47 protein-coding genes, 1 tRNA gene and 2 pseudogenes (2 of these 50 cut by a window edge) are annotated in these 57,671 nt (G+C 71.8%); 28 read left to right on the forward strand and 22 right to left on the reverse strand.

Annotated elements, in window-relative coordinates; genetic code table 11:
- The 10 genes from QTQ03_RS09060 to QTQ03_RS09105 form a co-directional block, all read left to right on the forward strand.
- A protein-coding gene (locus QTQ03_RS09060) for a carbamoyltransferase N-terminal domain-containing protein (RefSeq protein WP_289277590.1) crosses the window boundary here: on the forward strand, window positions 1-1,068 show its 3' portion. The gene continues 864 nt to the left of window position 1, outside the view; the window shows 1,068 of its 1,932 coding nt (coding positions 865-1,932); its start codon lies beyond the left edge, outside the window; it ends in the stop codon at window positions 1,066-1,068.
- Window positions 1,069-1,139: 71 nt separating this feature from the next.
- On the forward strand, window positions 1,140-2,798 hold the full coding sequence (locus QTQ03_RS09065) for an ABC transporter transmembrane domain-containing protein (protein WP_289277591.1): 1,659 nt from the start codon (window positions 1,140-1,142) through the stop codon (window positions 2,796-2,798).
- Window positions 2,795-4,546, forward strand: coding sequence for an ABC transporter ATP-binding protein (locus QTQ03_RS09070; RefSeq protein ID WP_289277592.1), 1,752 nt, complete (start codon window positions 2,795-2,797; stop codon window positions 4,544-4,546). Before QTQ03_RS09065 ends, QTQ03_RS09070 begins: the two co-directional genes overlap by 4 nt.
- 135 nt (window positions 4,547-4,681) lie before the next feature.
- Entirely contained in the window at window positions 4,682-5,305 is a 624-nt protein-coding gene (locus tag QTQ03_RS09075) for a hypothetical protein (RefSeq protein WP_289277593.1), read from the forward strand.
- A 20-nt stretch (window positions 5,306-5,325) separates the two neighbouring features.
- Entirely contained in the window at window positions 5,326-5,652 is a 327-nt protein-coding gene (locus QTQ03_RS09080) for a cupin domain-containing protein (RefSeq protein WP_289277594.1), read from the forward strand.
- Window positions 5,653-5,721: 69 nt separating this feature from the next.
- Complete coding sequence (locus tag QTQ03_RS09085) at window positions 5,722-6,456, forward strand: SDR family NAD(P)-dependent oxidoreductase (RefSeq protein WP_289277595.1); 735 nt, start codon at window positions 5,722-5,724, stop codon at window positions 6,454-6,456.
- The gene (locus QTQ03_RS09090) at window positions 6,453-7,823 is read left to right on the forward strand and encodes a condensation domain-containing protein (RefSeq protein ID WP_289277596.1); all 1,371 of its coding nucleotides are present in this window, start codon (window positions 6,453-6,455) and stop codon (window positions 7,821-7,823) included. The genes QTQ03_RS09085 and QTQ03_RS09090 overlap by 4 nt, the downstream gene beginning before the upstream one ends.
- A 78-nt stretch (window positions 7,824-7,901) precedes the next feature.
- Entirely contained in the window at window positions 7,902-8,222 is a 321-nt protein-coding gene (locus QTQ03_RS09095; protein ID WP_289277597.1) for a phosphopantetheine-binding protein, read from the forward strand.
- A gap of 77 nt (window positions 8,223-8,299) precedes the next feature.
- Window positions 8,300-12,355 carry a non-ribosomal peptide synthetase gene (locus tag QTQ03_RS09100; protein ID WP_289277598.1) on the forward strand — a complete coding sequence of 1,352 codons (4,056 nt, stop codon included), beginning with the start codon at window positions 8,300-8,302 and terminating at the stop codon, window positions 12,353-12,355.
- A gap of 103 nt (window positions 12,356-12,458) precedes the next feature.
- Window positions 12,459-12,749 (forward strand): chorismate mutase, encoded by a 291-nt coding sequence (locus tag QTQ03_RS09105; protein WP_289277599.1) that lies wholly within the window; start codon window positions 12,459-12,461, stop codon window positions 12,747-12,749.
- Window positions 12,750-12,784: 35 nt separating this feature from the next.
- Here QTQ03_RS09105 and ltrA read toward each other — a convergent pair.
- Window positions 12,785-13,723: pseudogene (ltrA, locus tag QTQ03_RS09110) on the reverse strand (group II intron reverse transcriptase/maturase); the annotation flags it as partial.
- Window positions 13,724-14,387: 664 nt separating this feature from the next.
- On the opposite strand from ltrA, the gene QTQ03_RS09115 reads away from it, so the two are divergent.
- Window positions 14,388-15,143 (forward strand): thioesterase II family protein, encoded by a 756-nt coding sequence (locus QTQ03_RS09115; RefSeq protein WP_289277600.1) that lies wholly within the window; start codon window positions 14,388-14,390, stop codon window positions 15,141-15,143.
- 4 nt (window positions 15,144-15,147) lie between these two features.
- Here QTQ03_RS09115 and QTQ03_RS30605 read toward each other — a convergent pair whose 3' ends face one another.
- The 8 genes from QTQ03_RS30605 to QTQ03_RS09155 all read right to left on the reverse strand — a co-directional run bounded on the left by QTQ03_RS30605 (window position 15,148) and on the right by QTQ03_RS09155 (window position 21,325).
- Window positions 15,148-15,897, reverse strand: coding sequence for a KR domain-containing protein (locus QTQ03_RS30605; protein WP_502889720.1), 750 nt, complete (start codon window positions 15,895-15,897; stop codon window positions 15,148-15,150).
- Window positions 15,894-16,295 carry a hypothetical protein gene (locus QTQ03_RS09125; protein ID WP_289277601.1) on the reverse strand — a complete coding sequence of 134 codons (402 nt, stop codon included), beginning with the start codon at window positions 16,293-16,295 and terminating at the stop codon, window positions 15,894-15,896. The genes QTQ03_RS30605 and QTQ03_RS09125 overlap by 4 nt, the downstream gene beginning before the upstream one ends.
- A 44-nt stretch (window positions 16,296-16,339) precedes the next feature.
- On the reverse strand, window positions 16,340-16,984 hold the full coding sequence (locus tag QTQ03_RS09130; RefSeq protein WP_289277602.1) for a hypothetical protein: 645 nt from the start codon (window positions 16,982-16,984) through the stop codon (window positions 16,340-16,342).
- A complete protein-coding gene (locus tag QTQ03_RS09135; RefSeq protein WP_289277603.1) occupies window positions 16,867-17,205 on the reverse strand; it encodes a hypothetical protein in 339 nt (112 codons plus the stop codon). The genes QTQ03_RS09130 and QTQ03_RS09135 overlap by 118 nt, the downstream gene beginning before the upstream one ends.
- A 41-nt stretch (window positions 17,206-17,246) precedes the next feature.
- Window positions 17,247-18,020, reverse strand: coding sequence for an SDR family NAD(P)-dependent oxidoreductase (locus QTQ03_RS09140; protein ID WP_289277604.1), 774 nt, complete (start codon window positions 18,018-18,020; stop codon window positions 17,247-17,249).
- A 43-nt stretch (window positions 18,021-18,063) separates the two neighbouring features.
- The gene (locus QTQ03_RS09145) at window positions 18,064-18,819 is read right to left on the reverse strand and encodes an SDR family oxidoreductase (RefSeq protein WP_289277605.1); all 756 of its coding nucleotides are present in this window, start codon (window positions 18,817-18,819) and stop codon (window positions 18,064-18,066) included.
- Window position 18,820: 1 nt separating this feature from the next.
- Window positions 18,821-20,458 carry an SDR family oxidoreductase gene (locus QTQ03_RS09150; protein WP_289277606.1) on the reverse strand — a complete coding sequence of 546 codons (1,638 nt, stop codon included), beginning with the start codon at window positions 20,456-20,458 and terminating at the stop codon, window positions 18,821-18,823.
- A gap of 495 nt (window positions 20,459-20,953) precedes the next feature.
- Window positions 20,954-21,325, reverse strand: coding sequence for an AbrB/MazE/SpoVT family DNA-binding domain-containing protein (locus QTQ03_RS09155; protein ID WP_289277607.1), 372 nt, complete (start codon window positions 21,323-21,325; stop codon window positions 20,954-20,956).
- Window positions 21,326-21,489: 164 nt separating this feature from the next.
- On the opposite strand from QTQ03_RS09155, the gene QTQ03_RS09160 reads away from it, so the two are divergent.
- Together QTQ03_RS09160 and QTQ03_RS09165 are read left to right on the forward strand one after the other, a co-directional pair.
- Window positions 21,490-21,765 (forward strand): transposase domain-containing protein, encoded by a 276-nt coding sequence (locus tag QTQ03_RS09160; protein ID WP_289277608.1) that lies wholly within the window; start codon window positions 21,490-21,492, stop codon window positions 21,763-21,765.
- Between the two features lie 4 nt (window positions 21,766-21,769).
- Complete coding sequence (locus QTQ03_RS09165; protein WP_289277609.1) at window positions 21,770-22,843, forward strand: IS4 family transposase; 1,074 nt, start codon at window positions 21,770-21,772, stop codon at window positions 22,841-22,843.
- 232 nt (window positions 22,844-23,075) lie between these two features.
- On the opposite strand, the gene QTQ03_RS09170 is transcribed toward QTQ03_RS09165, so the two are convergent.
- Window positions 23,076-23,159: transfer RNA gene (locus QTQ03_RS09170), tRNA-Leu, on the reverse strand.
- A 189-nt stretch (window positions 23,160-23,348) separates the two neighbouring features.
- Between QTQ03_RS09170 and QTQ03_RS09175 the strand changes: the two genes are divergently transcribed.
- From QTQ03_RS09175 to QTQ03_RS09195, 5 genes are all read left to right on the forward strand, one after another.
- On the forward strand, window positions 23,349-25,247 hold the full coding sequence (locus QTQ03_RS09175; protein ID WP_289277610.1) for a tetratricopeptide repeat protein: 1,899 nt from the start codon (window positions 23,349-23,351) through the stop codon (window positions 25,245-25,247).
- 146 nt (window positions 25,248-25,393) lie between these two features.
- Entirely contained in the window at window positions 25,394-28,003 is a 2,610-nt protein-coding gene (locus tag QTQ03_RS09180) for a fibronectin type III domain-containing protein (RefSeq protein WP_289277611.1), read from the forward strand.
- Window positions 28,004-28,030: 27 nt separating this feature from the next.
- Window positions 28,031-29,023: an AAA family ATPase gene (locus QTQ03_RS09185; protein ID WP_289277612.1), complete on the forward strand. Its 993-nt coding sequence runs from the start codon at window positions 28,031-28,033 to the stop codon at window positions 29,021-29,023.
- A gap of 17 nt (window positions 29,024-29,040) precedes the next feature.
- A complete protein-coding gene (locus QTQ03_RS09190; RefSeq protein ID WP_289277613.1) occupies window positions 29,041-30,228 on the forward strand; it encodes a DUF58 domain-containing protein in 1,188 nt (395 codons plus the stop codon).
- Complete coding sequence (locus QTQ03_RS09195) at window positions 30,204-32,645, forward strand: transglutaminaseTgpA domain-containing protein (RefSeq protein WP_502889721.1); 2,442 nt, start codon at window positions 30,204-30,206, stop codon at window positions 32,643-32,645. The genes QTQ03_RS09190 and QTQ03_RS09195 overlap by 25 nt, the downstream gene beginning before the upstream one ends.
- 117 nt (window positions 32,646-32,762) lie before the next feature.
- Here QTQ03_RS09195 and QTQ03_RS09200 read toward each other — a convergent pair whose 3' ends face one another.
- Window positions 32,763-33,554, reverse strand: a complete 792-nt coding sequence (locus QTQ03_RS09200) for an SDR family oxidoreductase (RefSeq protein ID WP_289277615.1) — start codon at window positions 33,552-33,554, stop codon at window positions 32,763-32,765.
- On the reverse strand, window positions 33,551-34,525 hold the full coding sequence (locus tag QTQ03_RS09205) for an LLM class F420-dependent oxidoreductase (protein WP_289280743.1): 975 nt from the start codon (window positions 34,523-34,525) through the stop codon (window positions 33,551-33,553). The genes QTQ03_RS09200 and QTQ03_RS09205 overlap by 4 nt, the downstream gene beginning before the upstream one ends.
- 195 nt (window positions 34,526-34,720) lie before the next feature.
- Between QTQ03_RS09205 and QTQ03_RS09210 the strand changes: the two genes are divergently transcribed.
- A complete protein-coding gene (locus QTQ03_RS09210; RefSeq protein WP_289277616.1) occupies window positions 34,721-35,602 on the forward strand; it encodes a DUF1028 domain-containing protein in 882 nt (293 codons plus the stop codon).
- Window positions 35,603-35,739: 137 nt separating this feature from the next.
- Here QTQ03_RS09210 and QTQ03_RS09215 read toward each other — a convergent pair whose 3' ends face one another.
- Complete coding sequence (locus tag QTQ03_RS09215; protein WP_289280744.1) at window positions 35,740-36,414, reverse strand: maleylpyruvate isomerase N-terminal domain-containing protein; 675 nt, start codon at window positions 36,412-36,414, stop codon at window positions 35,740-35,742.
- Window positions 36,411-37,298, reverse strand: a complete 888-nt coding sequence (locus QTQ03_RS09220) for a phosphatase PAP2 family protein (protein WP_289277617.1) — start codon at window positions 37,296-37,298, stop codon at window positions 36,411-36,413. The genes QTQ03_RS09215 and QTQ03_RS09220 overlap by 4 nt, the downstream gene beginning before the upstream one ends.
- A 176-nt stretch (window positions 37,299-37,474) precedes the next feature.
- On the opposite strand from QTQ03_RS09220, the gene QTQ03_RS09225 reads away from it, so the two are divergent.
- A complete protein-coding gene (locus tag QTQ03_RS09225) occupies window positions 37,475-38,209 on the forward strand; it encodes a DUF3159 domain-containing protein (RefSeq protein WP_289277618.1) in 735 nt (244 codons plus the stop codon).
- A gap of 189 nt (window positions 38,210-38,398) precedes the next feature.
- Here QTQ03_RS09225 and QTQ03_RS09230 read toward each other — a convergent pair whose 3' ends face one another.
- Entirely contained in the window at window positions 38,399-39,778 is a 1,380-nt protein-coding gene (locus QTQ03_RS09230) for an FGGY family carbohydrate kinase (protein ID WP_289277619.1), read from the reverse strand.
- 241 nt (window positions 39,779-40,019) lie between these two features.
- Here QTQ03_RS09230 and QTQ03_RS09235 point away from each other — a divergent pair, with 241 nt between their 5' ends.
- Window positions 40,020-41,933: an anthranilate synthase family protein gene (locus QTQ03_RS09235; RefSeq protein ID WP_289277620.1), complete on the forward strand. Its 1,914-nt coding sequence runs from the start codon at window positions 40,020-40,022 to the stop codon at window positions 41,931-41,933.
- Window positions 41,934-42,091: 158 nt separating this feature from the next.
- On the opposite strand, the gene wrbA is transcribed toward QTQ03_RS09235, so the two are convergent.
- The 3 genes and pseudogenes from wrbA to QTQ03_RS09250 form a co-directional block, all read right to left on the reverse strand.
- Window positions 42,092-42,709, reverse strand: coding sequence for an NAD(P)H:quinone oxidoreductase (gene wrbA, locus QTQ03_RS09240; RefSeq protein WP_289277621.1), 618 nt, complete (start codon window positions 42,707-42,709; stop codon window positions 42,092-42,094).
- Between the two features lie 501 nt (window positions 42,710-43,210).
- Window positions 43,211-43,690 carry a hypothetical protein gene (locus tag QTQ03_RS09245; protein ID WP_289277622.1) on the reverse strand — a complete coding sequence of 160 codons (480 nt, stop codon included), beginning with the start codon at window positions 43,688-43,690 and terminating at the stop codon, window positions 43,211-43,213.
- Between the two features lie 92 nt (window positions 43,691-43,782).
- Window positions 43,783-44,524: pseudogene (locus tag QTQ03_RS09250) on the reverse strand (hypothetical protein); the annotation flags it as partial.
- A 75-nt stretch (window positions 44,525-44,599) separates the two neighbouring features.
- Between QTQ03_RS09250 and QTQ03_RS09255 the strand changes: the two are divergent.
- From QTQ03_RS09255 to QTQ03_RS09265, 3 genes are all read left to right on the forward strand, one after another.
- Window positions 44,600-45,034 carry a VOC family protein gene (locus QTQ03_RS09255; protein ID WP_289277623.1) on the forward strand — a complete coding sequence of 145 codons (435 nt, stop codon included), beginning with the start codon at window positions 44,600-44,602 and terminating at the stop codon, window positions 45,032-45,034.
- 484 nt (window positions 45,035-45,518) lie between these two features.
- Window positions 45,519-45,950, forward strand: a complete 432-nt coding sequence (locus QTQ03_RS09260) for a RusA family crossover junction endodeoxyribonuclease (RefSeq protein ID WP_289277624.1) — start codon at window positions 45,519-45,521, stop codon at window positions 45,948-45,950.
- A gap of 65 nt (window positions 45,951-46,015) precedes the next feature.
- Window positions 46,016-46,285, forward strand: a complete 270-nt coding sequence (locus QTQ03_RS09265) for a hypothetical protein (protein WP_289277625.1) — start codon at window positions 46,016-46,018, stop codon at window positions 46,283-46,285.
- Between the two features lie 49 nt (window positions 46,286-46,334).
- Here the strand turns inward: QTQ03_RS09265 and QTQ03_RS09270 are convergent, their stop codons facing one another.
- On the reverse strand, window positions 46,335-47,039 hold the full coding sequence (locus tag QTQ03_RS09270; protein ID WP_289277626.1) for an HAD family hydrolase: 705 nt from the start codon (window positions 47,037-47,039) through the stop codon (window positions 46,335-46,337).
- Between the two features lie 109 nt (window positions 47,040-47,148).
- Window positions 47,149-49,854, reverse strand: coding sequence for an MGH1-like glycoside hydrolase domain-containing protein (locus QTQ03_RS09275; protein ID WP_289277627.1), 2,706 nt, complete (start codon window positions 49,852-49,854; stop codon window positions 47,149-47,151).
- A 42-nt stretch (window positions 49,855-49,896) separates the two neighbouring features.
- Between QTQ03_RS09275 and QTQ03_RS09280 the strand changes: the two genes are divergently transcribed.
- From QTQ03_RS09280 to QTQ03_RS09295, 4 genes are all read left to right on the forward strand, one after another.
- A complete protein-coding gene (locus tag QTQ03_RS09280) occupies window positions 49,897-51,843 on the forward strand; it encodes an amylo-alpha-1,6-glucosidase (protein WP_289277628.1) in 1,947 nt (648 codons plus the stop codon).
- 435 nt (window positions 51,844-52,278) lie between these two features.
- Window positions 52,279-54,057, forward strand: coding sequence for a serine/threonine-protein kinase (locus QTQ03_RS09285; protein WP_289277629.1), 1,779 nt, complete (start codon window positions 52,279-52,281; stop codon window positions 54,055-54,057).
- Between the two features lie 148 nt (window positions 54,058-54,205).
- Complete coding sequence (locus QTQ03_RS09290; RefSeq protein ID WP_289277630.1) at window positions 54,206-55,015, forward strand: metal-dependent hydrolase; 810 nt, start codon at window positions 54,206-54,208, stop codon at window positions 55,013-55,015.
- A 5-nt stretch (window positions 55,016-55,020) separates the two neighbouring features.
- Window positions 55,021-55,911 carry an amidohydrolase family protein gene (locus QTQ03_RS09295; RefSeq protein ID WP_289277631.1) on the forward strand — a complete coding sequence of 297 codons (891 nt, stop codon included), beginning with the start codon at window positions 55,021-55,023 and terminating at the stop codon, window positions 55,909-55,911.
- Here QTQ03_RS09295 and QTQ03_RS09300 read toward each other — a convergent pair whose 3' ends face one another.
- Together QTQ03_RS09300 and QTQ03_RS09305 are read right to left on the reverse strand one after the other, a co-directional pair.
- Window positions 55,912-56,505: a nucleotidyltransferase family protein gene (locus QTQ03_RS09300; RefSeq protein ID WP_289277632.1), complete on the reverse strand. Its 594-nt coding sequence runs from the start codon at window positions 56,503-56,505 to the stop codon at window positions 55,912-55,914.
- Between the two features lie 136 nt (window positions 56,506-56,641).
- A protein-coding gene (locus QTQ03_RS09305) for a bifunctional 3'-5' exonuclease/DNA polymerase (RefSeq protein ID WP_289277633.1) crosses the window boundary here: on the reverse strand, window positions 56,642-57,671 show its 3' portion. Its footprint extends 656 nt past the window's final position; the window shows 1,030 of its 1,686 coding nt (coding positions 657-1,686); its start codon lies off the right edge, out of view — the gene reads right to left on this strand; its stop codon occupies window positions 56,642-56,644.

Below are 57,671 nucleotides of genomic sequence, written 5' to 3' on the forward strand. Positions count from 1 at the left end.
GACACGGAAAACGCGCGCATTCTCGGCTCGAAGGTCGCGTCGAACCGGGACGAGCTCATGCCGGGGATGTCCGACGCCGACATCATCGCCACCTTCCAGGACTACCTCGGCCGGAGGCTACTCGATCGCCTCGCGGCGGTGGTGGAGCGGCGGTTCCCGGGACAGCGCACCAATCTGGTACTCGGCGGGGGCTGCGCGCTCAACATCAAGTGGAACAGTGCGATCCGCGCCAGCGGGCTCTTCCAGGATGTGTTCGTCCCGCCGTTCCCGAACGACGCCGGAGCGGCAATCGGCACGGCCGTGTGCGAGTCGTTCCACCGCGGAAACCTCACGTTGGAGTGGGATGTCCGCAGCGGACCGACGCTGGTTGCCGGGCCGGTACCCGGCGGATGGCAGGCTCAGCCCTGCGACGAGCGGCAGCTGGCGCACCTGCTGCACACCGAGGGCGAGCCGGTGGTCGTCCTGTCGGGCCGTGCCGAACTGGGCCCGCGGGCCCTGGGCAACCGGAGCATCCTGGCACCCGCCACCGAACCCGGGATGAAGGCGCGGCTCAACGCGATCAAAAACCGGGCCGACTACCGGCCGGTGGCTCCGATCTGCCTCGAGGCTCGCGCGCCCGAGGTGTTCGACCCCGGCACGCCGGACCCGTACATGCTGTTCGAGCACCGCATGCGGCCCGGGTGGGCCGAGCGCGTCCCGGCCGTCGTTCACCTGGACGGCACCGCCAGGCTACAGACCATCGACGAGCGTCAGCAGGCCGCCACGGCCCGCGTCCTGGCTGCGTACGCGGAGATTAGTGGTGTACCCGTACTGTGCAACACCAGCGCGAACTTCGAGGGACGCGGCTTCTTCCCCGACGTCGCCTCGGCCGCGCGCTGGGGCGGAACGCGTTACATCTGGTCGGAAGGCGTGCTGTACACCAACCCGGTCGCCGTGACGGGCGCGCCGAGCACCGAGGTCGGGCGGCTGCGATGCCGGGCGCAGGGTCGGATGACGGTCGAGAGCGCCGCGGCTTTGCACGCGGATGCCCCGACCGACTCCCATCGGCACCAGCCGGAGGCCGGCTAATGCCTCCGTCCCCCGTCGGTGATCTGGCGGTTCAGGCGCCCGCGTCGGCGCGAGGTCTACTGTCACGGGTGATGCGCCGCAACGCTTCCGGAGTGGCGGCGTCCTTCACCCTGCTCTCGGTGTGGCAGCTGTCCGAGGCGATGGTTCCCGTCGTGGTCGGCGCGCTCATCGACCACGCGGTCGTATCGGGCAGCGTCGGCGCCCTGGTCACGTGGGGGTCGCTGTTGGCCCTGGTATTCGCCTCGCTGATGTTCGCCTATCGGTGCGGCGCGCTCGTCGCGTACCGGATCGATCAGTTCGAGGCAAATCGGCTCCGATCCGAAATCGCCCGGCACGTGCTTCGTCCGCGCGGTGCGCGTACCGGCATGCTGCCCGGCGCGACCCTCTCCCTGGCCACCGGCGATGCCGACGGCGTCGGCACGCTGGCCCAGTCGGCCGCGTACACGTTCGCCTCCGCCAGCGCCGTGGCGGTAAGCGCCGTCGTGCTCCTACGCATCGATGTCGTCATCGGGCTAACCGTGTTGCTCGGCGCGCCTCTCGTACTGTTCATCACCCAGCTGGTCACGCCGGTGATCTCCCGTCGCAGCGTTGATCAGCGCAGCCGGATCGCCGCCACCAGCGCGGCGGCCGCTGATCTGGTGCGCGGTCTGCGGGTCATCAAGGGCATCGGCGCCGAAAACGAAGCCGTCGCGCGCTACCGGGAGCGAAGCCAGGTCGCCAAGGTCGCAGGCATCCGGGTGGCCGGATCCCAGGCGCTCATGAAAGCGATGTCCACCGGTCTCAGTGGGCTGTTCCTGGCCGCGGTCACCCTGCTCGCCGGCGAACGGGCGTTGGAGCACTCCATCACCATCGGCCAGCTGATCGCGATCGTCGGCCTCACCCAGTTCTACGCGGTCCCCATCCAGACCCTCGGTCAGGTCGGCGCCCTGGTGGCGGAGAGCCACGCCTCGGCCGCCCGGATCGTCGACTTCCTGCGCACGCCACCGTTGCTGACGGCCGGAACCGCGCATCCGCCGCTCGCCGTACCGGAGATCTCCCTGGACCGGGTGACCGCCGGCGCGCTGCACGATTTCTCCCTCGCATCGCGGCCGGGCGAACTGCTCTGCCTCGCGGTCGACGACCCAGCCGCTACCAGAACCCTGATGCAACTGCTGGTCGGCGAGGTTCCCGCCGAGGACGTCACCGGCGGGGTCCGCCTCGACGGGGTGGCGATCAGCGAGCTGAGCTTCGCGGCGCGCCACGAACGCCTACTGGTGAATCCCCATCAGACCGACCTGCTTCACGGAACGCTGCGCAGCAACCTCGACTCGGACGGCCGGCATGACGACGCCGAACTCGCACGGATCCTCGACGCCGCGGCAGCGCACGACATCGTGCGCCTGTACGACAGTGGCCTTGACCAACGGGTGGCAGCGAAAGGCAGCACCTACTCCGGCGGGCAGCGGCAACGGATCGCGCTCGCCCGGGCGCTGGCGGCCGATCCCTCGATCCTCGTGCTGGACAATCCGACCACCGCGGTGGACGCGGTGACGGAGCAGCGGATCGCGGTTGGCATCAAGGCACTGCGTCACCAGTCGGGCTCGCGCACGACCTGGGTGTTCACCACCAGCCCGGCGCTGCTGGCCCAAGCCGACCGGGTGGTGCATGTGGAAGACGGCCGGGTGGCGGGTGTCGGGACCCACCGGAAGTTGCTCAGCCATCCGTCGTACGAGGAGCTGGTGTTGCGATGAGGCAGGACGCGCAGCTCCTGCCGATCGCCACCGCCCGGCAGACGTACTCGTTCGTGCGGCGCATGCTGGCGGCCGACCCCGGGGCGAGCGCGATCATGGCTCTCATGTTCGTCCTGGCGGGCGCCGCCGGCCTCGTCGCCCCCTGGATCCTCGGCGCGATCACCGACGACGTCGGGGTCGACCGAAACGCCCTCGTGTCCTCCGTGCTGTTCATCGCCGGTGCCGCCGTGGCGGGCGCGCTGTTCGGCGGTGTGGCCGTGGTCATGCTAGCGCGGGTGGGTGAGCCTGCTTTGGCCGAATTGCGGGAGCAGGTGCTCAGCCGGGCCCTGCACCTGCCCGCCGACCGGATCGAGCGCTCCACCACTGGTGATCTGCTCTCTCGGCTCTCCGACGACGTACGGACAGTGTCCGACGGGATGAAGGGCGCCGTGCCGGTGATCGCGAACGCAGCCGTCGCCGTCGTGTTCACGATTGCCGGTGTGCTGGCCCTCGACTGGCGCCTCGGACTGGCCATACTCGCCGCAGCGCCGGTGTATGTCCTGAGCGTGCGTTGGTACCTGCCGCGCTCGCGCCCGCTCTACCGCGAGCAGCGGATCGCCCACGGAGAACGCGCCGAAGCACTCCTCACCGGTGTCAACGGTGCCCCCACGGCCCGGGCGTTCGGGATCGATGCCGCGCTGCTACGGCAGATCGACGACACCTCCAAGCGCTCCGCGGACGTGTCGGTCTCGGTCTACCGGCTCAGCCTCGGGTTCCTCAACCGCAACAACCTGGCTGAGTTCACCGGGCTGGCCATGGTGCTGTGCGTGGGGTTCCTGGTCATGCGCGGCCACGCCACGACGGTCGGCGCCGTCACTGCCGCCGCGCTGTACTTCCTTCGACTGTTCGCTCCGATCGGCGGGCTGCTCTTCACCCTCGACCGCTTCCAGTCGATGGGCGCGGCGCTGTCCCGGCTCGTTGGCATCGCCTCTCTGCCGCGATCAGCTGCGCCGGACGGGGACACCATGGTCAAACAGGGCGAGATCACTCTCGTCGGGGTCGGTCACGAATACCTGCCCGGCAAGCCGGTCCTACACGACATCAACCTGCGGATCGCCGCCGGAGAGCGGATCGCCCTGGTCGGGGCGACCGGCGCGGGCAAGACGACTCTCGGCGCTATCGCCGCCGGGATGCTGCGACCCACTTCGGGTACGGTGCTGGTCGACACCAAGCCACGCGACCCCGCCTTATCAACAGCGCACTCCCGGGTGTTCCTGGTCACCCAGGACGCCCATGCCTTCGCCGGAACCGTACGGGACTTCCTGACGCTCGCGAAGCCCGAGGCCGGTGACGAGGCCGTCCAGCAGGCACTCACCGCCACCTTCGCGGACCGGTGGGTCGCCGCGCTGCCCGACGGAGTCGACACGGTCATCGGGGACGCCGGGCACCAGCTGACACCCGATCAGGTACAACACCTCGCGCTAGCGCGGATCGTACTCGGCGATCCGTGGTTCGTCGTGATGGACGAGGCCACGGCGGAAGCCGGTTCGACAGGTGCCCGCGTCCTCGAGCGAGCCACCGAGGCGGCGATGCGGGGGCGTACCGCCCTCGTGGTGGCCCACCGCCTGACCCAGGCTCGGTTGGCCGACCGGATCCTCGTCATGCGCGACGGAAAGATCGTCGAGGAGGGAACCCATGACCGACTGCTGGCGCTCGATGGTCGCTACGCCGAACTCTGGCGGGCGTGGAGTGGGAGCCGTATGGGATGACTCGCCTGACAACCCGCCGCTACGAACGGTTCAAGGCCGGATGCGCGTTCCTCGGGCCGCGCACACACGGTCTCGCGATAACGCTGTCTGGAACCCCACGTCCCACACCACGGGGACGCAACGCGCAGGAGAAACATGGTGTCGTCGGTAATGTCCGGTAACGCGACAACGCTCAATGGCGTCATTTCAACGCTGGGCCCTAGTGGGACCGACTCGGCGTACGAAGCCGGGAAGCACTGCTCCCAGGTCCTGCTGTTCCCCTCGTTCGCCGCAGCTGTCGAACATGCCCTGGAAACCAACGGGTACGCGCTCGTTCCCGCTGGATACCTCGAATTCCAGGACGGCAAGCTGGCCGACAGTTGGGTGGACATGCACTTCCGGCTCCTCGGTCGGATGCGCATCGTGGACGTCTGGGAAAGTCCCACCAAGACGATGTGCCTGGCCATCAACCGCAACCGGGTCGCGGATCGCCGGTCCGTACGGTCGATCGCGTTGCATCCGGCCACCGCCGCGTTCGCGCGGCGAGCCTGTGCCGGCGTGGACATCACCTTCGTCAATTCCAAGCCGTTGGCCGTCGAAGTGGCGACGAGCGGGCGAGTCGACGCCTGCATCGGCTCGGTGGACGTGGTCGCCGAGTCCCCGCTCGAGCCGGTCGAGTACTTCCATCCGACGATGGTGTGGACCCTCTACCAAGCCGTCCAGGATTCTCCGGCTGACGCGCTGCCCGCCGACACGGCATCCGCCCCATCTCAACGTTGAGAAGACAAGGAGCATTGCGAATGTACCCAGAGTGGGTTAAGAAGCTTCCCCAGATCAACACCCCGTTTCCGGGCGCCGTCGGCTGGTTGCTGTCCAGCCCCCATGGCCAGGTCGTGCTCTGGGAGTTCCCCAACGGAGCCGAGGTGCAACCGCACCGGCACGGGCCACAAATGGGATTCGTCCTCGGCGGTCGCACCGTCATGACGATCGAGGGCGAGACCAAGGCGTGGCTGGCTGGAGAAACGTTCACCATCGGAGACCAGGAAGAACACTCGGCGGTCGTGGATCCCGGCACCTATGTCGTCGAGATCTTCGAGGAGTCCGATCGCCACAAGGCGCAGGACTGAGCCGGGCGTCCGGACCGCGATGGTCCGGGACACCGCGAGGAACTCGAAGTTTCCAGATGGGAATCGATCATGGACCTGGGGCTTACAGACCGCGTCTACGTCGTCAGCGGCGGCACCCGCGGCCTGGGATTCGCCGTCGCGCGGTCGCTGACGGCTGAGGGAGCACGGGTGGTGGTGTCGGGGCGGGACGCAGGGCGCCTTGCCGCCGCGGTCGAGGCGCTCGGCGCGCCGCAGGCCGCGGGAGTCCTGGCCGACAATGCCGACCCGACGAGTCCGGCGCGTCTGGTGGCCGCGGCCCTCGACCGTTGGGAGCGCCTCGACGGGGCGCTCATCAACGGCGGAGGGCCGCCGCTCGGAAGCGTGCTGGAGATTTCCGACGACACCTGGCGGCACTCGTTCGAATCAGTGTTCCTCGGAGCTGTTCGGGTGGCACGGGCGATCGCCGAGAACCTCGCGGAGGACGGCTCGATCGCCTTCGTCCTATCCACCTCGGTGCACGTTCCGATCCCCGGGCTCGACATCTCGAACGGCCTACGGCCCGGCCTTGCCATGGTGACAAGGACCATGGCGACCCGGCTTGGCAGCCGTGGCATCAGAGTCAACGCGTTGCTGCCCGGACGCATCACCACGGAACGCACCAGCTACGTCGACGGGGGCCCCGCCGGTTCCACGACTGCGGCGATCCCGCTGGGACGCTCGGGCGATCCCAGTGAATTCGGCCGGGTCGCGGCTTTCGTACTCTCGCCGGCCGCATCCTATCTGAGTGGTGCGCTGATCCCCGTGGACGGAGGGGCGTCCGCGTGACCACCGCACCCTACTTTCTGAACATTCCGTTCAAGGGAACACGCTCAGGAGTTTTCCCGCTCACCTGGGGACAGCACTGGGTATGGGAGTCGGTGGTGGCGCGGGCTCCCCACTATGCCGATCTGAGTGGCAGCTACATCGTCGCGGTGCCCGGCGGGTGCGGCATCTCCGCCGTCACCAACGGTCTTGCTGCGGTTCTCAACCGATACGAGACATTCAGATCCAAGTACTCCATCACTGCCGACGGGGTGCCCCAACAGATGGTTTTCGCCGAGGGTCACCTCCGGGTCGAGGTGCGGGACGTCGACGCGGTCGACGCGAAAGAAGCCGCCGCTACCGCCGAAGCGGAGTTCAACAACCTGCCCTTCACCCTGCCCGAGCTGTCCCTCCGGACAACCGTGATCGCCTCGGACGGCATTCCGAGGTTCGTCGTCCTGTGCGCCTTCCATATGGCCATGGACTGCCACGGCATGGTTTCCGTCCTGGACGACTTCCGGTCCTTCCTGAGCGGACGGTCGTCCGACGCGGTCGACTCGGCACCCGGAAAGTTGACCCACCCGGCGGACCGTGCACTCGAAGAGCAGGACGCCAAGGGCGTGCAGCGCTCGGCGCGCGGCGTCCGGTACTGGGAGAAGGAACTCGCGAAGTTTCCCGACGATCCGCTTCCCTATGCGGGTCGCCGCCCAGAGAGTCCGCGGTACAAGACGTTCGCGATGCACTCCTCCGCGGTGCGCGTCGCGTCCCTGACACTCGCTCAGGAACTGGGAGTAAGCACCTCGTCGGTCATCCTCGCCTTTGCCGCGTCGCTACTCGCCAAGAGGAGCGGGAGCCAGACGTGCGGCATCGTCCTGGCGGCGAGCCACCGATACGACCCCGAGTCCATGCGGTACGCCGGCACCCTGGTCCAGGGCGTGCCGGCCGCCCTTGACGTTTCGGAGATGTCGCCGCACAGGCTCATCTCCCGGTGTCACCGAACGGGAATGCTTGCGGCCCTGGCCGGGCACTGCCACCCCGACGACCTAACCCAGATGCTTCGCGATTCATACGGTGCGGAGGCGGCCGAGACCATGTTGGCCTGCGTGTTTAACCTCAACCTCTCTGCGGTCGAGGGCTCAGTGGACCAGGGCGATACGCGAGCTACCAGGGTCGAGGCCGAACGTCTTCTGACGGGATCGCGGTACGAGTACGTCGGTGGGACTCCCGTGGAGAACGAGCGGTTCTACCTCGACGCGCACGGCGACGCGACGGACTTCTTCATTACCTTGCGGGCGGATACCGCGGCACTCACGTCTGCCGAGATCGTGGAGTTCCTGCGGAATCTCGAGCGTTCCCTTCTCGACTGTCTGCCCCATTCCGTCGTGGCCTGACGCAGGCGGACGGCCTCGGACCGCGTCCCGACGATCCGATCTCCGACCCACGAGTCCATCTCGGCCCGAAGGAGCACCATGACACAGCCGGACAACGTCGACCTCTCCGATGCCGTTCAGCCATATATCGCGCCGCGCACCGAGGTTGAACATCTCATCGCCGATGTCTGGGCCGAAGCCCTCGGCCGAGACCGGATCGGTGTTCACGATGACTTCTTCGATCTCGGCGGGCAGTCCCTCCAGGTGACCCGGGTCATCAACCGGATCCAGTTGCTCACCGGATTGGAGGTGGATCTGCGGGCGTTCTTCGAGGCCCCCACAGTGGCCGGCCTCGCGGACCACGTACTGGAGCAGTTCGCCGCGCTTCCAGAATCTGAGAAAAATCGCGCCGAAGCCTGAAACGGGTCGCGGGCGCGGAGCGCGCGAAAACACCTCCGGGTAGGTGCCGCGCGGTGGCTAGACGAAGAGGAGGCGTTATGAACAGGACGGCCGTCGAAACGCGGTTGCTCGCCCGGGTACGTGAACGGCGAGGAAGCGCGTCGATCCCGCGGCGTGACCGGTCAGCGGCGACGCGTCTGTCGTTCGCACAGCTGCGGTTGTGGTTGCTCGACCGACTGGTGCCGCTGAGCTCCGAGTACGTGATTCCCTGTGCGTTTCGGGTACGCGGCGAGCTGGATGTCGCAGCTTTGGAGTCGGCGTTCCGCAGCCTGGTGCAGCGCCACGAGGTGCTGCGGACCCGGTTCGACGTGGTCGACGAGGAACCGGTCCAGGTGATCGACGCGGATCCCCGGGTGAGGGTGAGCGTCGTCCACGTGAGCGGTGAGTCGGATGCTGACGAGCGGGAGCGGATCGCGCTGGCAGCGGTCGAGCGGGACGCGGCGCTTGGGTTTGATCTCGCCGTCGACCAGCCGCTGCGGGTGACGGTGGTGCGCCTGGCTGAGGACGACCATCTACTGCTGGTCGCAGTCCATCACATCGCCGCCGACGGCTGGTCGATGGAGGTCCTCACCCGCGAACTCCGGGAGTTCTACGACGCCGCCCTGACCGGCCGACCCGCAGCCCTTGCCGACCTTCCGGTGCAGTACGCCGACTATGCGGCCTGGCAGCGGGACTGGCTGACTCGCGACATCCTCGAACGCCAACTCGGGTACTGGCGGGAGCGGTTGGCGGACATGGAACCGCTGGAGCTGCCCACTGACCGGCCGAGGCCGCTGGACCGCTCGGGGGCAGGCGGCTCCCTGGAGTTCCGCGTTCCCGCGACGGTCGCCCACCGACTGGCCGGCATCGCCACGGGTCAGGGCGCCTCACTGTTCATGGCCGCCCTCGCCGCGTTCCAGATCGTGCTGTCCCGCTGGAGCGGCCAGGACGACGTCGTGGTGGGCTCACCGGTCGCGGGACGCAGCCGGGCCGAATCCGAAGACCTCATCGGCTTCTTCGTCAACACCCTGGTGTTGCGCACCGACACCTCCGGCGATCCCACCTTCGAAGAGCTCCTCCGCAGGGTCCGAGAAACGGCCCTCGGCGCCTACACCCACCAGGACCTGCCCTTCGAACGCCTCGTCGAAGAACTCGCCCCGGAACGTGACCTGTCCCGCAACCCGCTCTTCCAGCTCAGCTTCGTCTTCCAGAACTTCCAGGAAAGCCGCTGGACACTTCCCGGAGTGACCGTCGAACCGGTGAACATCGAGGCCACGACGTCGAAGTTCGATGTCCTGCTCGCCCTGGCCGAGCGGTCCGACGGCGGACTGGACGGGGAGCTGACGTTCTCGACGGAGTTGTTCGAGGAAACCACCGCTCACCGGCTGACCGCGCACTATCTCCGAGTGCTGGACCAGGTGACGGCCGATCCCGGACAGCGGATCGGGCAGGTCGATCTGCTCACCGCAGCCGAGCGTAGCCAGATCGTGGCCGACTGGAACAACACCGCCATTCCGTACCCCGATGTCACTATCCACGAACTCGTCGCGACCCAAGCGGCGCGCACACCGGACGCGACCGCCGTAGTCTTCCGCGACCAGCGGCTCACATACGCCCAACTTGACGATCGCGCCAACCACGTCGCCGTCCGACTAAACGAGCGGGGCGTGACCCGGGGCGCCAGAGTCGGCGTCTGCGCGGAACGGTCGTTGGAACTCGTCATCGCGCTCCTGGGCGTACTCAAGGCCGGCGCCGCCTTCGTGCCGCTCGACCCGGAGTACCCCACCGAACGTCTCCAGTTCATGCTCACGGACGCCGAAGTGCGCGTGGTCCTCACCCACACCCCGGTGCGGGAGCGGGTGCCCGCCGGGGCCGACGCCGTCATCAATCTGGACGAGCTGGAGGTCATGCCCCCGCTCGAACGCACCGCCTTTCCAGCTGACCCCGACGACGTCGCCTACGTCATGTACACCTCTGGATCCACCGGCACGCCGAAGGGTGTTCCCAACACGCACCGCGGAGTCGTCAACCGTCTGCTGTGGGGGCAGGAGACCTTCCGCCTCGCCCCGTCCGACCGCGTCCTCCAAAAGACGCCGTACAGCTTCGACGTCGCAATCTGGGAGTTCTTCTGGCCGCTGCTGGCCGGCGCCCGGTTGGTCATGGCGGAGCCGGGAGGCCACCGCGACCCGAAATACCTGCGAAGTGTACTGCTGACCGAGCGGATAACCACGGTCCACTTCATCCCGTCGATGCTTCGGGAGTTCCTGAACGCGGTCGACCTCACAGAGTGCACCGAACTGCGGCAGGTATTCTGCAGCGGCGAAGCACTGCCGACCGAGCTGGCACGCCGTTTTCTCGAGGCCAAACCATCGTGTTCGCTGCACAACCTGTACGGGCCGACGGAAGCTTCGATCGAAGTAAGCCACTGGACGTGCCGCCCGGACGACCCGGGACCGGTTGTCCCCATCGGCCGTCCCATCGCGAACATCGAGCTGCTCATAGTGGACAAGGCCGGACAGCTCGCCCCGATCGGGGTACCGGGCGAGCTCTGGATTGGCGGCGTCGGCGTCGCACTCGGATACCTGAACCGGCCCGAGCTGACCGCCGAACGATTCATCCGCCACCCGTTCTCGCGGGACCCCTCCGCCCGAATGTACCGAACCGGCGACCTCGTCCGCTGGCTGACCAACGGGGCCATCGAATACATCGGGCGTATCGACCGCCAGGTGAAGGTCCGCGGCCTACGCATCGAACTGGGCGAAATCGAATCAGTGCTCACCCGCCACGAAAGCGTCGCATCCAGCGTCGTCGTCGTGCGGGAGGACGAGCCGGGCGACCAACGCCTCGTCGCCTACTGCGTCCCCACCCCCGGCCGGCGTCTCGACCCCGTGGCCCTGCGCCAGTGGTGCCGACGCAGTCTTCCGGGCTACATGACACCGGGCTGGATAATCTCCCTCGACGACGTACCCCGCACCCAGAGCGGCAAGGTCAACCACCGGGCCCTGCCCAAACCCGCGAACGACCGCCAGGACCTCGACCAGGAGTACACCGCGCCGCGCACCGAAGTCGAAAAGCTCATCGCCGGTGTCTGGGCCGATATCCTTGGCCAGGACCGCATCGGCGTCCACGACAACTTTTTCGACCTCGGCGGGCACTCCCTGCTCGGTGCCCGGTTTGTTAGCCGGGTCAGCGAGGAACTCGGCGTCGACGTACCGCTTCGGACCCTGTTCACGGCGCCGACAGTCGCCCAACTCGGCGCCTACCTCGCACTGGCGGGTGGCCCGGACGGGGCCGCCGACCGGGACCACCATTTGGCCCCACTGCTCTCGCTGAGCAACCGCGGCGACCGGACCCCGCTATTCTGCATCCACCCGGCGATGGGACTCGGCTGGTCGTTCACCGCGCTCCTGCCGCATCTGACCGGGCGGCCGATCCACACTCTCCAGGCTCCCGCGCTCACCGGCGAGGACCAACTGCCGGAGAGCATCGAAGGAATCGCCGCACAGTACGTCCGGCGCATCCGGTCAATTCAACCGCATGGCCCGTACCTGCTGTTGGGCCGCTCCTTCGGCGGGCTGGCCGCGTACGAGATGGCAGCCCAACTCGAGCGGGCCGGCGAGCAGGTAGCGCTTCTGGCCCTGCTTGACTCGCTGCCGGCCGCACCCGAGCCCGTGCCGGACCCCGGACAGACGCAGGCCATCGAACAGGATTCACTGCGCATCCTCTGGCGCAACGGCCGCCCAGGAGAGCCGGTCCCTGCATCCACCACGACGCTGGATCGCGCGCAGACGGTCGCCGCCGTCCGCACCTCCGACGGCCCAATGCACGGGTGGAGCGAGCCGATGGTCAGCCGCCTGGTCGACGTATGCGCCAGGCACATCGAACTGTCCGTCGCGTACAAGCCCAAGGAGTACCAGGGTCGGCTTCACTTCTTCTCGGCCACCGCGGACCCCGGCAGCCTCTCCTCGGCGGCGAAGGCAGCCGTGTGGGGCCGCTTCGCGCCCGACGTCGTCGTCCACGAAATCGACTGCCGGCACAGCGAGGTGCTGACACCGGGTCCCGCAGCCACGATCGCCGCCGAACTGTCCCGCCTGCTCGATGAACACGAACTCTGAAACGCACGCACACGACCCGGGATGCTGTCGCTGACACCCCGTGACCGACAACCGGTGCACGCATCCGGCCGACGGCACCGAGAAACAACGAGGGAGACCAGGCGTGTTGGACTCGGGCACGACGGCACCGGTACCCGCGACAACCGCGGGTCCGGACGCCCGACTGTCCATAGGCGAGGCGCGCGCCCAGATCGACGACCTCGACCTCCGCATCATTGATTTGCTGCGCCTGCGCCGCGAGGTGTCCCATCGGATCCAGCAGGCACGGCTGCAGGCGGGCGGACCACGGATCGACCCCGGCCGCGAGGCCGAAATCGCGCAGGTGTACCACTCGTTCTTCGGGGAGGACGGCGACGATGTGGCGGCCGTCGTCCTGCGGGTGTGCCGATCGTGACCGGCACCCAGAAAGAGCAGGTGGATAGCTTCCCCACCGACGGCAAGGCGCACGATCCTGGTCTTGGCCTCCTTCGGCTCCAAACCGAGGTCGGCCAGCAGGTCCCGAAGCCGCGCCAATGCGGCCTCGGCCTGCGCCCGGGAGGCGCACATCACCAGCAGATCGTCAGCGATCCGGACCAGCACCCCATGCGCTCGCACGTCCCACGCCCGATCGAGTCGGTGCAGGTAGACGTTACAAAGCAAAGGCGAAATGACCCCGCCTTGAGGGCTGCCGGTGACCGGTCGCCGAACCTGGCCGTCCTCCATCACCCCGGCGCGCAGCATCGCCCGCAGGAGCTTCAAGACAGCCTGGTCACTGACCCGTTCCTGGACTGCTTGCATCAACTGCTCGTGCGGAATCGCTGAGAAGCAGTTGGCGATGTCCGTCTCGACCACCCACCGCCGACCCCGCCAGGACTCATCGATGAGGACCTGCAGGGCATCGTGCACCGACCGTTTCGGGCGGAACCCGAAACTGCACGGCAGCATGTCGGCTTCGAAGACCGGCTCGAGCACGATCTTCACCCCTGCCTGCACGACACGGTCACGAACCGCGGGAATCGACAACGGCCGCCGTTCGGTCGTTCCCGGCTTCGGGATGAACACCCGGCGGGCCGGTAACGGCCGATAACCGCCGTCCCGCAGTTCCGCGGCCAGTTCGTCGAGGAGCCGGGCCACCCCGTACTCCTCGACCTGGTCCAAGGTGGTCTGGTCGATGCCCGGCGCGCCGTTGTTACGGCGCACCGTGACCCACGCCCGCCACAAGACGTCCCTGCGGAAGACCTTGTCTCGCAGCGCATAGAACCGACGCCCGGGATCGGCCTTGGCCGCCCGGTACAGCGCATGCTGCAAAGCTCGAACCGGGTCCAACCCGGACCCCAACGCGGCGGGACTAGCCGAAACGGCACTCACCGGGCACCCTTTCACCAGCACTACGCATCGACGAAGCAGCGGCCCTTCCCATCACCGGCGGTTATGTTGTCCGCCCGGCTCGATCGGTACTACGACCGCCTCCGACTCCCTCCCAGCCAGCGATCCACTTCCCGAGATCATCCGTTATAGGACGCCACGCTCCGGCAACACGAATCCGCAGGTCACCGGGCTGGGGAGGGTCTCCCCAGTTCCCGCCGCCACCATCTGAACGTTCCGCGCCCCATACGCCGGGGAGTTCTTCGCGGCTGCAATCCAGGCGCTACACCGCTTCCATGGCCTTCACCCTGAATTCGGGGGCTCGGCACTCCCTCTGCCCCACCCGAAGGCGAGACCTCTAACGACGCCGCAGGCTTCGCTTGATGCTACGGACCGCTCAGTCGCTCCCCCTGACAGGGCTTTCGACGCTGGGCTTCGACCCGACCCGTTTCCAGACCGGGCCGCCAGCCTGCTACCGGGCCTCCTGGCAGCTACCCGGACCGGACTCACACCGGCAGGCGACGACGAGCTTACGACTGCAGCTGAGCTACACACTCACCTCCAGGTCCGCTGGGCGCACGAAGGGCAGAGGCTAGGGGTGGCCGGGCCGGCGGCGGCACGGTTAACGTCCGGTGGACCACCCTGGCGCCCGGGTCGCGGGCGCCACCGCCGGAAGGACCGCGTGACGATGACCGACCACGACAACGGCCTGTGGGTTCGCCGGTTCCACCCGGCCCCGGCAGGCGCCCCGCGGCTGGTGTGCCTGCCGCACGCCGGCGGCTCGGCGAGCTTCTTCTTCCCGGTGTCCCGGGCGCTGTCGCCGGGCGTGGAGGTGCTCAGCGTCCAGTACCCGGGCCGGCAGGACCGCCGGCACGAGCCCTGCGTGCCGACGATCGGTGAGCTGGCGCGGCAGGTGGCCGACGTGCTGCGCCCCTGGCGGGACCGGCCGTTGGCGTTTTTCGGGCACAGCATGGGCGCGACGCTCGGCTTCGAGGTGGCGAGACTGATCGAGGCCGAGGGTGGGGCAGTGGCGCACCTGTTCCCGTCCGGCCGTCGGGCGCCCTCGTGCCACCGGCACGAGACCGTGCACCTGCTCGACGACGACGGGCTGCTGGCCGACGTGAAGAAGCTCAGCGGCACCAACTCGGCGGTGCTAGGCGACCCGGACATGCTGCGTGCCGCGTTGCCGGCGATCCGCAGCGACTACCGGGCGGCGGAGACCTACGCGTACGCGGAGGGGCCGAAGCTGAGCTGCCCGGTCACCGTGTTCACCGGGGACGCCGACCCGAAGACCACCGTGGACGAGGCGAAGGCCTGGTCGGCGCACACCACCGGCGCGTTCGACCTGCACGTCTTCCCGGGCGGGCACTTCTTCCTGGCGTCCCACCAGCCGGCGATCCTGCGCACCCTCTCGGCGGCGTTGACCGGCTCGGCGGTCGGCTGAGGACTCACGCCGCGGTCTCCGTCGCCCGGTCCGGGCGACGGGGACCGCGGCGTCTCAGGGCTTCTGCGCACGCCGTTCCGCCTGGTACGTGTCGAGCAGGGCCTCCCGCGGCCCGGTCGACCCGGGTCGGCACCAGGTGTTCCTCCGGCGCGGCGAGGCCGGCGTCGAACAGCGCCATGCCGAGGTCGGACGGGATGGCGAGCTGACCGTCCCGGGTGGTGCCGGCCCGGTCCACGCCGGCGGTCAGCGTGCTGGCCTGCGTCCACAGCCCCCACGCGTACGCGCGGGCGGGCAGCCCGGCGCCGCGCCGCCGCCGGGCCAGCGCGTCCAGCCAGGCGTTCGCGGCGGCGTAGTTGCCCTGGCCGGGCACGCCGAACACGCCGGCGCCGGAGGAGAACAGCACGAACCCGGCGAGGTCGAGGTGGCGGGTCAGCTCGTCGAGGTGGCGGGCGGCGTCCACCTTGGGCCGGAACACGGTGTCGAGGCGTTCCGGGGTGACCGCGGTGACCACCCCGTCGTGAACGTGGTGATGGCGGCGGGCCGGTGCCGCCGCAGCTCGGCGAGCGCGTCGGCGAGGTCGTCCGGGCGGTACTCGATGACCGGCCCGAAGGCGGCGTACTCGGCCCCGCTCCGGCGGGTCCGTCGCGCCGGCCTGGGTGAGGAACACCGGGGTGTGGCCGCAGGCCGCTGCGGCGTTCGCGATGTCAGTCGGGCGTACCGCCGAGAGCGGAACGACGACGGCGACCGCCCTCACGGTCCCTTTCCCTTTCGGTCGAGCTGGTAGACGCGGTCCTTCAGCTCCTCGATACGCCGGTGGTCACGATCGATCGCCGCCATGTCCGCACCGCACATGAAGATCCGCATCGTGCTTGAGTAGAGGTCCACAGTGGGTTGCATCTGCTCCCCGGGCCCCAGCTTGAGGTTCACCCCGTACACGGTGGGCAGGTCGGCGATCTCCGCCACCGTCGCCTCGTCGACGGCTTCCACCCGGCCGTAGCGGGTCGTGGCCGTCGTGTAGCAGATGGCCTCGCAGCGCTTGGCGTACCGCCGCCCGGCATAGGCGTCGAGGAAGCGCTTCGGCCGCAGGTACGCCAGCGCCGTCAGGGCGGCCTGGTTGCCGCCGGCACAGCGGTCGTGGAATCCGGGATGCATGTTCCCCGCGATCCGGGGCGCCGACTTCCACCAGCGCTGGCCCGTCAGCTGTCAGCACGACCTCGGCGTGGGTGGGGCCGGACGCCGAGGGCCTGGTCGATGTAGCTGATCAGCTCCGGGGCCGGGCCCTCGTCCGCCGCCAGGAGGCGCTCGCGGTCGTAGATGTTGCGGCCCGACGGGAGCAGCCGCTTCTGGTACTCCCATACGCCGCAGACGTACCGACGGTTGTCGTAGGAGACCATGTCGACCACGTACTCCGTGCCGTACAGGTACTCCTGGGCCAGCGCCTCCAGGTTCGGATCACCGTAGATCGTCTCCGCGACGAAGACGGCCTTGGCCGCCGCACGCACCTCATCGACGTTGTCGCAGACGTAGACGTTGTCGCAGACGTAGACGTTGTCGCAGACGTAGACGTTGTCGCAGACGTAGACGTTGTCGCCGGCCGCCGAGGTCAGCGGCTTGACCACCACGGGGTAGTCGCCGGCCCGATCCGCCCAGTCGGTCAACTCCTCCGGGTCGGCACTCTTGTGCTGGGCGGCGCAGCGCAGGCCGGTCACCCGCAACGCCTCGATCATCTCGTACTTGTCCCGGCGGGCAGCAGACCGGCCGGGCTCGTTGGTGAGCAGGCCGAGGCGCTGCGACAGGGCGTCGGCCAGCAGCGCACCGGCTCCTGACCGGCGATGACGCACACCGGGTCGTACCGCGCGAGCAGCTCGGCGGTGGTGGCGAGGTCCCGGTGCACGATCGCCGCCCGGTATGCGCTCAGGTCCGGCGCCGGCATCGAGGGCATGAACTCCGACGTGCTGTGCACGTGCACCAGCTCCACGCCGAGCGCCGCGAACTCCGGCGGCAGGTACTCGGCCGAGGTATAGGCGTCCACCAGGACCACGACCGGGTTCTGCTCTGCCACGTGCTTCCTCCCATCGATGGGAACGACGGTCCGCCAGCCGGTCAGGTCGACGAGAAGCCGCCGTCCACGAAGATCGTCTGACCGGTAACGTACGCGGCGGCGTCGCTGGCGAGGAACACCGCGACCCCGGTGAAGTCCGCGAGTTCGCTGATCCGCCCGATCATCGTGCGGCGGGCCATCGCCTCGACCCGCACCGGATCGCGGAACACGGCCTCGTTCAGCGGGGTATGCACGAACCCGGGCACGATGGCGTTCACGCAGACGCCCCGAGCGGACCACGCCTCCGCCTGGGAACGGGTCAGCGCCGCCAGGCCCGCCTTCGAGACCCCGTAGGCACCGCTGTTGCCGAAGGCCCGGATCGCCTGCTGGGAGGCGACATTGATGATCCGGCCCCAGCCGTTGGCCGCCATCGTCGAGCCGAACCGCTGGCCGAGGACGAAGGGCGCGTCGAGGTTGGTCCGCATGGTCCGGTCCCAGTCCGCCTCGGTCAGTTCGTCCAGCGGCGGGCGAAGGTTGATCCCCGCGGAGTTGACGAGGATGTCGGGGTCGCCGTGCCGCGCGGTCAGCTCGTCGCAGACCCGGTGCAGCTCCGTGCGGTCGCCGACGTCAGCGCTGTACCACGCCCCGGCGGCGCCCTCGGCGCGCAGTGCCTCTGCCGTCTCCCGCAGCGCGTCCGGTCGCCGGGCCACCACGGTCACCTCCGCCCCGGCGCGGCAGAGCGCCATGGCGATGGACCGCCCGATGCCGGAACTGCCGCCGGTGACGACTGCCCGACGGCCCTTCAGGGAGAACAGACCATCCAGGTAGGCGTCCACGATGCCCTCCTTCGCATAGTTGCGGCGTGCCCGATGATTGTCCTCAGGCCCGCTGGCGGGTGGGGCGCAGCCGGATGTCGTCCAGATGCACGTGTCGCGGTCGGTCGACGACGAACCCGACGGCCTCGGCGACGGCCTCCGGTGTCAGCAGCGGTCCGCTCTCCTCCGCGACCCACTCGAACCAGGCCATGTCGTAGCCGGCCGCCTCCTGGAACCCGGAGCGTACGAAGCCGGGCTCGACGAGCGTGACGCGGACGTTGTGCGTGCACAGCTCCTGTCGCAGCGCCTCGACCAGGGAGTGCACGGCGAACTTGGTCGAACCGTAGACAGGGTTGGCCGCCGACACCTGCCGGCCGACCGTCGATCCGATCACGACGATGTCCCGGACCTGCTCCCCGCCGTCGTTCTCGGCCCGCTTCTTGAAGTCCGCCCCGCACGCACGCAACTGGTGCAGCATGGCGAGGTAGTTGGCCTCGATCAGCTCGCGCCACCGGCTCTCGTCGGAGGTCAGCACCGTGCCCGGTAGGCCCCGGGCGCAGGCTACGAAGATGCTCGCCGGCCCCCACTCGCGCTCCGCGGCGGCCAGCACCTCGCCGGTGTGCCCCGGGCTGGTGACGTCGCCCTGGACCGGCGCCACCGCGCCGGGCTGCCCCACCAGCTCCTCGGCGAGGCGGTCGAGCCGCTCGCGGTCCCGGCCGGCGGCCACCACGCGGGTGCCCTGCCGGACGAAGAACTCGGTGATCGCCCGGCCGATGCCCGAGGACGATCCGGTGACGACGGCGACGCGGGCCTGCGTCATATCAGCTCCCCGCTTCGGGGGCGGAAAACTCGCCCGCACGGATCAGGCCCGTGAGGTAGCCGCGCAGCCAGGCACGGTCCGACGCGGGGAACTCCACGCCGAGCCCGGACAGCGTGCGCCGGGTGCGGCTGTGGTCGTAGCGGACGTTACGCTCCGGACGCGACGCCCAGAAGTGCGCGAGCGCGACCGCCTCGTCGCCCTCGCCCAGGTAGCGACCGAACAGAGCCGCGAAGCTCGGCGCGGCGTCCCGTTCCAACGGGCAGCACAGCTCGCGCAGGGCGACGAAGATCTCCTCGTAGGAGATCCGGTGGTCGGTGTCGATGTGGAAGGTGCCGCCGCCGAGCCGGGCGCTGCGGGAGACCTCCAGAATGCCCTCGGCCACGATGTCCACCGGGCTTAGCGCCACGGTCTCGGTGCCGATGTCAGGCACCCTGCCGAGGCGGACGCAGCCACGGAGCAGCTGCACGAGACGGTTGTCTCCGCCGTTACGTTGGAAGCGGCCCGAGACGGAATGCCCGGTCACGTTGCCGGAGCGGTAGATGAACCCGGCCCCGCCCTCGGCAACGAACTCGTGTACGAGGCGCTCGGCCTCGTACTTGCTGCGCTCGTACTCGTTGAGGAAGTCCTGGCCGACGTTGAGGCTGTCCTCCGAGAACAGCACCGGCCCGCCGGCCGGCCCGCTGCCGCACACGGCCAGCGTGGAGACGTGGTGGAGGTCCTTGGGATGTCCGGTGCCGGCGAGCGCGATCAGGACCCGCACCGGGTCGACGTTGTGCCGCCGGAACGACGCGTGGTCACCGAAAAGCCGCGTGTCACCGGCCACGTGGTAGATCGCCTCGACGTCGCGGCGGAGCAGGTCGTGCACGTCCGCGTCGAGCGCGAACCCGGGCTCCGCGAGGTCCCCGGCCAGCACGACGACCCGGTCGCCGTACCGATCGAGCCGCTCCGCCGGCACGTGCCAGCCGTACGCCTCGCGGAGCCGGTCGGCGGCCGGGCGGTCCGGGCCGTCCCGGACGACGCACAGCACCCGGGCGTCGGTCCGGGTGAGCAGCAGATGCAACAGGTGGCTGCCGATGAAGCCGGTGGCGCCCGTGAGCAGGACCGTGTGGTAGTGCCGGACCGCGGGGGTCGCCGGCCGGTCGAGCAACGCGGGCGGCACCTGGAGCAGCAAGCCGGTGCTGCACTCCCGCTCCACCAGGATCTGGTCGGCGCTGGGCGCGACGTCGGCGGCCTCCAGGGCATAGCGCCGGGTGGCACGGCAGACCTCCAGCATGTCGCCGCGTTCGTACCACCGCCCGGCGAAGGAGAGATCGGCGATCAGGTGGCCGTCGCGGATCCGCGCGGTGAGCTTCAGGCCGTGGCCACGGTCGTTGTTCGGGCCCCGTGCCGGCCCGATCCGGCGCCGCGACACGGACAACATCAGGTCGTCGCCGTGCGGCAGCGGGAACGAGCCGAGGAAGTTGAAGCAGATCTCCGATCGGCGTGGCTGCGTGTGCAGGCCGTAGGCGACGCCCAGCCGGGGCACCTCGTCCAGGGCCAAGGAGATCAGAAAGACCGTTGACAGCCAACGCCCCACCCCGACGGCAAGCAGTCTCGGTGTGCAGCCGCAGCAGCAGACTGTCCAACGCCGGATCGTCACCCGTGCTCGCCGCGACCTCGCTGATCTCCGCGAGGCGAGTGTCTGCCAACGCCCGCCGGGTGCTCGGCAACCGCCGCGGCTTCGCCACCTTCAACGCAGGGTTGTCCGCCTCCGACAGAAGCCCGTCGGCGACCGCACGCCGGTACAGGCAGCGCAACGACGCGATCAGATGCTCCGCCGCACTGCGCCCACCCCGAGCGTTACGCCGGGCCACCACATGCGTCTTGACGTACTCCGCAAACCGCTCGATCTCCGACGGCGTCGGCTCGTTAATGCGCCGCGCGCCCCACTGCTCGACCACGCGCTTCCAGTACGACCCGTACGCCCGCCGTGTGCCCGCGGTGACGGCAGCCGCCACGACCGGCACGTACTCGGCGAACGTCGGTGCCGGCGGACGGTCCGACGCCGCTGCTTGCAGGTCCGCTGAGGAGATGCCCATCCGCGACAGCAGCAGTCGGGCAGCCTCCAGTTCCGCTTTGCTCGCCGTGCTCGCGCTCATGTCGGATCACCACCCAGCACTGCCCGCTCGGCCTGGGCGATCATCTCGTCCAAGGCCATCGGCGGGTACACCACGAGCAGGTTCGCGGCGGGGTCTGCGGTCAGCAGGACACGGTCTCCCGCCGAGAGGCCGCACCAGTGCCGTACCGCGGACGGCAGCAACAGGTGCCCTTGGCCGGTGACAGTGAAGACTCTCTGAGGGTCGCGGCGCACGGCGATGACGCCACCACCTTGACGGATGTCCAGGCTGGCACCGGGCTCCCAGCCCATTGCTCCGATGATCGACCGATCACGGAGCCGGCCACTGCTGTCGACCGAAGCCAGGCGATACATCCTCGCCTCGGTGCGCTGCCGCGCGAATGCAGGCATCGGTAACGGTGCCCGACGCAGCCGGCCACCAGAGCTAGTCCCAACGTCGTTCAGTTAGGTGTGGGCGTGGTTGGTCAAGGGGTGTGTTGATCAGGGAATGAGAAGCGGGGTTCCGGTATCAAGGTTTGTCACTCCAAGACAACCCGAACCAGGAACCCCGCTCGGTGGATCAGATTGCCATAACCCGGACGGTCACGGTAGCTGCCGGACCGTTCGCAGCCGGTCACCTCGGTGAGCTGACCCGCCTCGTGCCGTTCGAGATGATCGATGACGTACTGGCGGTGACCGGTCGTACGCAGCGACGTGTCCGCCTGTTGCCGGCCCGGGTGGTGGTGTATCTGCTGCTGGCCGGCTGCCTGTTCGCCGATTGCGGTTACCGGAAGGTGTGGGCGAAACTCGTCGCCGGTCTGCGCGGGCTACCGGTCGCCGCCGAGCGGTAGTGCGTTGCGACAGGCCCGGCAACGACTCGGCCCGGCACCGCTGCGGGCCTTGTTCGACCTGCTACGCGGCCCCGCGGCCACCAGCGCTGTCGCCGCGGTGCGGTGGCGGGGACTGCTACCGGTCGTCATCGACGGCACCATGATCGCCGTCGCGGACTCGCCGGCGAACCTGCGTCGCTACGTCAAACACCGGTGCAACAACGGCGGCTCCGGCTACCCCACACTGCGGCTGAGCGCCCTGTTGACGTGCGGCACCCGCTCGGTCATCGACGCCGTGTTCGACCCGAGCACCACCGGCGAGACCACCCAAGCCCACCGGCTGACCCGCAGCCTGCGCGCCGGAATGTTGCTGCTGGCCGACCGCAACTACGCCGCCGCCGACCTGATCACCGCGTTCACCGCCACCGGAGCGGACCTGCTGATCCGCTGCAAGACCAACCGGAAACTCCCGATGACCCGCCGCTGTCGAGACGGATCCTGGCTGTCGGTCATCGGCGGCCAGCCGGTAAGAGTCATCGAGGCCCGGATCAGCATCACCACCACGACCGGCAGCCACACCGGCGACTACCGACTCATCACCACCCTGCTCGACCCACGTCGCTACCCCGCCGCCGACCTCGTCGGCCTCTACCACCAGCGGTGGGAGATCGAGACCGCCTACCTGGAACTCAAGTCCACCATCCTCGGCGGCCGGGTGCTGCGCGCCCGTACCCCCGAGGGCATCGACCAAGAGATCCACGCCCTGCTGATCGTCTACCAGGTGCTGCGCACCGCCATGGTCGACGCCACCGACAGCAGGCCCGGCCTCGACCCAGACCGGGCCAGCTTCACCACCGCCCTGCACACCGCCCGCGACCAGATCACCCAGGCCGCCGGTGTCATCGCCGACACCGTCATCGACCTCGTCGGCGCCATCGGCGAACGCGTCCTAGCCAACCTGCTGCCCGAGCGCCGCATCCGGACCAAGGCCCGCATGATCAAACGCTCGAACTCCAAGTACCAAGCCCGAGGACCCAACGTCGACCGCCGCACCTACAAAGCCACCACCAGCATCAACGTCATCACCAACGACCCTTGACGAACCAGCCACCGCCCTAATACTGCAACGGCGTTGGAGCTAGTCCGCGTAGAGCGCCCCTGGTCCGGAAGCAGGACCGGAGGGACGACGGAAGCCACCGAGGGCTCAGTCACATCGACCACCACCGTCGGCCGGCGCGAGGCCGGTGAAGGTGATCGGGAAGATCAGATTCGCGTGGTCAACGGCGCTTGACCACCGGTACGTCAGGTACGGCACAGGTGCCGCAAAACTGTGTCCGAGGGGGGACTTGAACCCCCACGCCCTATACGGGCACTAGCACCTCAAGCTAGCGCGTCTGCCATTCCGCCACCCGGACCTGGGTATCCAGCCCACCATGCCGACCGAGATGATTTCGTCACCCGTCGGCCGCCCGGCGGGCCGCACGGGGAGTTACTGTACACCGCCCAGGTGGATCATGCACGTCGGCTCCGGGTTGGGTGGGCAAACCGGACGAGAGGGTCGGTCCGGGTAGCGGTAGAGCACATCGTGCCGGCAGCATGACGACGTGTCGCATCCATCGCCCCTGGCCGCCGTCCAGCACCGGGCGTTGGCGCTGCGGAACGCGGGCGACCTGACTTCCGCACGCCGGCTGCTCGGCGACGCGGTCGGGTCCGTCGCTCCGCCGTACCGTCCAGACCATCCGGACGTGTTGAGCACAGCGCACCTGCTGGCCCGGTTGCACCGGGAGGCCGACGACCCGACCGCCGCCCGCCGAGTCCTGGAAGAGGCGTTCGCGGCCGGCGAGCGCCGCTGGCCGCATGCCGACCCGCTGATGCTGGCGCTCTCCTTCGAGCTGGCCAGTGTCGCGGATGAGCTCGGTAACCGGCATGAGGCCCGCCGCAACTTCCGCCGCGTGGTCAGCGCCGGGTCCGCCGTGCTCGGCCCCGATCACCCGGCGGTACGCACGGCGCGCGAGTACCTCGGCGAGCCCGCCGTACCGGGCCCGGTCGACACCGCGCACGGTACGCCGGGAGGCGTGGGAGTCGGCGGCGCTGACCAGCGCCCCAGCTTCCCGCCGTTGGTTGGCTCCGCTGAGTCACCCGCAGCCGGGACACGTACCGCGCCGCCGCGCCCACCCAGCCGTGCGGCCGCTCCTGGGGGGTTGCCGATCGCTGACGGCACGGGGCGGCCCGGTCAGCCGATGGAATTCGCCGCGCTCACCGGGCCGACGGTCTCGTTGGCGGCCCTCACCACCGCCCGGCGACCGCACGACGGTGCGGCGGCCGTCGCCCGTCCGCCGGCCGGCGGACCGGTTTCCCACGATGTCGAACGCGACCGCGACGGTGTCGAACGCGACCGGGACGGTGTCGAACGCGACCGGGACGGTGTAGTGCTCCCGGTCTCCGGGCCGCTGGCTGCACCCAACGGGACAGCCGACCAACCGTCCGCTGACCAACCCGACGCGGCGGTAGCTCCCGGCGCTACGGACGGGCGCTGGCGCACACCGACGGTCCTGCGGCCCGGGCCCCTACTCGGTGAGGGGATCACGAACCCCGGGGCCGTGTCCGAGGCGGACGTTCACGCCGGCGCGCAGGTGCCCCCGACCGGAGGTGGCGCCGCGGGCGTGGACGACCTGACCTTCGGCCCGGCGCCAGCCCACCCGGCGGGTCCTCCGTCGCCAGCGTCTCCCGCCAACGCACCGCCGGCCGGTGGCCCACCCGGGCCACCCGGGCCACCACCGGTCACCCCCGCGCCAGTTCCGCCGTGGGGTATGACCGCCGCGCGGGGGGACGGCGGAGCATCCGCGCCCGTCGAGCGGCGCGACGTCGCCACCGCGTTCCCCGGTGGCCCGTCGTGTCCGACGGACCAGCCCACCGTCGCGCCGGACGACGTTGCGCCCAGTTACCCGACCAACGGCGCGTCGCACGTCGACCCGCCGGCCGGCGGCCCGGTCACCTACCGGGCCGGCGAAGCATCGCAGGTCGACACGCCGGAGGGCTGGGGGGCCACGTATCCCGGGACGGAGCCGGGTGGGCGCGGCCGACGGCGCGCGGTGGTGATCGCGGTGGCGGCGGCCGCGGCGGCGGGCGCGGCGGCCGCGGCCGGCACCGTGGTGCTCGGCGGGGACGACGCTGCGCCGGTGCCCGTCGCATCGCCGGCAGCGGCCGCGCCGAGCCCGAGCGCGGTGTCCCCCGCGCCGCCGACAGACGTGACGCTGCGAGACGACTCCGCCACGATCACCCTGACCTGGACCGATCCGTCGGGTGGCGCAGTGCCGTTCATGGTGGCCGCCGGCCGGGTCGGGCAGGGGCTGGGGGTACTGGCCAGGGTGGATCCGGGGCGAACCAGGTACACGGTCAACGGGCTGAGTTCCCGGGTGGACTACTGCTTCACCGTGCTCGCGGTGTACTCGACGGACACGTTCGCCACGTCCGGGCAGGTCTGCACCGATCGGGCGGACTGACCCGGCGTCGCACACACCGTGTGTTCATCGGGCGACGATGCGGGTTCCGCTGGCTGGAGCCGGGCCATATGATGACACCCGGCTTCAGGGGAGGATCGCCGTGTCCGGCGCGCCACCTGCTCGAACGACACGGGAGGCAGCCGGTTGTGGCCACCGTAGACGATGCCGTGAACGCCCCGCGCCGCCGGGTTCGGGGCGGGCTCGTCACCGTCGCCACGGTGGCGGCGCTGCTGGCCGCGCTGGGGCTGACCATGCTCGGTGTCGGCGCCGCGGACAACGCGGTGGCCAGCTATGACGCGAGTTCCTGGTTGTGGAGCACCGCCCGCGGTGAGCTGGCCCGGGTAAACGGGGTGACCGCCCGGGTGGACACCCGGGTGGAGGTGCCGGGTGCGCGCCGACACCCGACGCAGGTCACCCAGACCGACCGGCTGCTGATCCTTCGGGACCGGACGACCGGCCAGGTCAGTTCGCTGGACCTGGCCACCCTGCAGATCACCGCCACCTCGCCCACCACCCCAGGCCTCGGGGTGAATGTCGCGCTGCACGAGGAGGCGGCGTTCGTCGTGGACGCGGTGCAGGGCGTCGTCCGGCAGCTCGACCCGCGGTCGTTGGCACCGGTCGGTGAGCCGGTCCGCTACCCACCGGGCATCACCGGTGGGGTGTTCGACGGCGAGGGTCGGCTGTGGATCGCGGTGCCGAGCGAGGGTACCGTGTCGGCGATCACCGCCGCGACACTGCCGTCTTCCCCAGCCTCCGCAGCGCCCGCCGATGCCGGTCTGAGCCCGAAGCGGGTCGAGACGTACGAGGTGGTCGAGCCGAGCCACGAGCTGGTCGTGTCCGCCTTGGACGACGGGGTGGCGGTGTTCGACCGAACAGCGGGGCTGCTGGTCATGGTGCGCCGGGGCGACGTGACGCGGACGCCGTTGGCGACGTCCGCTCCGGCGGCGTTGCCGACCCGCAGCGGCGGGCCGGCGGTGCCGGTGACGGTGCCGGCCGAGCGGCGGGTACACGTGGTCACCGACGGCGTGGTGCGCAGCTTCACCGTTCCGGGCAGTGGGGCCGATCTCGGCCCGGCCGTGTCCTGGGCCGGTCGTGTCTACTGCGCCGACGAGGCCACCGGCACGGTGTACGCGTTCGACACGGCTGGCCAACTGGTCGACACGGTGCCGGGCCGGCCGACGGGGCCGCTGGAGTTGGAGGTGCGGGAGAACCATCTGTTCATCAACGCGCCCGACTCGGCGAACGCGCGGGTGGTGGACGACCGGCACCAGGTGCAGGAGGTCGACAAGTACGCCAACGACGTGCTCGGCGGGGACCCCCCGCCCGCTCCCCCGCAGCCGCCTGCGCCGAAGAAGCCGACGGTGGGCAAGCCTGGGCCTCCGCGGGCGGTCACCGCTGCTGCCGGCAACGCCGAGGCCCGGGTGACCTGGCAGGCCGCCGCCGCCAACGGCGCCGAGATCAGCAAGTACGTGGTGTCTGGTGGCGGCCAACGCGTCGAGGTGGGCGCCAACCAGCGGGCAGTGGAGATCGAGAACCTGACCAACGGTGAGACGTACCGGTTTTCGGTTCGCGCGGTGAACGCCAGGGGCGACGGTCCGGCGCGTACGAGCAACCCGGTGACGCCGACCGCGGCGGTGCCGGACCCGCCGATGAGTGTCACGGCGGAGGCCCGGTCGGACGGCACGGTGGTGGTGCGGTGGCCGGCGGCGAACGGGCAGGGCAACACGATCGCCCGGTACGCGGTGACCGCCACCTCGGCAGGCACCAACGCCCCGGCCGGGCAGTCGACGAAGACCGAGCTGGTGGTGCCGGCCGGTGAGCTGGAATACGGCACGCAGTACGCGTTCACGGTCGTCGCGGTCAACGACAAGGGTGCCGGGTCGGCGGCCTCTCCGGTGAGCGACACCGTCGTGCCGTACGCGGCCCCGGGGCGGCCGGGAGATCTGCGCGCGACGGCGGTGGCGGATCGACCCGGGACGGTGGCGGTGCGCTGGGCCCCGGCCGAGCCGAACGGGCGGCCGGTGACGGGATACCTGGTCGACGTCGCTGGCCGGGGCAGCGAGGTGACCGACACCGGGACGACGGTCAGCGGCCTGGGCAACGGGCAGGACGTCACGGTGACGGTGGAGGCGGTCAACGAGGCCGGGACTGGCCCGGAGGCCAGCACGACCGTGCGGACGGTGGCCGAGCCGCGGGTGACCGTGACCGGCTCGTCGGCGACTGCGACGTCGACGACGGTGACGTTCACTGTGGATGCCGGCGGTGGTCAGGCGAGTTGCACGCTCAGCACGAGCGGCGCGCCGGCGCAGGCCGGCCCGTGCTCGCGGATCACCATGGCCGGGTTGACGCCGGGCACGGCGTACACGTTCACGGTGACGGCGAGCAACGCGGCCGGGCGGGGTACTGCCAACCGGGTCCAGGCGACCGCCGCGCTGTACGGGACGGCGACCTGTAACAACGGTGATTCCGGCGCGGAGGGCAGGTACTGCGACGCCGACGTTGACGGGCGCAACGGCAACGAGATCTTCAAGGTGCCGCGGCAGGACGACGACCTCCAGGCGGGATGGGCGCGGCCCGGTGCCCGGCTCAAGGCCTTCTGTAAGAAGCAGGGGCAGGAGGTGTACGCGTACATCTACAACGGCCACAAACGCAGCGCCTGGTGGGTGCAGGTCGACTACCGGGGACGCAACTTCATCCCGTGGGCCTGGTTGAACCTCGATGGCGGCGACGACATCGGCGTCCTGCCCACCTGCTGACCTGACGCCAGGCAAGGAGCACCGCCCGTGAATCCCGAGCCGCTCACCCAGCCGGAGGTGCAGGGCTTCGCCGCGCTCGCCGCTCGGCTGGCCGACAACGTCAACACGGTCGTGCTGGGCAAGCCGGAGGTGGTGCGGCTGGCTCTGACCGCGCTGTTCGCGCAGGGGCACGTGCTGCTGGAGGACGTGCCGGGGGTGGGTAAGACCACCCTGGCGCGGGCGGTCGCGGCCACCGTGCGGGGTCAGTGGCGGCGGATCCAGTTCACGCCGGACCTGCTGCCCTCGGATGTGTCCGGGGTGACAATCTTCAACCAGGCGAACCGGGGGTTCGAGTTCCACCCGGGGCCGGTGTTCGCCAACATCGTCATCGCCGATGAGATCAACCGGGCGTCGCCGAAGACCCAGTCGGCGCTGCTGGAGGTGATGGAGGAGCGTACGGTCACCGTGGACGGGGTTCGGCATCCGGTGCCGCAGCCGTTCCTGGTGGTGGCCACGCAGAACCCGGTGGAGATGGACGGCACGTACCGGCTGCCCGAGGCGCAGCTGGACCGGTTCCTGGTGAAGCTCTCGGTCGGTTATCCGGACGAGGCGGTCGAGGTGGAGGTGTTGCGCGGCGCGACGGTCCGCTCCCCCGAGACGCTGACGCCGGTGACCGACACCGTCACCGTCGGGGAGATGGTGCGGATGGCCCGCCGGGTGCACATCGCCGAGCCGCTGTACGGGTACGCGGTCAGGCTGGCCGCCGCGACCCGGCGCCATCCGCAGGTGCGGGTCGGGGTGAGTCCTCGGGGGGTGATCGCGCTGACCCGGGCGGCGTGCGCGTACGCGCTGATCGACGGGCGGGGTTGGATCATGCCGGAGGACCTGAAGTCGCTCGCCGAGCCGGTGTTCGCGCACCGGCTGCTGCTCACGCCGGACGCGCACGTGCGCGGGGTGACGGCGGCGGAGGTGCTGCGGCAGGCCGTCGCGTCGGTGCCGGTGCCGCTGCCCTCGGAGCAGCCGGCCGCGGTGCGGGGCTGACCCGGGGGGGCGTTGCCGTGGGGTTCACCGCCCGGGGTGTCGGGCTGCTCGTCGCCACCGTCGCCCTGCTGGCGGTGGGTTTCCGGTTCGCGTACCCCGAGCTGGTCTTGCTCGGTGTGGCGGCCGGGTCAGCGGTCGGGTACGCGCTGGTCATCGCGTCGTGGCGACCCCGGCTGGAGGTCACGCGTCACGCGGAGCCGGACCGGGTCGGCCGGGGGGAAACGGCCGCGATGTCGCTCACCGTGCGCAACGCGGGGCGGCTGCGGGCGGCGAGTCTGGTAGCCCTGGACCGGTGCGGCGAGACGACAGTGCCGGTGCCGGTGCTTCGGCTGCGGCCGGGCCGGGACACCACTGTTCGGTACGACGTGCCGACCGACCGCCGGGGTGTGGTGCCGGTGGGGCCGTTGCGGGTGACTCGGGGGGACCCGTTGGGGCTGGTGGCGGTGTCGCGCCTGTACGGCGCGGCGTTACCGGTGTGGGTGTATCCGCGGATCCACCCCTTGACGGCGGTGCCCACCGGGGCCGGGCGCAGCCTGGACGGCCGGATGGACGCTGTCGCGCACGGGTCGATCACGTTCGACTCGCTGCGGGAGTACGTGGTCGGCGACGAGTTGCGCCGGGTGCACTGGCGGACCAGCGCGCGGGTGGGTGAGCTGATGGTCCGGGAGAACGTGGACACCAGTCTGCCCCGTCTGGTGGTGCTGCTGGACAATCGGGCGGCCGCCCACCCGGAGCGGGTGGGCGGGGTGGTCGAGTCGTTCGAGGCGGCGTGCGAGGCGGCGGCGTCGGTGGTGACCGCCGCTTACCGCGCCGAGCTGCCGGTGGTGCTGGTGCTGGTGGCACCGGACGCAGTCGGCGCGGTGGGATCCGGCGCGGTGGGATCCGGCGCGGTGGGATCCGGCGCGGTGGGATCCGGCGCCGCTCCGCTGGACCGGCTCGCGGCGGTGCAACTCGGCGAGGACACCCTCGACGCGACGCTGGCCCGGGTTCGAGCGGACCGCCTCGGCGACACGCTGGTCGTCCTCACCGGCTCGGGGGGACATGATTCGCTGGGGCGGATCGGCGCGCTGCGCGGCGTGTACCCGTCGGTGGTGGTCGGGGTCTTCGGGGCGGCGGAGCCGGCGCACGCGGCCGGCCTGGTGGTGATCGACGCCGCCGACGGCGCCGCGTTCGCCGCCGAGTGGGACCGGGTGCGGCGATGGTGAGCGCGACCGGGCGGTCCGCGACCCGGGGGGCCGCCGCCGCGGGGCCGGAGGTGTCCAGCGGCGCACCTTTCTCTACCGGTGGCGCTGAGCGGGGCTCCTTTCTCACCGACGTATCGGTGGGGGTGACGCTGGCGGCGATGGTGGCGTTGGCCGGTGTTGTGCTCGGGCGGGTGTACGCCGGTGGGCTGCTCACCGGGCTGGTCGCGGGGGCGGCGGCCGGGTCGGTGTTGGTCGGGCTGGTGTGCCGCCGGCTGCCGTCATGGCTGGTGGCGCCGTTGTCGGTGCTCGGCATGACGGCGTGGACGCTGTGGTCGCTGCGCCTGGCCGCGAGCCGCGCCGAGCTTTCCGGGCCGCTGGTCGAGGTGACCGCCGACGCCACCGGAAACGGCATCCCCCGGCTGCTGACCGCGATGATCCCGGTCGAGCCGACGCCGGACACCGTGCTGGTGCCGGTGGTCGCCGCCTGGCTGGCCGGCCTGGCCGGCACGGAGGTGGCGCTGCGGGCGGGGCGGGTGCTGCTCGGATACCTGCCGCCGGCGCTGCTCTACACGGGCGCGCTCTATGTGGTCGGGCCGAACGCCGATCCGGCGGTGCGGCCAACGCTGGCGTTCGCGGCCGTGGCGGTGCTGGGGCTGGTCGTTCGGCGGGCCGGGACGACCGTCGGGGACCCGACGGCGGGCCTGCCGCCGGCGGGCCTGCCGCCGGCGGGCCGGGCGACGGTGCGGGGCCGGCTCGCCGGGGCGTCGGTGGCCGGGGTGGCGGTGGTGGTCGCGGCCGCCCTGCTCGGTCCGGCGCTCGCCGCGCGGGTCGGCGGCCAGCCGGTGGACCCCCGCCGGTACGTGGAACCGCCCAGGGTGGACACCCTCGACGAGAATCCACTGATCCGCATCTCCGGCTGGGCGTTGCATCCGGACCAGAAGCTGCTGGACGTGACGACACAGCCGGCGACGGGCGCGGCCCGGATCCGGCTGGCGGTGCTCAGCGACTACGACGGCGTCACCTGGCGGGTCGGGGCGACGTACCGCAACGCCGGGCGGATCCTGCCCGCTGCGGCCCCCGCCGCCGACAGCACCGTGGACACGGTACGACAGGAGATCACCGTCGCCGGCCTGACCGGGCGGCTGCTGCCCGCCGTCGCCACTCCCCGCGAGGTCACCGGGGCGCGGGTGGCGTACGACCCGGAAACCGCGACGCTGATCCGCCCGGAAGGGCTGACCCCGGGGCTACGGTACGCGGTTGCCTCCGCCCGCGAACACCCGGACGTCAACCTGCTGGCCACCGCGAACGTCCCGGCCGGCGCGGAGGCGGCCCGGGTGCTGCGGGTCGCCGACGGAGTGCCCGACCCGCTGCGCCGGCTCGCCACCCAGCTCGCCGAGTCGAACGCGGCGCCGTATTCCCGGGCCGCCGCCGTGGAGCAGTTTCTCGCCGAGCACTACCGCTTGGTCGCCGACGCACCGAGCGGGCACGCGTACCCGAACCTCGCGTTCTTTCTGTTCGGGCCCCGCAACGCGGGCGGGCAACGTGGCACGTCGGAGCAGTTCGCGGCAGCGTTCGCGGTGCTGGGCCGGCTCGTCGGCCTGCCGACCCGGGTGGTGGTCGGCTTCCGCTCCCCGGGTAGCGGCCCGGTGCGGGCCGGCGACGCGTACGCCTGGCCGGAGGTGCGCTTCGACGGGCTCGGCTGGGTGCCGTTCGACCCGCTACCCCGGCTGGACACCGCACCCCGGCCGGTGGAGGAGGACTTCCGCCCGCGACCGACGGAGCCACCACCGTCGGAGGCTCCCCGGCCCACTGTGGAGCCGACGGCGTCGCCGGAGCCGGCGGCCGCGCCGGGCCGGCCGGTCGGCCCCGGCGTTCCGCCCGTTCCGGTGCTGCTGGCCTTCGCCGTCGGCGGAGCGCTGCTGGTGGTGGCCGCGCTGCTGCTGACCCTGTGGTGGCGGCGCCGCTCGCTGTCCCGCAGCCGCCTGGCGCGAGGCGATCCCGGCGAGCGGGTTGCCGGCGCCTGGCGGGAGGTGACCGACGCGCTGCGGCTGGCGGGTCACCCGGCCGCCGGTGACCTGGCCGCCAGTGAGGTCGCCGCCCGGGCCCGGGAGGTCCTCGCCGCCGCCCGCACCCAACGGTCGCCGGCCGCCGGGGCCGGACACGCGGATCGCCGCGGCGTGGTAGCCGGCGGGCAGGCCCGGCCGGAGCCGGGCCGCGTCGCCGCCCCCGTGCGGCCCGAGGCGGGTGTCACGGACCTCGCCGACCTGCTCAACCAGGTCGCCTTTGCCCCCGGCACGGTCACCGAGGCCGAGTCGGCCCGCGCCGTTGCCGCCGCGCAGGCGTACGTCGCCGCGCTGCGTGCCGCCCGCCCCTGGTGGCGCCGCCTCCGCTGGTCCGTCCACCCCGGTCCGCTCCGCGGCGCCGGCCGCTCCGGATGAGCGCTGCCGGCGCTGCCGGTCTTGGTCGCCCTGGGCGCCCTGGGCGACCCGCTGGCCGGCCTCGACCAGCGGCGGTTCCAGCGGTGCGGGTACTGGGTCTCGCACCGGCCACCGTGGTCACGCGGTCAGCCGGCGGACCAGTTTGCACAGCCCGGCCTGCCAGCCGTCCGGGTCCTCGACCCGACGGCGGGCGTGGGTGGCGACCTCCGGGTGCGGCAGGATCAGGAAACGCTCCTCGGCGAGGCCGGCCACCACCGAGTCGGCGACCTGGTCGGGAGTGAGCACCGCCCCGGACGCGGCGACCACCTTGGCCCCGAGGTGACCGTCGGCCAGCCCGTCGGCCAGCATCGGGGTGTCGACTCCTTGGGGGCAGAGTGCGCTGACCCGGATGCCCCGATCCCGGTAGGTGATGGCGAGCCACTCGGCGAACCCGACCGCCGCGTGTTTGGTGGCCGTGTACGGGGCGTCGCCGACCGCGGTCAGCACGCCCGCCGCCGACGCGGTCATGAGCAGGTGCCCGTCGCCGCGGTCGAGCATCGTCGGCAGTACCGCCCGTGCCGCGTAGACGTGGGAGAGCACGTTGACCCGCCACGCCCGGTCCCAGTCGGCGTCGGGGGCGTCCACTCCCCCGCCGGTGGCGACCCCGGCGTTGGCGCAGAACAGGTCGATGCGGCCGAACCGCTGCTCGGTGTCCGCGACCAGCGCGCGGACCTGTTCCTCGTCGGTGACGTCGACGCCCACCGGGTGCGCGACCGGGCCGACCTCCGTGGCGACCGTACGGGCTCGGTCGGCGTGCAGGTCTGCCACCACCACGGCGGCGGCCCCCTCGGTGGCGAACCGACGGGTCAGCGCGGAGCCGATCCCGCCGGCACCACCGGTGACCACCACGACCCGGTCGGTCAGGTTCACCGCGGCTCACCCCCGCCCAGCCGGGTGAGCACGTCGACGAGCGCCGCCGCTTTCCCGGCCGACAGTTCGGGCGTGGGCAGCAACGCCAGCACCGGCACGTCGATGCCGGCGTCGGCGTACCGGAGTACCTTGGCCCGGCACTGCTCCGGCGTACCGTGCAGCACGAGGGCATCGACCACCTCGTCGGGCACGGCCGCCGTGGCGCCGCGCCGGTCGCCAGCCGCCCAGGCCTGCCACATCGGTGTGAACGCCTCCTCCCGGCCCAACCAACGGTGGAACTCCGCGTACGCGGGCACGGTGAGGTAGCTGGTGATCAGCCGCCGGCCCAGCGCGCGGGCGTGCCCGACGTCCTCGGTCGGGCACACGAAGATCCGGGCGACCACCTCGAAGTCGGGGCGGCGCCGGCCGAGCGCGGCGAGCGCCTGCGGGACGTCGCCAGCGGCGAGCCAGTTGAGGATCACACCGTCGGCCTCGACACCGGCGAGCCGCAGCATGCCGGGGCGGAGGGCGGCGAGCAACAGCGGTGGGGCGACGGCCGGTGGCCGTTCCAGCGTGAACCGCCGGACCGTGAACGTGTCGTACGTCCCGTCGACGGTCTCACCGGCCAGGGCGGCCCGCAGGAAGCGGAGCACGTCCCGGGTCCGCCGGAACGGTTCGGTGAACTCGCCGGCGTTCCAGTCCTGCACGATCACTGGTGACGAGGCGCCGACGCCGAGGGCGAATCGGCCGGGTGCGGTCTCGGCGAGCGCGGCGGCGCTCATCGCCAGTAGGCCCGGCCCACGTGTGGAGACCGGGGTGATCGCGGTGCCCAGCCGCAGCCGTGGCGCCCACGCGGCGGCGAGTGCCAGCGGGGTGAACGCGTCGGCTCCGTTGACCTCGGCGGACCAGGCGTCGGTGAAGCCGGCCTCGTCGAGTGTGCGGTAGACCGCGGCGTGGTCGGCGAGCGGGATCCCGCCCAGCGGCACCGTCATGCCCCATCGCGTCGTCATCGGTCGATGGTGCCTGGCCGCGGTGCCACGGAGCAAGACCGGCCACCGTGCCACGGAGCACGATCGGGGCGGTGCCACGGAGCCCGATCGGCACGGGGATTCCGGTCGCGCACGGAGGTGACGGGGCTGATTCTCCGCGGATCCAGGCACGTGCGGTGACGCGGTACGCTACGCTGCGTGACCTTCTCCCTCGTCGCCCGCTCCGACGACGGTCGGCTGCACGGTGTCGTCGTGGCCAGCCGGTTCCTCGCCGCCGGAGCCCTGGTCCCGGCCGCCGAGGCCGAGGTCGGCGCGCTGGCCACCCAGGCCCACGTGAACCTGGCCTACCGTGCGCAGGGGCTCGCGCTGCTGCGCACCGGGGTGGCCGCGACCGATGTGGTCGCCGGGTTGGTCGCCGCGGATGGCGAGCGCGACCGCCGGCAGCTCGGTGTGGTGGGCGGCACCGGCGCGGGTGGCACCTGGACCGGCCCGAGGTGCCGTCCCTGGGCGGGTGGCCAGGCCGGGGACGGCTGGGCCGCGCAGGGCAACATCCTCGCCGGCCGGCACGTGATCGACGCGGTACGCGACGGCTGGCTCGGCGGGTCGCCGCTGCCCTTCGCGGACCGGCTCGTCGCCGCGCTACGCGCCGGTGACGAGGCCGGCGGCGACCGGCGGGGCCGGCAGAGCGCCGGGCTGTTGGTGGTCGAACGCGGCGCCGGGTACGGCGGCACCGGTGACGTCCTGGTCGACCTGCGGGTCGACGACCACCCCGACCCGGTCGCCGAGTTGGGCCGGCTGCTCGCCGTACACACCCTGCTGTTCGGCCGGCCGGATCCGACGACCCTGCTCGACCTCACCGGTGCGGTCGCCGCCGAGGTGGCCGCCCTGCTGACCGCGCTCGGGTACTCGGTCGACCCGGCCGCGCCGGAGGACGCCCTGGTCTCCTGGGCGGGCTTGGAGAACCTGGAGGAGCGGCTGGCGCCGGGCCGCATCGACCCGATCGTGCTCGACCGTCTCCGCGGGGCGACGCCGCATGTGCCGGCGCCCCGGCCCGGCAGTGACGCCATCCCCACCACCTGACGCCATCCCCACCACCTGAGGCCGTCCGCGGCGGACGCGGCGCCCAGGCGCCGGCAGCCGGAGCGACGCCCGTCGAGCGACGGGCCGAGCCGCGACCGGGCGTGGGCCGCGCGTGAACCCGGGGCCTAATGTGGTGCTCAGGGCGCGAAGGAGAGCCAGCGGAAGCCGGCGGCGGCCACGGCCGCGCGTTCCGCGGCGATCAGCGGTGCTCGGCCGGTGGTCTTGCGGATGAGGGTGAGCCGGTCCCACCCCAGCGCGGGCGGGACCGGACGGCCGCCGGTGAGCAGGTCAGCCACGACGACGGCCGCGGTCGGGGTCAGCCACGGCGGGCGGTCGAGCGCCGCCGCCAGGTCCAGGCCGTGCACCCCGACCTCCACCACCCGGGTTCGCAGGAATTCGACCACGGTCATCGCGTCCCCGTGCCGGGTGCGGACCACCCGGTGGGGCGGCTGGGCGTGCACCGCGTCGAGCGTGGCGCGCCAGCCGCGGTCGACGCCGTCGGCGAGGCCGGCGGCGGTGACCTCCCGGCCGCCCTGTCGACCACTGTCGATCCGCTCGGCATCCACGGTCGGGGTGAACTTCGCGGCGCCGAAGTAGCCGGCGGCGTCCACCTCGGCCCGGGGCGGGGCCGGGGCGGCCAGCATGTCGGTCAGTCGCCCGACACCGGTCCGTACGTGGGCGAGTAGCTCCCGGACGGTCCACGGCCGGCAGTCGGTGGGCCGGTCCAGGTCGGTCTCGGTCAGCCCGTGCAGCACCTCGACCAGGCGGATGCACTCGTCCCGGAACGCCTCGGGTGCCGCCGGCACGGTCAGCCCTTGTGGCGGGGGACGACGCGGTGGACGCTGAGCAGCACCAGGGCCATGACCACGCCCATGGTGCCGGCGATCCCGGCGGCACTGCCCGCATACCCGACGAAGAGCAGGCGGCGACTCAGGTCGACCGGGGCGGCCGGGGCCACGTCGGCCAGCCCGTTCAGCGCGAGCGCGCAGGACGCCGCGGCGAGTAAGCCGCCGACGCCGAGCACCGCGGCGGCGGTCCGGTGTGCTTCGGCCGAGTCGACCTGCGCCTGCTCCCGCTGCGTGATCAGCAGCAGCAGGCCACCCAGCGCCGCCCACACGCCCACCACGAGGTAGGCGGCCACCGCGTCGCTGGGGCGGTGCCAGCCGGCGGAGAGGGTGGCCACCCCGGCCACCGCCGCGTAGGCGGCGCCGATGAACGCGCCGGTGGCCCGGATCGTACGGGGCAGGACGAGCACCAGTGCCACCGCCACCGAGGCAGCGACGGTGGTGTGGCCGCTCGGCAGGCTGTTGCCGGCGTAGATCCGCTCGGGGTCGATACCGAAGTCCGGCCGGGCGAGACCGTACTTGAGTGCCTGCGTTGTGACGTTCGCCCCGACGATGAGCAGTGTGGCGGTGACGGCCAGCACGACCCGTCCGCGGATCAGCGCGATGAAGCCGATCACGGCGGTGGCGGCCAGCAGCGACACCACCGACATGGCGTTGAGGATCCGGTCGACCGGGCCGTCGATACGGTCCTGGCCGATCCGGTTGCCGGCCAGCGCGACCGTGTCGATCCACTGGCCCAGCTCGGTGTGCAGGGCCGCCCGCCACACGGCGAGGAAGGCGGCCGTCTGCAGCAACACCAGCATGACCAACCAGAGCGTGGTCCAACCCCTCGCCGTCGCGCGCACCCGCACAATTTAGCGACACGTCACACCCGCCACCCCGGTGGCCCACCGCCCTCCCGCGACTAGGTTTGGGGCGTGCCTCGTCGCTGCCGGTGGCCATGTCGTCGGGCAGGCGATGGATCGAGGACGGTGGGTGGACACCTCCCATCGACCGGCACTCGTGGCGTGGGCGGTAGGAGGTGACGGTGAGCAGCACACCGGAGCACGGGGCAGCCCCGGCGGGGCGAGAGGAGTCCCTCGCCGACCTGCTCGGCGGGCGCCGCGGCGCGCTCGACGCCACCCTGCCGCCGGTGGCGTTCGCCGTGGGCTGGTTGCTCGGTGGGGAGTCGCTGCCGGTCGGGGTCGGCGCGGCGCTGGTGACCGGGGTGGCGGTGGCCGGGTGGCGGTGGTATCACAGGCACCGGCCGCGGTCGGTGCTGGTCGGCCTGCTCGCGGTCTGCGTGGCCGCGCTGGTCGCGCTGCGGACCGGTCGGGCCGAGGACTTCTTCCTGGTGCAGTTGGTGGCCAACGCGGCGAGCGCGCTCGCCTGGATGGTCAGCATCGTGATCCGCTGGCCGCTGCTCGGGGTGCTGGTCGGTGTCGTGCTCGGTCAGCGCGGCCGGTGGCGGCGAGATCCGGCGCTGCTGCGGGGGTACGGGCGGGGCAGCTGGGTGTGGACCGGCACGTACCTGTTGCGGGTGGCGGTGTTCCTGCCGCTGTGGCTCGGCGGGCAGGTCGTCGCGCTGACCGCCGCCCGGGTGGCGTTGACCTGGCCGCTGGTGGCCGCCGCGCTGGCGGTGAGTTGGGTGGTCGTCCGCCGGTCGCTGCCGGCCGGCCACCCCGGCCTGCGCCATCCCGTCGGTTTGGCAGCGCCGGTGACGTCGGCGACGATCGCTCCGGAGCGATCAGGGGCTGGAAGCGATCAAGGGCTGGAAATGTAAGGGAGAGGCCGCCACGGGGGGAGCGGCCTCTCCGGTGACGTACGTTACTCCGTCGCGGTCCGTTCCGTGATCCCGGAAGGGCTTGTTTTTTGGGCTTTTCGCGCCCTGCGCACGACCGGGTGGTGGGGTGGGCCGGCCGATCCGCTCCGTCGGCCGGCTGGCTGGCCCACCACGGCCCGATCGCGGGCGTCAGGAGGGTGGGGCGATCTCGTCCGTCCGGCCGGTGTCGGCGAGCCGAGCGGCGTCGCCGAGCCGACCGAGCGCGATCAGGGCCGCACCCGTCGCGCCGATCTCCGGATTCCGCTGGTGCCGCACCGAGCGGGGCGCCAGCGCCCCGGCGAAGGCCGCCCGCCACCACCCGGACGCGGCGAGCGCCCCTCCACCGAGGACAACCTCGACCGGTGAGTCCAGATCAGACTCCAGCACTGCCAGATCGTCCGCGACAAGATCGCTCAGCCCCCGCATCATCCCGGCGAGGATCTCCACCGCGGTGGTGCCGAAGCTCAGCCCGCGCAGTTCCCCCGAGCCGGCCGGGGCCACACCGGGCGGCCGGTCACCACCGAAGCGGACGTTCGACGGCGGCCCGCCGTCGACGGGCACCAGCGCCAGCGCCTGGTCCAGCGCGGCTCCCTCGGGAAGGCGAAGCTCCCGATTCGCCCAGGCAAAGAGGTTACCCCCGGAGGAGTACGCGGCGCCGGTCACCACGTGGTGGTGGTCGACCCGGTACCGCCAGAGCCGATGCGGCAGGTACGGCTGCCGGGTCCCCGCCGGGAGGGCCTCGACCAGCCGGACCGCCGCCGAGGTGCCCACGGTCACCGCCGCTCGTTTCCGGTCGATGCAGCCGGAGCCGACGTTGGACGCGGCGCCGTCGCCCACCGCGGCGGCCCACCGCGCCCCGGCGAGCTGCGGCCACCGACACGCGTGCTCCGGACGCAACCGCCCGCGCCAGCCGGCCGGCGCCAGCTCTGGCAACTCCGCGGGACCGACGCCGGCCAGCACGCACGCCTCCGGGTCCCAGTCCAGCGTGCGCAGGTCGAGCAGGCCGGTGCCGGAGGCCTGGGACACCGACATGGGAGCGTTGTCGAGCAGAACGCCCAGGACGTACTCGGCCAGACCGGCGAAGCGGGTGATCCGGGTCCCGGTCCGAGCGCGCAGCCAGGGCCCCCGCATGCTCCAGTAGCCGCGGTGCCACCACGTGCCCGTGCGCTGGTGGAACGCCTCCGGGTCGGCCGGGCCGGGTGCCCCGGGCGCCGGCTCCGACCGGGTGTCCAGCCAGCTCAGCACGGGGCCCAGCGGTGCGCCGTCGGGGCCGAGCGCAACGACCGAGTGCCACTGCGCGGATGTCGCCACCAGCTGGATGTCGCGCAGGTGGTCACCGGCGGCGAGCTCGTCCAGGCACTCGACCAGACCGGCCAGGTAGCGCCCGGCGTCCAGGGTGCCGGTGCCGTCCCGGCCGACCGTGGCGCTGGTCCGGCGCCGGACCAGCGCCCCCGGCAGCGGCCGGGCGTCGGCGTCCAGCACGAGGCCGCGTACCGAGGAGGTACCCAGGTCGAGCGCGAGAATCTTCATCGCCGGTCACGTTATCCGGCCCGCCGGCCTCGTGCCGGCTGACGCGTCCGGCTTCCGCCTGCGGCGGGGAACGCGTACGGTGGCCACATGCTCGCGCACCTGTCCTGCTGGTGGCCCGCCGACCCGGCGGCCATCCCCCGCGCGTAGCTACCCACGCGGCCGCCCCTCGAGGCGGTCGCCGGTCTCCACCGGGCACCCCGACCGCCTTCGGCGGGCGGCAACCCGGCCCCGAGGAGACCCGATGACCCACTTTTCCGAGTTGCTCACCGCCGTGACCGCCGGCGTCGACCCCGGCCCGTTCGCGCTCGTACGCCGTGCGGACGCCGACCACCTGGACCTGTTCACCGGCTCGGTGGCCACGGTGTCGCGGCTCGCCGATATCCCGCTGCCCGACGCGGTGTCCGGGCCGTGCACGCTCGCGCTGGTGCCCTACCGGCAGGTCGTCGAGCGCGGCTTCACCTGCGTCGACGACGCCGTTCCGCTGGAGTGCCTGCGGGTCGACCGGCGGGAGCGGGTCGGTCTCGCCGCGACGCTGGGTGTGCTGCCCGACGCCCCGGTGGAGACCACCGGGGCGGACTTCGACGTCTCCGACGACGAGTACGCCACGACGGTGGGTCGGGTGCTGGCCGAGGAGATCGGCCGTGGGGAGGGCGCCAACTTCGTCATCCACCGCACCCTGCACGCCACCGTGCAGGGTCCGCCGCTGCGGGCGGCGCTGGCGGCCCTGCGCTCGCTGCTGCTGCGGGAGCGGGGCGCGTACTGGACCTTCGTGGTGCACACCGGCTCCCGCACCCTGGTCGGGGCGAGCCCGGAGCGGCACGTCAGCGTCGACGACGGGCTGGTCATGATGAACCCGATCAGCGGCACCTTCCGGCACACCGGCACGCTGGCCGACCGCGCCGCGCTGCTGCGTTTCCTCGTCGACCCGAAGGAGGTCGAGGAGCTGTACATGGTGCTCGACGAGGAGCTGAAGATGATGGCCGCCGTGGCGGAGCGGGGTGGTCAGGTGGTCGGCCCGTACCTGAAGGAGATGTCCCACCTCGCGCACACCGAGTACCTGCTCGCCGGTCACGGCGCGAAGGACGTCCGCGAGGTGCTGCGGGAGACGATGTTCGCACCGACGGTGACCGGCAGCCCGATGGAGAACGCCTGCCGGGTCATCGCCCGGCACGAGCGCACCGGCCGACGCTACTACGCGGGTGTGCTGGCACTGCTCGGCCGGGACGCGGCCGGCCGGCAGACCCTGGACGCGCCGATCCTGATCCGCACCGCCGAACTGTCACCAACCGGGGAGCTGCGGGTGCCCGTCGGAGCGACCCTGGTCCGCCACTCGTCGCCGGAGGGAGAGGTGGCCGAGACCCACGCCAAGGCGGCCGGCGTCCTCGCCGCCCTGGGGCTCGGTCCGCAGGCCCCCGCGCCGACGCCGGGGGCGCTGAACCGGCTCACCGACGACCCGGAGGTACGGGCCGCCCTGGCGGCCCGGAATCGGCCACTGGCCCGATTCTGGCTCGACCAGCGGCCGGCGGATGCCCCGGGCCGCCCCGGGCTGGTCGGCCGCCACGTGCTGATCGTGGACGGGGAGGACACCTTCACCGGCATGCTCGCCCATCAGTTGCGGGCCCTCGGTCTCGCCACCGATCTGCGGCCGTGGCACACACCCGGCTCGCTGGACGGGTACGACCTGGTGGTCGTCGGCCCGGGCCCGGGCGATCCCACGGCCGTGGCCGAGCCGAAGATGGTGACGATGCGCGGACTGCTGGCCGGGCAACTCGCCGTTGGGCGGCCGACGCTGGCGGTCTGCCTGGGGCACCAGCTGCTCTGCGGGCTGCTGGGACTGCCCGTGCACCGCCGCGACACTCCCTACCAGGGGCTGCAACGGGAGGTGTCACTCTTCGGTGCGCGGCGGCGGGTCGGCTTCTACTCCACGTTCGCCGCGCGGGCGGACGCCGACCGGCTGGACACCCCGTACGGGCCGGTGGAGCTGGCCCGCGACGACGTCGACGGGACGGTGCACGCGCTGCGCGGCCCGGGCGTCGCCGGGGTGCAGTTCCATCCCGAGTCGGTGCTCAGCGCGGACGGCGTGGACGTCCTCGCCGAGCTGCTCGGTGGCCTGCTGCCCGCACCGACCGCGCCAGGACTGGCGTACCGGGCGTAGTCGGGGCCGCCGCCGCAGGCCCCGGTGGGCGACGACCGGCGGATCGGACGGGCTGAGAGACCCGTCCGGCACCGCCGGTCGGCCGTGCCGTGCCGCCAGGCGGCCGTGCCGCCCCGTGCCGTGCCGCTAGCCGGCCATGCCCGCCCCGTGCCGTGCCGCTAGGCGGCCATGCCCGCCTTCAGCGCGGTGCCGATCTGCACCGCCCGCCGGGCGGTGAGCGCCGCCGCGCCCAGGGCGTTGCTGTCCGGGGCGATCTCACCGTTGTTGCTGGTGTGCGACGCGCCGTACGGGTTGCCGGCGACGAACTGGCTCGGGTCCGTGTAGCCGGGGGTGACCACGATCCCGCCCCAGTGGTAGAAGACCGAGAACAGCGAGGTCAGGGTGGTCTCCTGCCCGCCGTGGGAGGTCGCGGTCGACGTGAAGGCCGAGTAGACCTTGTTGGCCAGCACGCCCTTCGCCCACAGCGGGCCGGTGGTGTCGATGAACTGCTTGAGCTGGGCGGCGACCAGGCCGTACCGGGTGGGCGACCCGAGGATCACCACGTCCGCCCAGTCGAGGTCGTCAGGCTGGGCTTCCGGCACCTCCTGGGTCTCCAGGTGGTGCGCATGCCAGCCGGAGTTGGAGCGGATCGCCTCGTCCGGCGCCAACTCCCGTACCTTACGCAGCCGCACCTCGGCACCGGCGTCGCCGGCGGCCTCGCACACTGCCTTGGCCAACTGGTAGGTGATACCGGTGGCGCTGTAATAGATCACCACGACCTTGGTCTTGGCAGCCATCGGATGCCCTTCTCTTCGACAATCGGGTCAGCCCGGCCGTCTACCCGGTAGTTGCGGCGTCAAACGCTGCCGCGGACGCGCCGACCGTTAGCCGCCGCTCCGGCCGGGGGCAGTGCGGCTCGACGCGCTGGTGGCCACGAACGTCCGGGGGCGGCACTCTGGCGTCCGCTGGGCTTCGAGGACGTCGGGTCGGGTCCCGAAGGGTTTCCGGCACCCCGACGGAGGGTTACGAGGATCTGCTGGTCACGTACCGGCGGTGGTGAATCTGTTCGTCGCCGTGACTCACGACATCCGCACGTTCCGCCGGGACGTGACCGGTGACGGGTCGGCGACCGGAATCATCGCCGCGTCGACGCCGGCGTGGCGGCCGCCGCGACCGACGAACCGACGTGGTCGCGCATCGCCAGCGACGGGAACTGGCGAAGCGCGATCAGGGGCTGGTCGGCGCGGATCGAACGGCAGGCCCGAGCCGGGCCGAGGGGACGGTTCGCGCTTTCCGGATCACATCACGTAGGTCAGGCTGGCCCAGAAGGCGAGGGCGGAGGCGGCCAGTAGCCCACTGACCGTGGTTCCCATCAGGATCAGTGCCGGGTTGACCCGGAGCCGGACGCGTACGAGCAGGTACACACCGGCGGCGGCGATGAAGGCGATCACGGCGAGGTAGACCACGAACAGGAAGCTCGCGGTGACGACGGCCGCGGCTCCGGCCGCGGCCAGTGCGGCCCGCCGTCGGCCGAGATCGCGAAGAAAGAGCAGGTAGGCGGTCATGCCGGTGAGGAGCGCGACCAGCCCCATCACGGCCGGGGCGGCGACCGTGGCGAGGGAGAGCATGAGCAGGAAGCTCGCGGCCACGGCCGCCGCTGTTGCGGCTGCGGCCAGACCGGCGCGCCGCGGCCCGAGGTCACGGAGAAGGACCAGCTGGGTGACGATGCCGGCGAAGATCGCGGTGCCACCGACGAGGATTGCGAAAGACGAGTCCATGGTCCTCCTTCGTGTCTGAGGATTACCCGGCATCCGTGCCTTGGGGAGATCCTATTGACGCGAATGCCGGACGCGCGCCCCGCCGCAGCGGGTCAGCTCGTGCTGGTGCGGTGTCGCCTGAGGTGGTGGAGATCGGCAACTGCCGCGACGAGCCCGATGACCAGAAAGCAGATGATGATCAGCAGCGGCAGCCGGAACGCGAGTGTCCAGGTGCCGGTGCGGTCCAGGCTCTCGAAGAGGGCGGCCCCGACGACGGCGACCCCCAAACCGCCGCCGAACCGCTGCCCGGTCTGGAGCATGCCACCGGCGCTGCCCGCTTCGGCGCGCGGGACCTCGGACAGCGTCAGCGTCTGGTTCGGGGCCACGACCATCCCGCCGCCCACGCCAGCGGCGGCCAACCCACCACCCAGACCGGCCAGCAACAACGGCAACGTCGCCGTGTGCGGTGAGCCCGGGCCGGGCAGGAAGATGTCGACGACGGTCAGCGCGGTGATCCCCACCGCCGCCAGGAGCAGCCCCGCGGCGACCAGCGGGCGACCGATCCGCCCCGCCTTCGCCCCGGCCACGACCGAACCGACGGTTGCGCCCAGGGCCAGTGGGGTGAGCCACAGCGACGTCGGTGACCAGCAACAGCACCGCCACCAGGTCCAGCTTCGGCCGCTCGGCGGACTCGGCGACGGGGAACAGCCGCCACCCCGCGACAGCGACGGTCAGCCCGATCGGAACGTTCAGCAGGAACACCCACCGCCAGCCGAACTCGGTCCCACCGGCCACGATCAGCCCACCACCGAGCAACGGCCCCAACAGCCGGGCGAGACTGACCCCTGCCACCACACGAACGGCAGACCCACAACCGAGCCAGGGAGGACCGCGGAGACGACGCCTGACCCATCTCTATATAGTGGACCGGTGGCGTCGGTCAAGCAGTTCCAGGTTACCTTCGACTGTGCGGAGCCCGAGCGCGTCGCGCGTTTCTGGTGCGAGGTGTTGGGATACGTCGTGCCGCCGCCACCGGAGGGGTTTGCTAGTTGGGACGATTTCGATCGAGCGTTGCCGCCTGAGCGTCAGGGTTCGGAGTTCGCGTGCGTTGATCCCTCAGGTGTGGGCCCGCGACTGTTCTTCCAGCGCGTTCCCGAAGGGAAGGTCGTCAAGAATCGGCTGCATCTTGACGTGCGGGTCGGCACCGGGCTCGTGGGTGAGGAGCGTGTGGCCGCACTTGAGGCCGAGTGCGCACGGCTGGTCCCGCTCGGCGCGGTACGCGTGCGACTACTGCGTGCCGATGGCGTCAACGAGTCGTGCCTCGTGATGCAGGACGTCGAGGGCAACGAGTTCTGCCTCGACTGAGTGGGCGCGCGGACGGGGCGCCGCCGCCAGCCGACTGGCCGCAGTTCGCCTTCACGAAGGGTTCTCCCGAGCGGCCGCGCCGTTGTCACCCACGACGACATGGACCAGGATGTTCACTTATACCGGCACGACTCGAGCGCAAGGCGGCGCGAAACCGGATGCGCCGAGACGTCGACCTGGTCGTTGCGGAGCCCACCGTGCGGATCGAGCCCAACGCCACCGTGCTGCGGGAACAGACGACACCATCACATAGTGGATCGTGAACGATTCGGGGGAAACGAGCTCCACGCGTTCGCGTCGCGTCCCACCGAGTGAGCGGACGGTTACCCACGGCCAGCCGGTGGACTAGCGTTTACCTGCGTGTTGCCACCGATGCCGACGCGCCTCGGCCGACCCTGGCCCGCCCGATCGGTTGGTTTCCGCGCGAAGTCGCACCGCCGGCGCGCCGGTTGGGCAGGATCGTCCCCAACGAGGAGGTGCCGTCGTGCAGGACATCCGCACTCTCGCCCTGTCGTTCGAGGTGAGCGGCCTGCCACCGGTCAAAGCCGAGGCGCTGTCCATCTTCGCCGCCGGGCACCGGCAGGCGACGAGGGTCCGCGCCCTGCTCCAGGCGGCCTGCGAGGCGGCCCAGCGCACCGGCTGGACCCCGCTGTCCGGGCCGGTCGAGGTGGACCTCGTGCTGCGTTGCCCGCCGGGGCACCGCACCTCCGACGCGAGCACCCTGCTCGGCGGGGTGTGCGCGGTGCTCCAGGACAAGAAGCGGGTGGCCAGCATCGGCCTGGCCCACCTCGGCGTCCTGGTGGACGTCGCCCTCTACGACGACGACCGGCAGATCCGGAAGTTGACGTACCGGGAGGAGCCCGCGGAGGACTGCTCGTACGAGGTACGGGTGGCCGCCGTACCGGCCGTGGTTTGACCGACGGCCGTGGTTTGACCGACAGCCACGGTGGGGTACCGCGGTCGCCGAGGAAGGGAGCGCCGATGTCGGATCCACATGTCACGCTGGACCCCCGCGACGCCGTGCAGAGGAAGCTGCGCGGCCCGCTGGAAGACCAGCTGACATCGGCACTCCAGGCCGCGACCGAACGGGTCCGGGCCGGCTACACCGGTGAACCGGTCGAGCAGGTCTGCCAGCGACTGCTGGACGAGACCCGGGCCGGCCTGCACCCCGACATCGCGGCCGGCTTCCAGCCGGACATGGACGAGTTCTGCCGGGTGGCCGTGGCGATCGTGCGCGGCGCCGCCACCTGAGGATCACTTCGACCCGGTCCGGGCCGGCCGCAAGCTGGGAGACCGCCGGTCAGAAGTGCCGGAGCAGGTCCGGGAAGACGGCGAGGTGCAAGACACCCTCGTCACCCCGATCCAACTCGTCGTGCTCGAGCACCCAGGTGTTCTCGTTGGGAATGAACACGGCGTTCATCCCGGCGGCACGGGCCGGCAGGATGTCCGACCTCGGCGAGTTGCCGATCATCCACCCGCGGGACGGGTCGAAGCCGTGCGCGTTCGCCAGCCACCGATAGGTGTCGGCATTCTTCTCCGGCACGATGTGTGCCGCCGTGAAGTGGTGCAGCAGGTCGGACGCGTCGAGCTTGCGCTGCTGCTCCTCCCGCTCGCCCTTGGTGAGCAGCAGCAGCTCGTGCCGGCCGGCCAGGTCGACCAGCGCCTCGGCCACGCCCGGCATCAGCTCCACCCGGTGCTCGACCAGCGCGGTCGCCAGTTCCTCGATCCCGCGCCGCTCGGTGTCGGTGGCCGGGCGCTCCCGCAGGTGCTCGAAGCACTCCCCCAGGCTGCGCAGAAAGACCCTGCTGCCGTAGCCGTGCGCGGCCGCGTTGGCGCGCTCGACGTCGGCGAGGATGGCGCGGATCTCGGCCCGGTCCAGGGTCGGGTGGTCCACCCACGTCAGAAAGTCGTCGACGACCCGCTCGAACACGACATTGTTCTCCCACAGCGTGTCGTCGGCGTCGAAGACCAGCACCTGACCATACCGGCGCGTCACGCCCCGCATCCGTCCCTCCCGTCGTCGGGCCCCGGCCACCGTCGTCGGGCCCCGGCCACCGTAGTCGGCCGGCGGCGTCCGGTCACCCGGGTTCCGAAGCCGTGGTCGGCCCACGTTCCTACCGGCGGCGGGTGAGAATGAGGTCGGCGACCAGGGCGGTCCAGCCGGTCTGGTGCCAGGCGCCGAGGCCGGCGCCGTTGTCGCCGTGGAAGTACTCGGGAAAGGCGATCAGGTCGCGCCAGTCCGGGTGGGTCTGGAAGAGCTGCGCGGCGCCGTAGATCGGTCGCCGGCCCCAGCCGTCCCGAGTGAACAGCGCGATCAGCCGGGCGGACAGGTCGTCGGCGATCTCGTCGAGGCTCGGCTTGACCCCCGAGCGGGTCGGGTACTCCACCTGAAGATCTTCGCCGAAGAACGCGGCGTACTCACGCAGCGCGCCGATCAGCAGGAAGTTGGTCGGAATCCAGATCGGCCCACGCCAGTTGGAGTTGCCGCCGAACAGGCCACTGGTGGACTCGGCCGGCTCGTACCCGACCCGGAACTCCTGGCCGCCGAGCGTCACCGCGAACGGCTTGTCCAGGTGGGCGCGGGAGAGTGTCCGCAGTCCGTACTCGGAGAGGAACTCGTCGGTGTCGAGCATCCGGGCAAGTAGCCGGACGATCTGTTCCGGGCCGACCATGGACAGCAGCCGCTGCTGGCGACCGTCCGGGCCGAGCCGCCGGGTACCGATCACGTCGGCGTACTCGGGGCGGTTGGTGAGGAACCAGCGCAGCCGCGCGCCCAGTTCGGGCAGCTGGTGCAGGGTCTTCGCGGTGAGCCGGGTAACGGCGGCGAGGGGCAGCAGCCCGACCACCGAGCGCACCTTCAGCGGCACCCTCGTCCCGTCGGCCAGCCGCAGCACGTCGTAGAAGAAGGCATCCTCGGCGTCCCACAGGCCCTGCTCGTAGGCCGCCGCGGCGATGTACGCGAAGTGCTCGAAGAACTTCGTCGCGGTGTCCACCCAGGTGCGATCACGCTCGGCGAGCACGATCGCGATGTCGAGCAGGTTGAGCGCGTACATCGCCATCCACCCGGTGCCGTCGGACTGCTCCAGCACCCCGGCCACCGGCAACGCCGCCGACCGGTCGAACGGGCCGACGTTGTCCAGCCCGAGGAAGCCGCCCTCGAAGACGTTGTTGCCGCCGGTGTCCTGGCGGTTGACCCACCAGGTGAAGTTGAGCAGCAGCTTGTGCATCACCCGGGCGAGGAAGGCGTGGTCCCGCCCACCGTCGATCTCGAACACCTTCAGCGCCGCCCAGGCGTGCACCGGCGGGTTCACGTCGCCGAAGGCCCACTCGTACGCCGGGATCTGGCCGTTGGGGTGCAGGTACCACTCGCGCAGCAGGAGCAGCAGCTGCTCCTTGGCGAAACCCGGGTCGACCCGGGCGATGGCCACACAGTGGAACGCCAGGTCCCAGGCGGCGTACCACGGGTACTCCCACGGGTCCGGCATGGAGATCACGTCGAAGCTGGTCATGTGCCACCAGTGGCTGTTGCGCCCGTGCCGGCGCCCGGGCGGCGGGGGCGACGAGCCCGGATCACCCGCCAACCAGCGCTTGACGTCGAAGTGGTAGAACTGCTTGCCCCACATCAGCCCGGCGATCGCCTGCCGGGCGATCAGCGCCTCGTCCGGCGTGACCCCGGCGGGGATCACCCCGGCGAAGAAGCGGTTCGCCTCGGCCCGCCGCGCCCAGACCGCCGAGTCGAAGCCGTCGCCCAGGTCGGCCGGCGGGGGCGGGGTGTCGCCCGGGGGCCGCGCGGTCCGGGTCAGCCGCAGCCGGATCTGCCGCTGCGCGCCGGCCGGCACGCTCAGCACGTAGTGCAGGGCACCCTTGGTGCCCTGCCGCTCCGGGTTGACCGTCGGCGCGCCGCACACCACGTGATCGTTGATCCCGTCCTTCGGGTAGCGGGATCGGCTCGGCAACCCCCACAACCGCTCGGCGTTGGTGTCGTTGTCGCACAGCAGCGGGGTCGGCTCGCCGTCGCCCTCCAGCAGGAGTTGGCCGAGCACCCGGTGCTGCCCGACCAACCGGGTCCCCCGGCCGACGATCCGGGGGAGCCGGTCACCGCCGGGCAGGCCCCACGCCCAGGTGTTGCGGAACCACAGCGTGGGCAGCACGTGCAGGGTTTCGGCCCGGTCGCCCCGGTTGGCGACGGTGATCAGGACGCACATGTCGGTGGGGCTCGCCTTGGCGTAGTCGACGGTCACCGCCCAGTACCGGTCGTCGTCGAAGATCCCGGTGTCGACCAGCTCGTACTCGGTGTCGTCCCGGCCCCGCAGCCCGTTCACCGCGACGAGTTCGTCGTACGGGAAGACGGCCTGCGGGTAGTGGTAGCGCCAACGCATCCAGGAGTGGGTGGGGGTGGAATCCTCGTACCACCAGTAGTCCTTGGCGTCCTCGCCGTGGTTGCCGCCGTCCCCGCCGAGGCCGAACATCCGCTCCTTGAGGATCGGGTCCCGGCCGTTCCACAGGGCCAGCGCGAAGCAGAAGGTCTGCCGGTCGTCGCAGACGCCCGCCATGCCGTCCTCGTTCCACCGGTAGGCTCGGGACCGCGCGTGGTCGTGGGGAAAGTAGTCCCACGCCGTGCCGTGTTCGCTGTAGTCCTCCCGTACCGTCCCCCAGGCCCGTTCGGACAGATAGGGGCCCCATGCGCGCCACTCCTGCTCCCCCGCGTCTGCCTGGGCGAGCCGGATCCGCTCGGGGTCGGGCGCGGATGCGTCGGGGGGCACGTCGGTGATCACTCGCACATCTTCGACGCCGCCGGGGTACTTCACCACAGCGGCCATTCTCGTCGTGGCGCTTCACACCTCGCCGCCGGTGGAGGAAAGTTGATCGACATTCGGTTCGGGCCGCAGGCCTGCGGCGAGTTGACCAGCGCCGCCAGCCACGAGTGGCTGGTGCCCGACGGCCTCGGCGGGTATGCGATGGGCACCGTCGCCGGGCTGCGGACGCGCCGCTACCACGGACTGCTGGTGGTGGGCGGCGAGACACCGGCGTCCCGACGGTTGGCACTGGCGAGCCTCGACCCGGCGGTTGTCCTGCCCGCCGGCGCGCGAATCCGCCTCGGCGCGCACGAGTGGGCCTCCGGCGACCTGGATCCGCGGGGCTTCGAGCTGGTGGAACGCTTCGACCTCGCCGATGGGCTGCCGCGCTGGCGCTGGCGGATCGGCGACGTGGTGATCGAGCGGGAACTGGCGACGACGCACGGCCGGCCGTGCGTGGCCGTCGTGCACCGGTTGGTCACCGGCGGTCCGGTCCGGCTGGAGCTGGCTGCCGCGTGCACCTGGCGGGACGCCCACGGCGAGCGCCGCGCCGACGGGCCGGCGCCGCGGCAGGACCCGGTGGCCGACGGCGCCGTGGTCGAGGGCTCGTTCCGGCTGTCCGGCCCCGGGTGGGTGCCCGCGGGCCAGTGGTGGCTCGGCGCGTACCACCGCGAGGAGGCCGCGCGCGGGTTACGCCCGGACGAGGATCTGTGGTATGCGGGCCACTTCTCCGGCCTGCTGGACCGACCGGGTGACACCGTGTCGGTGCTCGCCTGGGCCGGTGACCTGGCCGCCGAGCCGCCGCCGGGGCCGGCGGTGGTGGCCGCCGCGCGGGCCCGCAACCGGGCGGTGGTGGCGGCGGGACGGCCGGCCGACCCGGTCGAGGCCACGCTCGTGGCGGCCGCCGACACATTCATGATCGACACCGGTCGCGGTCCGGACGTGGTAGCCGGCTACCCGTGGTTCGGAGCCTGGTCGCGGGACACAATGATCTCGTACGAGGGGCTGTTCCTGTGCACCGGTCGCGTGGATTCCGGCCGCGCGCTGCTGCGGTCGTACGCGGCAACGCTGTCGGAGGGGATGCTCGCCAACACCGCCGACACCGGCCGGGTGGAGTACAACACCGTCGACGGCACACTGTGGTTCCTGCACGCGGTGAACCGGCACGTCACCGTCACCGGCGACACCGACCTGGCCGCCGAGTTGCTGCCCGCGCTGCGTGGCGTCGTCGACGCCCACCTCGCCGGCACCCGGTTCGGGATCGCCGTCGACCCGGCCGACGGACTGCTCACCCAGGGCACCCCGGACTCCCCGGACACCGCGCTGACCTGGATGGACGCCCGGGTGTACGGGGTGCCGGTGACGCCCCGGACCGGCAAGCCGGTCGAGGTCAACGCATTGTGGGTCAACGGCCTGGCCGGGCTCGCCGAACTGGCGGACCTGGCCAGGCAGGACGCCACCGATCTGCGGCGGCTACACGGCCGGGCGGTCGCCGCGTTCCGGGAGCGGTTCCCCGCCCCGACCGGATGGCTGCACGACGTGGTGGACGCGCCCGCGCCGGCGTACCCGCTGGGCGGGGCCGCCGTCCACGACGACGACCTGCTGCGCCCCAACCAGGTGCTGGCCTGGTCACTCCCGTTCGCCCCGCTGGGCCCGGACGAACCGACACTGCGCCGCATCGCCGCCGGACTGCTCACCCCGCTTGGCCTGCGCAGTCTCTCCCCCGACTCGCCGGAGTTCGTCGGCCGGCACCGGGGCGGTCCGGCCGAGCGAGACGGCGCCTACCACCAGGGCACCGTCTGGCCGTGGCTGCTCGGCCCGTTCGTGGACGCGAGTCGGCGCGCCAAGCTCCCCGTCGACGAGCTGTTCGCCGGGGTCGAGGCGCACCTGACCGAGTTCGGCCTCGGCTCGGTCAGCGAGACCGCCGACGGTCTTCCCCCGCACCGGGCGACCGGATGCCCGTTCCAGGCATGGTCGGTCGCCGAGCTGCTGCGGGTGCGCCGGATCCGGTAGGCAGCGCTTTACACGACCGCAACGATTGCGTCTCCGCTGGTTAGCCGTCCACCAGCAGGATTGGTCCCGATCCAGTCGCGACGTCAACGGGGCACCGGAAGTGGTGCCGGCCGGCGCGCGCTCGGGGACAACTCAGAGGGGGCCGCTGTCACCAACCGCCGACGTGATCGACATCCAGCCCGCCCGGCACCACCGCGTGCTGATGCTGTCCTGGGAGTACCCCGCCGGTGCTCGTCGGCGGCCTCGGCCGCCACGTCCACGCCCTCTCCGTCGCCCTCGCCGCCACCGGTCAGGCGAGCCGCGCCGGAGCATCGAGATCCCTGAGGGCAACCTCCTCGCGGTCGGCGCCGCCGGCTGAGCCGCCCTCCGGTCGGCGCGCCCACCTCGGCGAACGGGCTGGCGGCCCGTCTCCTGACCTAAGGTGTACGCCGGGCGGTGGATGGGAGCACTGTGGAGCGAGTGCTGATCGCCGGCCGGTACCGGCTGCTCGAACTGGCCGGACGCGGCGGCATGGGCCGGGTTTGGCGGGCCCGCGACGAGGTGCTGCACCGCGAGGTCGCGGTCAAGCAGATCACCCCGCCGAGTTGGTTGACCGGTGCGGAACGCGACGAGCTGCGGCTCCGCACCCTGCGGGAGGCGCGCACGGCCGCGTGCATCGACCATCCGAACGTCGTCAAGGTGTACGACGTCGTGCGGATGGGCGACAGTCCGTGGATCGTGCTGGAGTACGTGCCGTCCCGGACCCTGCAGGACATGCTGGACAGCGATGGGCCGCTGCCGCCCCGGCGGGCCGCCGCGATCGGACTGGACCTGCTCGCCGCGTTGCACGCCGCGCACGGCGCGGGGGTGCTGCACCGGGACGTCAAACCGGCGAACGTCCTGGTCGCCCACGACGGGCGGGCCCTGCTGACGGACTTCGGGCTGGCCGTCTTCGACGGCGGCGACGGGGCGATGACCCGGCCGGGCATGGTCCTCGGCTCGCCGCAGTACGTGGCCCCGGAGCGGGCCACCGACGGGGTGTCGAGCGTGACGGCGGACCTGTGGTCGCTCGGCGCCACGCTGTACGCGGCGGTGGAGGGACGCTCGCCGTACGCCCGCAGCACCGCCATGGCCACACTCAGCGCCCTGGCCACACACCTGCCGGACCCCGCTCCGAACGCCGGGCCGCTGGCCCCGGTGCTCGCCGGGCTGCTGTGCCGCGACCCGGACGACCGCACCGACCACGCCGAGACGCGGCGGCTACTGACGGCCGTGCTCGAATCGCCGGGCCCGCCGGTGAGCGTGCCGGCCGCGCCGGTCCCGGAGCCGGCCACGACGGCGACGGCCGCGACGACGGCAACGACGACCGGGACGGCTGGCGGGGCTGCCGGAGCACCCGGCGTGCTCCCCCGCCTGTGGTCGCGCGGCTCAGCCGCCCGGCGCTGGGCGCTGGCGGTGTCGGCGTTGCTGGTGGCCGCCGTCGCAGGGGTGGGAACGGCGCTGGCGGTGACCGACGAGCCGCCGGAGCGCCCCGACGGGGCCCGGTCTTCCGGCGGGCCGGCGCCCGGCGGCCGCCACGGCCGGCCCGGTCTCGGGCTGGCGCCGGGTGACCCGCGGATCATCGGCGAGGACGGTGGGTACGACGGCAGGTTGGGCCGTACCCGGCCACCGAAGCCGGGCCGGCGCGGCTTCCCACCGCCGCCGTTTCCCTGCCTACGTCCCGATGTCGCCGGCGAGCCGGTGGTCGCCGCGTCTCCGCCGGCCGGGGAACCGTTCCGCCCGCCACGCGGCTGGGCCTGGCACGTCGACGTTCGCGGCTTCCGGGTGGCGGTGCCGGCCGGCTGGCGGTACTCCGAGGACGGTGACGTGGCCTGCTTCCGGGACCCGGCCACCGGGCGCACGCTCAGCGTCGCGAACGCCGGCGACGCTCCCGCCGCCGCTCTCGACCGGCTGCGCGCCGCCCGGCAGCGGGCGATCGCGGCCGGCGCCCTGCCGGGGTACGTCGAGATCCGTCTCGGCACGACCGCGGCGGCCGCGGAGTGGGAGTGCGGATGGGACACGCCGCACGGCTTGCGGCTGCGGGCGGTGCAGGTGGTGCCGACCGATGCGGCTGGTGGCTGGGTGCTCGGCTGGATCACCCAGGACGCCGACTGGGCGGCGGCGTCGGGACAGTTCACCACGGTGCGCGGGAGCCTGGGCGGCCGGCCGACCGACCGCGACACAGCTCCGACCTGATGGGATACACCGCACCGCGTACCTGTCGTGCCACCCGCGATGACCGAGGGAAGCGCGATCGGGCGGGCGGCACTTCCCTGGAAAGCGGTGTGCTGAACTACAGTGACGTAGTTTTCGGCGCTCAAGATTCCCGGGAGGGTGAGCGGACATGATGGGACCGTCGCACGCGCTGTCCGGCGCGGCGGTGTGGCTGACCGGATCCTTGGCGCTGGACCGGTTCGCCGACTATCACCAGTCGCCGCTGGCACTCGCCGTCGGCACCGCGGTGTGCGCGGGCGGCGCGCTCTTCCCCGACCTCGACCTGTCCGGCAAGGTGACCCGCAACCGGGGCGGCGCCACCGTCGCCCGCACGTTCGGCGTCGTCTCGCTGTTCGTCGCCGAGGTGACGGAGAAGGTGTCGCTGGGGGTCTACTACGCGACCAAGCTGAGCAAGGACCCGCGCCGCACCAACGGCCACCGCACGCTGACCCACACGATCCCGTTCACCGTGTTGGTCGGCTGGGGCACCACCGCGCTGTGCGCGGCGTACGGCAAGTGGGCCGTGATCGGCATCCTGTTCTTCATGTTCGGCCTCGCGCTGCGCGGCCTTTTCGACGAGTGGGCCGAGCGGGCCGGCTGGGTCGTGGTGACCCTGGCCTCGCTCGGGGCGGCCTGGTTCACCTTCGCCAACCTGCCGGGCAACCGCGGGTATCCGATGATCGGTCTGGCCGTCGGCGTCGGGTGCTTCGTGCACATCATCGGCGACATGATCACCAAAGCCGGGGTGCCGATCCTCTGGCCCATCCCGATCAAGCGCCGAATGTGGAAGATGATCAGTCTGCCGGATTCGATCGCCCTGCGGGCAGGCGGCAAGACAGAGGTGGTGGTGGTCCGCACCGCGCTGACCGTGATCGCGGTGCTCGCTGCCGTCGGGTTGGTCGCTCCCTCGGTGCTGCAACGCTTCAACATCGAGGTCTGACGACGATGGGGACGGCCGACGACGCCGACGTGCCGGCATTCTGGCAGGGGCTCGGGCTACCCGGCCTCGCCGACGTGCACGTGCACTTCCTCCCGCCCCGGCTGCTGCGCCGGGTGTGGGCGTACTTCGAAACCGCCGGCCCGCTCATCGGCACGGGCTGGCCGATCCGGTACCGCGAAAGCGACGCGGAGCGGGTCGCCCACCTGCGCCGGCTGGGCGTGCGGGCGTTCAGCGCCCTGGCGTACGCCCACAAGGCCGGCATGGCCGAGGAGCTGAACCGGTGGACCCTCGACTTCGCCCGGGCCACACCGGACTGTCTGCCCTCGGCGACGTTCTTCCCCGAACCGGACGCGCAGCGGTACGTCGCGGGTGCACTCGCCGCCGGCGCCCGGGTGTTCAAGGTGCACGTGCAGGTGGGTGGGTTCGCCCCCACCGAGCCGGTGCTGGACCCGGTGTGGGGACTACTCGCCGACGCCGGCGTGCCGGTGGTGGTGCACGCCGGGCACGCCCCGGTCGGCACCGCACACACCGGACCTGCCCCGTTCGCCGCCGTGCTCGCCCGGCACCCGGGGCTGGCCGCGGTCGTGGCGCACCTCGGCGCGCCGGACTACGCCGCGTTCCTCGACCTCGCCGAGCGGTACGAGCGGGTACGGCTGGACACCGCGATGGCGTTCACCCCGTTCTTCGACCGGTTCGTGCCGTTCCCCGCCGGGGAGTTGCCCCGTTTGCGCGACCTGGGGCTGGCCGGCAAGGTGCTGCTGGGCAGCGACTTTCCGAACCTGCCACACGCGTACGCGGAGCAGCTCGCCGGCCTGGCTCGACTGGACCTGGGCGACGACTGGCTACGCGCGATCTGCTGGGGCAACGCCGCTGCCCTGTTCGACCTGGCGGGTTGACTACGCCCCGACCCGCTGGGGCGGGATGGTCAGGCCGTAGAGGGTCATCAGCTCCGGGGTGTCGACCCGGCTGCCGTCGGCGACCGCGTCACAGGCGATGTCGACGATCTGCCTCTTGTGCGCCAGCAGGTACGGCCGGGCGCCGACGTCGGCGCTGGCCAGGGTGGCGATGCCGGACCAGTGCCGGCGACCGAACAGCATCGGGTAGCCGCGTAGCCCGCCATAGGTGGCGCAGACCAGTACGTCCGGGTACGGCAGCGCGGTGACTCGGCTGACCGCCGCGGCGGTCAGGCCGGGCATGTCCACCGGCACCACGACCACCGCCTCGATGTCGTCATCGTCGATTGCCGCCAGACCGGCCCGGATCGACGAGCCCACGCCGGTTCCCCAGGCCCGGTTGACCACGACGGTGGCGGCGGTCAGGTCCGCGGTCTCGCGCACCTGGTTGGCCGCGGCGCCGAGGACGACCACGATCCGTGCGCAGCCCGCCTCCGTCAGCGTATCGATCATCTGGTTCACCAGGGGCCTCTCCCCCTGGTGCAGCAGGGCCTCGGGGCCGCCGATCCGGCGTCCCCCGCCCGCAGCGATGATCATTCCTGCGATCCGGTTCAGCGGTGCCACCTCCGTCGTAGAGACGGACCGAACGAAACTGTCGCTCGGCCCCTGACGCACAACGGACCCAACGACACTTCCCGCATGGTGGTAGCGGGGCAAAAAGGAAAAATGTGTGCTATGCCGCGTCGCCGTAGCAGTCGACGATGGACACGTCGAGCGGAAACCGGACCGGCGTTGCGCCGAAGAGCAGCGCGGTGGCCCGCCCACCCGACCGGGCCACCGCCGCCGCGACCTGTTCGGCCCGCTCCTTCGGGCAGTGCACCACCACCTCGTCGTGCTGGAAGAACACCAGCTCGCCGCCGGTACCGGCCAGCTCGCCGCGAAGCGTGGCGAGCAGCGTCGAGGCCCACTCGGCGGCGGTCGCCTGGACGACGAAGTTGCGGGTGAATCGGCCCCGCGACCGGGCCCGCGCCGTGCGGTCACCTCCGTCCGGGACCCCCTGCTCGCCGTCGAGCCCCACCGCACCGGGTGGGCAGGTGCGGCCCAGCCAGGAACGGACCAGCCCACCGGTCTCGCCGGTCCGGGCGGCCGCCTCGACATACCCGAAGGCGGTCGGGTAGTTGCGGCGCAGCACCTCCAGCGCGGGCACCGCCGCCCCACCGGTCTGCCCGTACATGGCGCCGAGCAGGGCCAGCTTGGCGCGCGCCCGGTCGCCGGCGAAGGCGTCCCGGGCCAGCGCGGCGTAGAGGTCGCCGGCCCCACCGGCGGCGGCGAGCCGGTGGTCACCGGAGACCGCGGCCAACACCCGTGGCTCCAACTGACCGGCGTCGGCGACCACGAACGTCCAGCCCGGGTCGGCCACCACCGCCCGACGGATCACCTTCGGGATCTGCAACGCGCCACCGCCCCGGGTGGCCCACCGGCCGGACACCACCCCGCCGGGCACGTACTCCGGCCGGAACCGGCCGTCGCGCACCCAGGCGTCCCACCAGGCCCAGCCGTGCGCCGTCCAGATCCGGTAGAGCTCCTTGTACTCCAGGACCAGCGGGATCGCCGGGTGGTCGACGCCGCGCAGCACCCAGGCCCGGGTGTTGGGCACCTCCACCCCGGCCCGGGCGAACGCCCGCACCAGTTCCGCCGGCGAGTCCGCGTGCAGCTGGCGGACGCCCAACGTCTCGGCGATGCGGGCGGCCAGCCCGGCCAGC

It is taken from the genome of Micromonospora sp. WMMA1363 (assembly GCF_030345795.1).
GTDB lineage: Bacteria > Actinomycetota > Actinomycetes > Mycobacteriales > Micromonosporaceae > Micromonospora.

What these genes read in the sequence shown, in the direction of transcription:
- QTQ03_RS09115 (WP_289277600.1), top strand. Translation starts at nt 14,388, where the DNA reads ATGACCGACCACGACAACGGCCTGTGGGTTCGCCGGTTCCACCCGGCC.
- QTQ03_RS09065 (WP_289277591.1), top strand. Translation starts at nt 1,140, where the DNA reads ATGCGCCGCAACGCTTCCGGAGTGGCGGCGTCCTTCACCCTGCTCTCG.
- QTQ03_RS09290 (WP_289277630.1), top strand. Translation starts at nt 54,206, where the DNA reads ATGATGGGACCGTCGCACGCGCTGTCCGGCGCGGCGGTGTGGCTGACC.
- QTQ03_RS09230 (WP_289277619.1), bottom strand. Translation starts at nt 39,778, where the DNA reads ATGAAGATTCTCGCGCTCGACCTGGGTACCTCCTCGGTACGCGGCCTC.
- QTQ03_RS09205 (WP_289280743.1), bottom strand. Translation starts at nt 34,525, where the DNA reads ATGACGGTGCCGCTGGGCGGGATCCCGCTCGCCGACCACGCCGCGGTC.
- QTQ03_RS09295 (WP_289277631.1), top strand. Translation starts at nt 55,021, where the DNA reads ATGGGGACGGCCGACGACGCCGACGTGCCGGCATTCTGGCAGGGGCTC.
- QTQ03_RS09075 (WP_289277593.1), top strand. Translation starts at nt 4,682, where the DNA reads ATGGTGTCGTCGGTAATGTCCGGTAACGCGACAACGCTCAATGGCGTC.
- QTQ03_RS09145 (WP_289277605.1), bottom strand. Translation starts at nt 18,819, where the DNA reads ATGACGCAGGCCCGCGTCGCCGTCGTCACCGGATCGTCCTCGGGCATC.
- QTQ03_RS09070 (WP_289277592.1), top strand. Translation starts at nt 2,795, where the DNA reads ATGAGGCAGGACGCGCAGCTCCTGCCGATCGCCACCGCCCGGCAGACG.
- QTQ03_RS09270 (WP_289277626.1), bottom strand. Translation starts at nt 47,039, where the DNA reads ATGCGGGGCGTGACGCGCCGGTATGGTCAGGTGCTGGTCTTCGACGCC.
- QTQ03_RS09235 (WP_289277620.1), top strand. Translation starts at nt 40,020, where the DNA reads ATGACCCACTTTTCCGAGTTGCTCACCGCCGTGACCGCCGGCGTCGAC.
- QTQ03_RS09080 (WP_289277594.1), top strand. Translation starts at nt 5,326, where the DNA reads ATGTACCCAGAGTGGGTTAAGAAGCTTCCCCAGATCAACACCCCGTTT.
- wrbA (WP_289277621.1), bottom strand. Translation starts at nt 42,709, where the DNA reads ATGGCTGCCAAGACCAAGGTCGTGGTGATCTATTACAGCGCCACCGGT.
- QTQ03_RS09095 (WP_289277597.1), top strand. Translation starts at nt 7,902, where the DNA reads ATGACACAGCCGGACAACGTCGACCTCTCCGATGCCGTTCAGCCATAT.
- QTQ03_RS09300 (WP_289277632.1), bottom strand. Translation starts at nt 56,505, where the DNA reads ATGATCATCGCTGCGGGCGGGGGACGCCGGATCGGCGGCCCCGAGGCC.
- QTQ03_RS09085 (WP_289277595.1), top strand. Translation starts at nt 5,722, where the DNA reads ATGGACCTGGGGCTTACAGACCGCGTCTACGTCGTCAGCGGCGGCACC.
- QTQ03_RS09275 (WP_289277627.1), bottom strand. Translation starts at nt 49,854, where the DNA reads ATGGCCGCTGTGGTGAAGTACCCCGGCGGCGTCGAAGATGTGCGAGTG.
- QTQ03_RS09155 (WP_289277607.1), bottom strand. Translation starts at nt 21,325, where the DNA reads ATGCCTGCATTCGCGCGGCAGCGCACCGAGGCGAGGATGTATCGCCTG.
- QTQ03_RS09100 (WP_289277598.1), top strand. Translation starts at nt 8,300, where the DNA reads ATGAACAGGACGGCCGTCGAAACGCGGTTGCTCGCCCGGGTACGTGAA.
- QTQ03_RS09265 (WP_289277625.1), top strand. Translation starts at nt 46,016, where the DNA reads ATGTCGGATCCACATGTCACGCTGGACCCCCGCGACGCCGTGCAGAGG.
- QTQ03_RS09125 (WP_289277601.1), bottom strand. Translation starts at nt 16,295, where the DNA reads ATGCATCCCGGATTCCACGACCGCTGTGCCGGCGGCAACCAGGCCGCC.
- QTQ03_RS09245 (WP_289277622.1), bottom strand. Translation starts at nt 43,690, where the DNA reads ATGGACTCGTCTTTCGCAATCCTCGTCGGTGGCACCGCGATCTTCGCC.